Source organism: Streptosporangium sp. NPDC006007, assembly GCF_040614315.1.
Lineage (GTDB): Bacteria > Actinomycetota > Actinomycetes > Streptosporangiales > Streptosporangiaceae > Streptosporangium.
Genome location: NZ_JBEXUG010000003.1, coordinates 1 through 56,093 on the forward strand (window position 1 = coordinate 1; position 56,093 = coordinate 56,093).

54 protein-coding genes (1 of these 54 running past the window's edge) are annotated in these 56,093 nt (G+C 70.1%); 40 read left to right on the plus strand and 14 right to left on the minus strand.

Going from position 1 to position 56,093, the window contains the following annotated elements; all coding sequences use genetic code 11:
- The 4 genes from ABZ194_RS02970 to ABZ194_RS02985 all read left to right on the plus strand — a co-directional run.
- Positions 1-264, plus strand: a 264-nt coding sequence (locus ABZ194_RS02970; RefSeq protein WP_355591514.1) for a transposase, incomplete at its 5' end; no start/stop codon positions are given.
- A 53-nt stretch (positions 265-317) separates the two neighbouring features.
- Positions 318-638 carry a hypothetical protein gene (locus tag ABZ194_RS02975; protein WP_355591517.1) on the plus strand — a complete coding sequence of 107 codons (321 nt, stop codon included), beginning with the start codon at positions 318-320 and terminating at the stop codon, positions 636-638.
- Entirely contained in the window at positions 635-1,270 is a 636-nt protein-coding gene (gene tmk / locus ABZ194_RS02980) for a dTMP kinase (RefSeq protein ID WP_355591520.1), read from the plus strand. The genes ABZ194_RS02975 and tmk overlap by 4 nt, the downstream gene beginning before the upstream one ends.
- Positions 1,267-1,725 carry an NUDIX domain-containing protein gene (locus ABZ194_RS02985; RefSeq protein ID WP_355591523.1) on the plus strand — a complete coding sequence of 153 codons (459 nt, stop codon included), beginning with the start codon at positions 1,267-1,269 and terminating at the stop codon, positions 1,723-1,725. The genes tmk and ABZ194_RS02985 overlap by 4 nt, the downstream gene beginning before the upstream one ends.
- A gap of 314 nt (positions 1,726-2,039) precedes the next feature.
- Here the strand turns inward: ABZ194_RS02985 and ABZ194_RS02990 are convergent, their stop codons facing one another.
- Positions 2,040-2,249 carry a hypothetical protein gene (locus ABZ194_RS02990; protein ID WP_355591526.1) on the minus strand — a complete coding sequence of 70 codons (210 nt, stop codon included), beginning with the start codon at positions 2,247-2,249 and terminating at the stop codon, positions 2,040-2,042.
- A complete protein-coding gene (locus tag ABZ194_RS02995) occupies positions 2,239-3,969 on the minus strand; it encodes a PspC domain-containing protein (RefSeq protein ID WP_355591529.1) in 1,731 nt (576 codons plus the stop codon). The genes ABZ194_RS02990 and ABZ194_RS02995 overlap by 11 nt, the downstream gene beginning before the upstream one ends.
- A 142-nt stretch (positions 3,970-4,111) precedes the next feature.
- Between ABZ194_RS02995 and ABZ194_RS03000 the strand changes: the two genes are divergently transcribed.
- The 4 genes from ABZ194_RS03000 (at position 4,112) to ABZ194_RS03015 (ending at position 7,433) form a co-directional block, all read left to right on the plus strand.
- On the plus strand, positions 4,112-5,326 hold the full coding sequence (locus tag ABZ194_RS03000; RefSeq protein ID WP_355591532.1) for a PspC domain-containing protein: 1,215 nt from the start codon (positions 4,112-4,114) through the stop codon (positions 5,324-5,326).
- 64 nt (positions 5,327-5,390) lie between these two features.
- Positions 5,391-6,029, plus strand: a complete 639-nt coding sequence (locus ABZ194_RS03005) for a response regulator transcription factor (RefSeq protein ID WP_355591535.1) — start codon at positions 5,391-5,393, stop codon at positions 6,027-6,029.
- Between the two features lie 198 nt (positions 6,030-6,227).
- Positions 6,228-6,491 carry a WhiB family transcriptional regulator gene (locus ABZ194_RS03010; RefSeq protein ID WP_355591538.1) on the plus strand — a complete coding sequence of 88 codons (264 nt, stop codon included), beginning with the start codon at positions 6,228-6,230 and terminating at the stop codon, positions 6,489-6,491.
- A 129-nt stretch (positions 6,492-6,620) separates the two neighbouring features.
- Positions 6,621-7,433 carry a CPBP family glutamic-type intramembrane protease gene (locus ABZ194_RS03015; protein ID WP_355591541.1) on the plus strand — a complete coding sequence of 271 codons (813 nt, stop codon included), beginning with the start codon at positions 6,621-6,623 and terminating at the stop codon, positions 7,431-7,433.
- Here ABZ194_RS03015 and ABZ194_RS03020 read toward each other — a convergent pair.
- Together ABZ194_RS03020 and ABZ194_RS03025 are read right to left on the minus strand one after the other, a co-directional pair.
- Positions 7,387-8,127 carry an ABC transporter permease gene (locus tag ABZ194_RS03020; protein WP_355591544.1) on the minus strand — a complete coding sequence of 247 codons (741 nt, stop codon included), beginning with the start codon at positions 8,125-8,127 and terminating at the stop codon, positions 7,387-7,389. The two genes, ABZ194_RS03015 and ABZ194_RS03020, sit on opposite strands and share 47 nt — an antisense overlap.
- Before the next feature lie 117 nt (positions 8,128-8,244).
- Positions 8,245-8,964, minus strand: a complete 720-nt coding sequence (locus ABZ194_RS03025) for a PIG-L deacetylase family protein (RefSeq protein ID WP_355591547.1) — start codon at positions 8,962-8,964, stop codon at positions 8,245-8,247.
- A gap of 264 nt (positions 8,965-9,228) precedes the next feature.
- Between ABZ194_RS03025 and pcrA the strand changes: the two genes are divergently transcribed.
- Positions 9,229-11,463, plus strand: coding sequence for a DNA helicase PcrA (gene pcrA, locus ABZ194_RS03030; RefSeq protein WP_355592156.1), 2,235 nt, complete (start codon positions 9,229-9,231; stop codon positions 11,461-11,463).
- A 75-nt stretch (positions 11,464-11,538) separates the two neighbouring features.
- Here pcrA and ABZ194_RS03035 read toward each other — a convergent pair whose 3' ends face one another.
- Together ABZ194_RS03035 and ABZ194_RS03040 are read right to left on the minus strand one after the other, a co-directional pair.
- Positions 11,539-12,450: a hypothetical protein gene (locus tag ABZ194_RS03035; RefSeq protein ID WP_355591550.1), complete on the minus strand. Its 912-nt coding sequence runs from the start codon at positions 12,448-12,450 to the stop codon at positions 11,539-11,541.
- A gap of 170 nt (positions 12,451-12,620) precedes the next feature.
- Positions 12,621-13,496 carry a hypothetical protein gene (locus tag ABZ194_RS03040; RefSeq protein ID WP_355591553.1) on the minus strand — a complete coding sequence of 292 codons (876 nt, stop codon included), beginning with the start codon at positions 13,494-13,496 and terminating at the stop codon, positions 12,621-12,623.
- A gap of 348 nt (positions 13,497-13,844) precedes the next feature.
- On the opposite strand from ABZ194_RS03040, the gene ABZ194_RS03045 reads away from it, so the two are divergent.
- From ABZ194_RS03045 to ABZ194_RS03060, 4 genes are all read left to right on the plus strand, one after another.
- On the plus strand, positions 13,845-14,252 hold the full coding sequence (locus tag ABZ194_RS03045) for a cobalamin B12-binding domain-containing protein (RefSeq protein WP_355591556.1): 408 nt from the start codon (positions 13,845-13,847) through the stop codon (positions 14,250-14,252).
- Positions 14,253-14,384: 132 nt separating this feature from the next.
- Positions 14,385-15,566: an ADP-forming succinate--CoA ligase subunit beta gene (gene sucC / locus ABZ194_RS03050; protein WP_355591559.1), complete on the plus strand. Its 1,182-nt coding sequence runs from the start codon at positions 14,385-14,387 to the stop codon at positions 15,564-15,566.
- The gene (gene sucD, locus ABZ194_RS03055; RefSeq protein ID WP_355591562.1) at positions 15,566-16,441 is read left to right on the plus strand and encodes a succinate--CoA ligase subunit alpha; all 876 of its coding nucleotides are present in this window, start codon (positions 15,566-15,568) and stop codon (positions 16,439-16,441) included. Before sucC ends, sucD begins: the two co-directional genes overlap by 1 nt.
- A 164-nt stretch (positions 16,442-16,605) precedes the next feature.
- Entirely contained in the window at positions 16,606-18,264 is a 1,659-nt protein-coding gene (locus ABZ194_RS03060) for a DUF6350 family protein (RefSeq protein ID WP_355591565.1), read from the plus strand.
- Positions 18,265-18,369: 105 nt separating this feature from the next.
- Here ABZ194_RS03060 and ABZ194_RS03065 read toward each other — a convergent pair whose 3' ends face one another.
- Positions 18,370-18,780: a hypothetical protein gene (locus ABZ194_RS03065; RefSeq protein WP_355591568.1), complete on the minus strand. Its 411-nt coding sequence runs from the start codon at positions 18,778-18,780 to the stop codon at positions 18,370-18,372.
- Between the two features lie 79 nt (positions 18,781-18,859).
- Here ABZ194_RS03065 and purN point away from each other — a divergent pair, with 79 nt between their 5' ends.
- The 4 genes from purN (at position 18,860) to ABZ194_RS03085 (ending at position 22,319) form a co-directional block, all read left to right on the plus strand.
- Positions 18,860-19,480 carry a phosphoribosylglycinamide formyltransferase gene (purN, locus tag ABZ194_RS03070; protein WP_355591571.1) on the plus strand — a complete coding sequence of 207 codons (621 nt, stop codon included), beginning with the start codon at positions 18,860-18,862 and terminating at the stop codon, positions 19,478-19,480.
- A gap of 44 nt (positions 19,481-19,524) precedes the next feature.
- Entirely contained in the window at positions 19,525-21,069 is a 1,545-nt protein-coding gene (purH, locus tag ABZ194_RS03075; protein WP_355591574.1) for a bifunctional phosphoribosylaminoimidazolecarboxamide formyltransferase/IMP cyclohydrolase, read from the plus strand.
- Positions 21,070-21,265: 196 nt separating this feature from the next.
- Positions 21,266-21,439 carry a hypothetical protein gene (locus ABZ194_RS03080; protein WP_355591577.1) on the plus strand — a complete coding sequence of 58 codons (174 nt, stop codon included), beginning with the start codon at positions 21,266-21,268 and terminating at the stop codon, positions 21,437-21,439.
- A 22-nt stretch (positions 21,440-21,461) separates the two neighbouring features.
- Positions 21,462-22,319, plus strand: coding sequence for a bifunctional methylenetetrahydrofolate dehydrogenase/methenyltetrahydrofolate cyclohydrolase (locus ABZ194_RS03085; protein WP_355591580.1), 858 nt, complete (start codon positions 21,462-21,464; stop codon positions 22,317-22,319).
- Positions 22,320-22,340: 21 nt separating this feature from the next.
- Here ABZ194_RS03085 and ABZ194_RS03090 read toward each other — a convergent pair whose 3' ends face one another.
- A complete protein-coding gene (locus ABZ194_RS03090) occupies positions 22,341-22,997 on the minus strand; it encodes an FHA domain-containing protein (protein WP_355591583.1) in 657 nt (218 codons plus the stop codon).
- A gap of 181 nt (positions 22,998-23,178) precedes the next feature.
- On the opposite strand from ABZ194_RS03090, the gene ABZ194_RS03095 reads away from it, so the two are divergent.
- From ABZ194_RS03095 to ABZ194_RS03105, 3 genes are all read left to right on the plus strand, one after another.
- Positions 23,179-24,300: a citrate/2-methylcitrate synthase gene (locus ABZ194_RS03095; protein WP_355591586.1), complete on the plus strand. Its 1,122-nt coding sequence runs from the start codon at positions 23,179-23,181 to the stop codon at positions 24,298-24,300.
- A gap of 49 nt (positions 24,301-24,349) precedes the next feature.
- Positions 24,350-24,628: a DUF3017 domain-containing protein gene (locus ABZ194_RS03100; protein WP_355591589.1), complete on the plus strand. Its 279-nt coding sequence runs from the start codon at positions 24,350-24,352 to the stop codon at positions 24,626-24,628.
- 130 nt (positions 24,629-24,758) lie between these two features.
- Positions 24,759-25,976 (plus strand): NADP-dependent isocitrate dehydrogenase, encoded by a 1,218-nt coding sequence (locus ABZ194_RS03105; RefSeq protein ID WP_355591592.1) that lies wholly within the window; start codon positions 24,759-24,761, stop codon positions 25,974-25,976.
- A 106-nt stretch (positions 25,977-26,082) separates the two neighbouring features.
- Here the strand turns inward: ABZ194_RS03105 and ABZ194_RS03110 are convergent, their stop codons facing one another.
- On the minus strand, positions 26,083-27,648 hold the full coding sequence (locus ABZ194_RS03110; protein ID WP_355591595.1) for a hypothetical protein: 1,566 nt from the start codon (positions 27,646-27,648) through the stop codon (positions 26,083-26,085).
- 256 nt (positions 27,649-27,904) lie between these two features.
- Here ABZ194_RS03110 and ABZ194_RS03115 point away from each other — a divergent pair, with 256 nt between their 5' ends.
- The 3 genes from ABZ194_RS03115 to ABZ194_RS03125 all read left to right on the plus strand — a co-directional run bounded on the left by ABZ194_RS03115 (position 27,905) and on the right by ABZ194_RS03125 (position 32,251).
- Positions 27,905-30,055 (plus strand): transporter substrate-binding domain-containing protein, encoded by a 2,151-nt coding sequence (locus ABZ194_RS03115; RefSeq protein WP_355591598.1) that lies wholly within the window; start codon positions 27,905-27,907, stop codon positions 30,053-30,055.
- 170 nt (positions 30,056-30,225) lie between these two features.
- A complete protein-coding gene (locus tag ABZ194_RS03120) occupies positions 30,226-31,212 on the plus strand; it encodes a malate dehydrogenase (RefSeq protein WP_355591601.1) in 987 nt (328 codons plus the stop codon).
- A gap of 211 nt (positions 31,213-31,423) precedes the next feature.
- Positions 31,424-32,251, plus strand: a complete 828-nt coding sequence (locus ABZ194_RS03125) for a hypothetical protein (RefSeq protein WP_355591604.1) — start codon at positions 31,424-31,426, stop codon at positions 32,249-32,251.
- Positions 32,252-32,365: 114 nt separating this feature from the next.
- On the opposite strand, the gene galE is transcribed toward ABZ194_RS03125, so the two are convergent.
- Positions 32,366-33,325 (minus strand): UDP-glucose 4-epimerase GalE, encoded by a 960-nt coding sequence (gene galE / locus ABZ194_RS03130; protein ID WP_355591607.1) that lies wholly within the window; start codon positions 33,323-33,325, stop codon positions 32,366-32,368.
- Between the two features lie 122 nt (positions 33,326-33,447).
- On the opposite strand from galE, the gene ABZ194_RS03135 reads away from it, so the two are divergent.
- The 3 genes from ABZ194_RS03135 (at position 33,448) to ABZ194_RS03145 (ending at position 36,884) form a co-directional block, all read left to right on the plus strand.
- Entirely contained in the window at positions 33,448-34,761 is a 1,314-nt protein-coding gene (locus tag ABZ194_RS03135) for a hemolysin family protein (RefSeq protein ID WP_355591610.1), read from the plus strand.
- Between the two features lie 14 nt (positions 34,762-34,775).
- Positions 34,776-35,780 (plus strand): tryptophan--tRNA ligase, encoded by a 1,005-nt coding sequence (gene trpS / locus ABZ194_RS03140; protein WP_355591613.1) that lies wholly within the window; start codon positions 34,776-34,778, stop codon positions 35,778-35,780.
- A 162-nt stretch (positions 35,781-35,942) separates the two neighbouring features.
- Positions 35,943-36,884, plus strand: a complete 942-nt coding sequence (locus tag ABZ194_RS03145) for a YihY/virulence factor BrkB family protein (protein WP_355591616.1) — start codon at positions 35,943-35,945, stop codon at positions 36,882-36,884.
- Between the two features lie 81 nt (positions 36,885-36,965).
- Here the strand turns inward: ABZ194_RS03145 and ABZ194_RS03150 are convergent, their stop codons facing one another.
- Positions 36,966-38,057, minus strand: coding sequence for a D-alanyl-D-alanine carboxypeptidase (locus tag ABZ194_RS03150; RefSeq protein WP_355591619.1), 1,092 nt, complete (start codon positions 38,055-38,057; stop codon positions 36,966-36,968).
- A 99-nt stretch (positions 38,058-38,156) separates the two neighbouring features.
- On the opposite strand from ABZ194_RS03150, the gene ABZ194_RS03155 reads away from it, so the two are divergent.
- Positions 38,157-38,369: a hypothetical protein gene (locus ABZ194_RS03155; protein ID WP_355591622.1), complete on the plus strand. Its 213-nt coding sequence runs from the start codon at positions 38,157-38,159 to the stop codon at positions 38,367-38,369.
- Here the strand turns inward: ABZ194_RS03155 and ABZ194_RS03160 are convergent.
- Positions 38,328-39,704, minus strand: coding sequence for a peptide ligase PGM1-related protein (locus ABZ194_RS03160; protein WP_355591625.1), 1,377 nt, complete (start codon positions 39,702-39,704; stop codon positions 38,328-38,330). The two genes, ABZ194_RS03155 and ABZ194_RS03160, sit on opposite strands and share 42 nt — an antisense overlap.
- Positions 39,705-40,243: 539 nt before the next feature.
- Here ABZ194_RS03160 and ABZ194_RS03165 point away from each other — a divergent pair.
- The 10 genes from ABZ194_RS03165 (at position 40,244) to ABZ194_RS03210 (ending at position 50,522) form a co-directional block, all read left to right on the plus strand.
- Positions 40,244-41,482, plus strand: coding sequence for an amidohydrolase (locus tag ABZ194_RS03165; protein WP_355591628.1), 1,239 nt, complete (start codon positions 40,244-40,246; stop codon positions 41,480-41,482).
- A 372-nt stretch (positions 41,483-41,854) separates the two neighbouring features.
- The gene (locus ABZ194_RS03170) at positions 41,855-42,928 is read left to right on the plus strand and encodes a BMP family ABC transporter substrate-binding protein (RefSeq protein WP_355591631.1); all 1,074 of its coding nucleotides are present in this window, start codon (positions 41,855-41,857) and stop codon (positions 42,926-42,928) included.
- A 103-nt stretch (positions 42,929-43,031) separates the two neighbouring features.
- Positions 43,032-44,555, plus strand: coding sequence for an ABC transporter ATP-binding protein (locus ABZ194_RS03175; protein WP_355592158.1), 1,524 nt, complete (start codon positions 43,032-43,034; stop codon positions 44,553-44,555).
- A gap of 37 nt (positions 44,556-44,592) precedes the next feature.
- A complete protein-coding gene (locus tag ABZ194_RS03180) occupies positions 44,593-45,744 on the plus strand; it encodes an ABC transporter permease (protein ID WP_355591634.1) in 1,152 nt (383 codons plus the stop codon).
- The gene (locus ABZ194_RS03185; protein WP_355591637.1) at positions 45,741-47,018 is read left to right on the plus strand and encodes an ABC transporter permease; all 1,278 of its coding nucleotides are present in this window, start codon (positions 45,741-45,743) and stop codon (positions 47,016-47,018) included. The genes ABZ194_RS03180 and ABZ194_RS03185 overlap by 4 nt, the downstream gene beginning before the upstream one ends.
- A gap of 111 nt (positions 47,019-47,129) precedes the next feature.
- The gene (locus ABZ194_RS03190; protein WP_355591640.1) at positions 47,130-47,537 is read left to right on the plus strand and encodes a cytidine deaminase; all 408 of its coding nucleotides are present in this window, start codon (positions 47,130-47,132) and stop codon (positions 47,535-47,537) included.
- A gap of 2 nt (positions 47,538-47,539) precedes the next feature.
- Entirely contained in the window at positions 47,540-48,820 is a 1,281-nt protein-coding gene (locus tag ABZ194_RS03195) for a thymidine phosphorylase (protein WP_355591643.1), read from the plus strand.
- A gap of 31 nt (positions 48,821-48,851) precedes the next feature.
- Positions 48,852-49,508: a DUF5753 domain-containing protein gene (locus tag ABZ194_RS03200; protein ID WP_355591646.1), complete on the plus strand. Its 657-nt coding sequence runs from the start codon at positions 48,852-48,854 to the stop codon at positions 49,506-49,508.
- A gap of 37 nt (positions 49,509-49,545) precedes the next feature.
- Positions 49,546-49,830, plus strand: a complete 285-nt coding sequence (locus ABZ194_RS03205; RefSeq protein ID WP_355592160.1) for a DUF397 domain-containing protein — start codon at positions 49,546-49,548, stop codon at positions 49,828-49,830.
- Positions 49,831-50,078: 248 nt separating this feature from the next.
- Positions 50,079-50,522: a hypothetical protein gene (locus tag ABZ194_RS03210; RefSeq protein WP_355591649.1), complete on the plus strand. Its 444-nt coding sequence runs from the start codon at positions 50,079-50,081 to the stop codon at positions 50,520-50,522.
- A gap of 1 nt (position 50,523) precedes the next feature.
- Here ABZ194_RS03210 and ABZ194_RS03215 read toward each other — a convergent pair whose 3' ends face one another.
- Positions 50,524-52,479: a DUF6571 family protein gene (locus tag ABZ194_RS03215; protein WP_355591652.1), complete on the minus strand. Its 1,956-nt coding sequence runs from the start codon at positions 52,477-52,479 to the stop codon at positions 50,524-50,526.
- A gap of 513 nt (positions 52,480-52,992) precedes the next feature.
- On the opposite strand from ABZ194_RS03215, the gene ABZ194_RS03220 reads away from it, so the two are divergent.
- Positions 52,993-53,613 (plus strand): hypothetical protein, encoded by a 621-nt coding sequence (locus tag ABZ194_RS03220; RefSeq protein ID WP_355591655.1) that lies wholly within the window; start codon positions 52,993-52,995, stop codon positions 53,611-53,613.
- 67 nt (positions 53,614-53,680) lie between these two features.
- Positions 53,681-54,034 carry a cupin gene (locus ABZ194_RS03225; protein ID WP_355591658.1) on the plus strand — a complete coding sequence of 118 codons (354 nt, stop codon included), beginning with the start codon at positions 53,681-53,683 and terminating at the stop codon, positions 54,032-54,034.
- A gap of 162 nt (positions 54,035-54,196) precedes the next feature.
- On the opposite strand, the gene ABZ194_RS03230 is transcribed toward ABZ194_RS03225, so the two are convergent.
- On the minus strand, positions 54,197-55,117 hold the full coding sequence (locus ABZ194_RS03230; RefSeq protein ID WP_355591661.1) for an NADP-dependent oxidoreductase: 921 nt from the start codon (positions 55,115-55,117) through the stop codon (positions 54,197-54,199).
- 527 nt (positions 55,118-55,644) lie between these two features.
- Here ABZ194_RS03230 and ABZ194_RS03235 point away from each other — a divergent pair.
- Positions 55,645-56,093: the start of an adenosine deaminase gene (locus tag ABZ194_RS03235; protein ID WP_355591664.1), read on the plus strand. 631 nt of this gene lie beyond the right edge of the window; 449 of the gene's 1,080 nt are visible here — the first part of the coding sequence; its start codon is at positions 55,645-55,647; the stop codon falls past the right edge of the window.

Here is a 56,093-nt window from a genome sequence, read left to right on the forward strand (position 1 = left end):
TGGTTCCCCAGCTCGAAGCTGTGCTCGGCCTGCGGGGCCGTCACCGGCTCCATGCCGCTGAACGTCCGGCAGTGGGAGTGCCCGTGCGGCGCCACCCACGACCGCGACGTCAACGCGGCGGCCAACATCCTCGCCGCCGGGCAGGCGGAGAGGTCAAACGCCTGTGGAGCGCGGGCAAGACCGGGACTCGTCCCGGCACCGCGCGACGAAGCAGGAACCCACCCGAAGCCGCACACGCGGCAGGCGGGAATCTCCGCCCTTTAGGGCGGAGAGGATGTCAATTCATCCTCGGCTTTCCCACCGAGACCCGCGCTGAGATGGCCGAGACCGTCGGCCTGGCCCACCGGCTGTGGGACCTCACCGACGGTCAGGCCGGGGTGTTCCGCGCGTCGGTGTTCCAGTTCCGCCCTTACCCCGGCACCCCTGAGTGGGGGCGGCTGATGGCCACCGGCCGCTACACCGCCGAACGGCTCCTCGACTACGCGCCCGTGGACCTCGGCACCGAAGACGCGGCCCTGCGCGGCCGAGACGAGTTCAACTTCTCCTCCCGGCTCCAGTTCGGCGAGGCCACCGAGGAGGAGATCCACCGCCATCTGGCCGATCTCGCCCGCGTCCAGCACGCCCGGAGGACCGCATGAGCCTGTTCGTCACCCTCGACGGCCCTGGCGGGGCCGGCAAGTCCACCCTGGCCCGCCTGGTCGCCGAACAGCTCGCCACCGCGGACGTCCCCGCGCTGGCCACCCGGGAGCCGTCCGACGGGCTCCTCGGCGAGATCGCCCGCCGGCAGACGGCGACGTTCTCCGGCACCGCACTGGCCTGCCTGGTGGCCGCCGACCGCTACCACCATCTCGAAACCGAGATCCGGCCCGCGCTGGAGCGCGGCCAGGTGGTGGTGTGCGACCGGTACGTGCCCTCCTCCTATGTCCTCCAGAGCCGCGACGGCGTTCCACTGGACTACATCCGCCACCTCAACGCCCTGGCCGACCGGCCGCGCCTGGCCATCCTGGTCACCGCCGCCCCTCCCGTCCTGGAGCGGCGGCTCACCGTGCGAGGCGCGCACTCCCGGTTCGAGCACGAAGGCTCCAGCGCCGCCGAGGTCACCCTGTACGAGGACCTCGCCGACGTCCTGGCCGCCGACGGATACGCCTTCCACCGGATCGACACAGGGCATCAATCACCGCAAGACGCCGCTGTGGCCCTCACCGGCCACATCCTTGGGCTATCGTCACGGGCGTCATACCCGCCTCGGGAAAGGCCCCTGCCCCCATGACGACGCAGCGCCGGCAGGTCACGGTGGACGTCCACGTGATCCTCGAACGCGACGGCCACATCCTGCTGTCCCTTCGTCAGGGCACCGGGTACGCCGATGGGCTGTACTGTCTGCCCTCCGGCCATCTCGACCCCGGCGAGACCGTCATCGACTGCGCGATCCGCGAGGCCCGCGAAGAGGTCGGAGTCACCATCGCCCCCGGCCATCTGCGGCCCGCCACCGTGGTCCACCACCTGTCCCCCGAAGGCCGGCCGCGAGTCGGGCTCTTCTTCGCCGCCGACACCTGGGACGGCGAGGTGGTCAACGCCGAGCCGGACAAGTGCGCCAAGGTCGAATGGGCGCCCATCGACATGCTCCCGAGCAACACCGTCCCGTACACCGTCGCCGGAGTCGAGTTCTACCGCACCGGCACCGGCATCGGCGTACACGGCTGGCCGGAGTCGGCACTCGCATAACGCGACTGTGGCCCTGGCTCTCCGCAGAGAGTCAGGGCCGCCGTCGCCCGCGTGGTCAGACGCCGCGTCCGCTAACAGCCCCCGCCCCCCACAATGATCAAGACGCCCCTCGCGGATCAATGAACGCCCTGGTCAAAGGTGTGCGACCGGAGGTACTCGAAACTCCAACCTTCTGATCCGCGGGGAAGGGGCAGATATCTCGTCAGGGGCATCCCGGCCTGATCAGGCGGTGGACGCGGGCCGTTGCCGTACAGATAAGTAACCACCGTGTCGCAACGCCCCGTCGAATTCGCAGGCCGATCCCCGGGAGATCCTCAGCGGCGGATCGCGCGGGCGAGGATGGCGATCATGCCCGCGACGCCCAGGCCCACCAGGACGACCGGGAGCATGATCACTGGCTCGACGTCCGGCACGCCGATGAAGACGGCTCCGGCCCCGATGAACAGCAGGCCGCTGAGCAGGGCCATCCAGTCGGTACGGTGCCGCAGGGTACGGCGGGCCGGGGGACCGCTCTCAGGCCGCACGGCGAACCTCCACGTCTCCGATGCCCGCCTTGACGTTCAGCACGATGGTCGCCGCGTCGCCCTTCGGGGGCACCTCGGGCTCCAAGATCTTGTTGTGCTTGACGTCCGCCCCGCCCTTGACCGAATGGTCGATCTTCACATCGCCGAGTTTGGTGTATCCGTTCACCTCGACCCGGGCCGTCGGCGGCAGGATCACCCTGATCTCGCCCACCGAGACGGACGCCTCGAAGACGGTCCGTGAGCCCGGCGGCAGCGGCAGTTCGCTCAGGTTCAGGGTGCCCTCGCCGATGCCCACCGTGTAGTTCGGGATCACCTCGGACAGTTTGGTCGGCTCCCAGCGGTAGTCGCCGAACTTCTTCGGCATGCCGGTCAGGGTGGACCCCGCGATCAGGGCGATCGAGATGAGGGTGCCCGCCGCGACGAGGGCCGCGCCCCGGCCGAACCAGGTGGCGACCAGGAGGCCGGCACCGATGGTGACGAGCACGGCACCGCCGACGACCGTCATGTTGACCGATCCGGTTGTGGACTGGATCGCCACGACGATTCCTCCGACGATCATGGCCAGGAACATGGTCACGCCTCCGACGAACGACCTGGGCCGTTTCGCTCTGGGCGAGGTCTCGACCGGCCGGCCGTATCCGGGGAGGTCGTAGGGGGGGTGCGGCTGCCGCCTGGCGGGGTCCAGGGGCCGGTAGGGCCCGTAGGGCGAGAACGGCTCGCCGGAGGAGTCGAACGACCGCCCCCCGGTGCGGTACGGCCCGGCCGGGCCGCCGTCGGCGGACGATCCGTCGATGGGCGATCCGGTGGCGAGGGGGCCGATCGGTGTTCCCGCCGGCGGTGTGCCCGGCGTTCCGGTGGGCGGTGCGCCCGGCGGGGAAGTGGGTGGCGGCGGGGTCTCGTGGGCGCTGGTGAGCACCTCGGTCCGCTGCCGGGTGGCGGGATGGGAATCCTCGGCCGGATGGGTGGACGCGCCGGGTACGCCGGAGAAGGCGGGTGCGCCGGGCATGGCGGACGCGCCGGGTGCATCGGGTGCGCCGGGCATGGTGGACGCGCCGGGTGCGCCGGGAACGTTAGGTGCGCCGGGTGCGCCGGGATAAGGCCGCGCGGGTGCCTGCGGCACGGTGGCGGGAGGCCCCCCGGAGAACGGGGAGGCGCCGGGCGGCCCCTCGGGAGTGGGGGAGAAGGCGGGGAACGGCGAGTCCACCGGCCGGCCGGGCGGGTGCGGACGCCGGCCACGCAGCCGGTCGGGCAGCGAACGCGCCACGGCCAGCAGGTCGACGCCACGGGAGTGGGCGGCGAGCAGGGCGATGGCGAACAGCGTGCCGACCACGACCGTGCCGGTGCCGATGCCGTCCGAGGACACGTTGATGATCAGGCCGAAGGCGAGGACTCCGGCCAGCAGGGCTAGCACGGTCTCGCTGTCGAGGTCGCGCCGGGTCCACTGCTCCAGGTATCCCGGGCCGCCGTTCGCCTCACGCATGAGCAGGAACGCCGCGACGTAGAGCATGACGCCGATCCCGGAGCCCAGCACCAGCACCGCGAAGCCGACCCGGAACACCACGGGGTCGATCCCGCTGTAGCGGCCGAGACCCGCGCAGACGCCGGTGAGCATGCGGCCCTCGTCGCTGCGCCTGAGCGTTCGCTCCTCGCCGGGGGGCGGGACGGGCGGCGAGTCGGACAGGGTGCTCGTCGGGTCCTGTGCGTTCCCGGTGTCGTTCATACCCCTATCGTGGCTCTTGCCGGGGCGCCCTCGCATCCGGGAGACCCCTGAGTCGTCCCGGAGCGGGCGCGACCTTCTCAGGGGCCGGTCAGGGGAACGCCTGATGCGCTGACCGGCTGAGACATGTGACGATGCTGGTGATATGGCTGACCGACAGACAACTCGCGACGCGGCGCCCCTCACCCCCGGGGAACCCGCCTTCCCCCGGCTGATGAGGCCGGTGGACGGCCGTCTGGTGGCCGGGGTGGCCCAGGGCGCCGCCGCCCAGCTCCGGCTTGACCCGGTGGTGCTGCGGCTGGCCTTCGTTCTGCTCACCGTCCTGGACGGGATCGGCGCCGTGGCCTACGCGGCGCTGTGGATGTTCACCCCGCGCGAGCCGCACGAGGGCAGGGAACCGGCCAGGGACTGGAGCCAGCTCGCCGCGTACACCGCGATCGGGCTGGCGCTGATGGCTCTGGGCTGGCTCACCGGCGCCTCGAAGGGTGGGATCGGCGCGTGGCCGATCGCGGTCGGCGGGATCGGCTCGCTGATCCTGTGGCAGCAGGCCGACCCGGACCGCCGGCGGCGCTGGATGAGCACGACGGTCGGGCAGGTCCGGCGCAACCGGGTCCGCACGTTCGCCGGTCTGGTGCTCGTCGTCGTCGGCGTGATCGGTTTCCTGGCGGCCAACAACGAGCTGGACAGCGCCCGTTCGGGCATCGTGTTCACCCTGGTGGTGGTGGGCGGGGTGGCGCTCATCGCGGCCCCCTGGCTGGCGGCGCTCTGGAAGGAGCTTCAGCGCGAGCGCCGCGAGCGCATCAGGCAGGAGGAGCGCGCCGAGGTGGCGGCGCACGTGCACGACTCCGTACTGCACACGCTGACGCTGATCCAGCGCAACGCCCAGGACTCACGCGAGGTGATGCGGCTGGCCCGCTCCCAGGAGCGTGAGCTGCGCAACTGGCTCTACCAGCCGAAACAGGACGCCGACGCGTCGCTGGCCGCGGCCGTGCGGCGGGTCGCGGCCGAGGAGGAGGACGCGCACGGGGTGCCGATCGAGGTCGTCTGCGTGGGTGACCGCCCGCTGACCCCCGAGCTCTCCGCGATGATGCAGGCGGCCAGGCAGGCCATGGTCAACGCCGCGAAATACTCTGAGTCGCCGGCCGTCTCCGTCTACGCCGAGGCGGAGCCGGACGAGGTCACCGTCTTCGTCCGGGACAGGGGTGTCGGGTTCGACATGGAGGGGGTGCCGGAGGACCGGATGGGCATCCGCCAGTCGATCATCGGCAGGATGGAGCGCAACGGCGGCAGCGCCCGCGTGCGGACCGCGCCCGGCGAGGGAACGGAAGTAATGCTGACCATGAAGATGGAGAAGGTGTGAGCGAGCGGGCCGGGAAGACCGGGGAGTACGGTGGGCGGCGGACACGACCGGATGGGGAGATCTCATGAGCACCGTCAGGGTTCTGATCGTCGACGACCACCGGCTCTTCCGCTCCGGTGTCCGCGCCGAGCTGGGCGACTCGATCGAGGTGATCGGGGAGGCCGAGGACGTGGAGTCGGCGGTCAAGGCGATCGCCGAGCTCCAGCCGGACGTGGTCCTGCTCGATGTGCACATGCCCGGCGGCGGGGGTCAGGAGGTGCTCCGCCGGGTCCTCGGCGCCGGCTCGCAGGTCCGCTTCCTCGCCCTGTCGGTCTCCGACGCGGCCGAGGACGTCATAGGTGTGATCCGCGGCGGCGCCCGGGGATACGTCACCAAGACCATCAGCGGCCGTGAGCTCACCGACGCGATCCGCCGGGTGGCCGAGGGCGACGCGGTCTTCTCCCCGAGGCTGGCCGGTTTCGTGCTCGACGCCTTCGCCTCCAGCGAGGCCCCGCCGATCGACCCCGAGCTCGACTCGCTGACCCAGCGTGAGCGCGAGGTGCTGCGCCTGATCGCCCGAGGCTACGCCTACAAGGAGATCGCCAAGGAGCTGTTCATCTCGGTCAAGACCGTGGAGACCCACGTCTCGTCCGTCCTGCGCAAGCTTCAGCTCTCCAACCGCCACGAGCTCTCCCGCTGGGCCACCGCGCGTCGCCTGGTCTGACGTCCTCTCGCCCGGCGGGCACGACGTCCCCTGCTCTCGAAGGGGCCGGAAGAACGGCGCGGCCCGCCGGGATACGCGGGATATCCCGGGATATCCCGGATACATCGCGGTGTGTACCCGGGAATCCACCGAGAGGTTGATGCCGGGCAGCCGGGATCCGCCTACTCTGAGGACGGATGATCCAGCAGGGGGTGTGTCATGCGGAAGACGGTCCGTGAGATCGGCTGGGCCGTGCGGGGCGCCTGCCGCGCGAGCGATCCCGAACTGTTCTTCCCACTGGCGCAGTCGGCTGAGCAGGAGGGGCGGGCGAAGGCGGTCTGCGCGGTCTGCCCGGTGCTGGCCGACTGCCGGGCCTACGCCCTGAGGGCGGCCGAGCCGGAGGGCATCTGGGGCGGTCTCACCGTTCAGGAGCGGCGCGACCTGCGGTTTCCCGCCGGATGGCGGCACCCCGCCGCGGGATGACCGAGGGGAGACGGCGTGCGGAACCGGAGCGCGGAGCGGTGGCGTGGGCGCGTGGGCGTGGCCCCTCTCAGATCGGCGTGGCGTGGTCGTCGCCGGTGGCGGACGGGGAGCGCGCGTACGGCCGCGCCGGTGGAACGGCCGGCCACGTTCGCGGGCGCGGTGGCCGTGCTGGTGGCGGCCAACGTGCTCAACAACCGGGTCGCGCCGCGGCTGGCCCCGCTCACCTCGGCCGTCGCCGTCGGCACCCTGCTCGCCCTGGCCCGCCGTTCCGGGCTGTCCTGGTCCCAGCTGGGGTTCCACCGGCGCTCACGCGGCCTGCGCATCGGCGGCGTCCTCGCCTCGGCCGTCGCTGGGGTCTACGGCGCGGGGATCGCCGTCCCGGCCACCCGCCGTCTCTTCCGCGACGAGCGGGCGCTCTCGCTCTCCCGCGCCCGCGTGATCGAGGAGGCCCTGCTCCAGGTTCCGGTCGGCACCGTCCTGCTGGAGGAGGTGGGGTTTCGCGGGGTGCTGCACGCCCTGGTCGCCCGCTCCCACGGGGCCGCCACCGCCACCGCGGTCTCCTCGGCCCTGTTCGGCCTCTGGCATGTGCTGCCCGCGCTCGACATGATGACCGCCAACCCGGCGCTGGGCCGCCTGACGGCGGGGGAGACGTCCGGCGGCGGCCCGGTGCCGGGTGCTCCGGTGCCGGACCCGCCGGGTGGCCCCTCCACGCGGGAGGCGTTGCGGGTGGTGACCGGATCGGTGGTCGCGACCGGGATCGCCGGGGTGTTCTTCTGCGAGCTGAGACGGAGAGGGGGGCTGGCCGCGCCGGCGCTGTTCCACGTCGCCACCAACTCGCTGGGCTACCTGTTCGCCCGCCTGGCTCCGGAGGACGCGGGCCGGGTGGGCGGCCGTCTCACCGCCACGCCGGGAAACGGCCCAGGGCCGTCAGCTCGATCGTGACGAGCACCGCCACCGCCTCCGCGGCCAGCAGCATGACCAGCACGACGAGTTGCACCACCCCGGCCTGGATCGGGCTCGCCCCGCCGAGCAGCATCCCCACGAAGGCGCCGGGCAGCGTGACCAGCCCCACGGTCGAGGTCTGATCCAGTACGGGCACCAGCGCCTGGGCCGCCACCGGGCGGCAGATCTCCAGCGCCGCGTTCCGGTCCGACAGGCCCAGCGCGAGCGCCGCCTCGACCTCGCCGCGCCGTATGACGAGCTCGTCCACCGCCCGCCGCCCCGCGAGAGAGGTGGCCGTCATGCACCCGCCGAGCAGGATGCCCGTGATGGGGATCAGCACGATGCCCCTCATCGGGACGACGCCGGTGCCGGTGAGAAGCGCCAGGATCGGCGCGGTCCCGGCGGCGATCGGCACGGCCGCCCAGCCGGCCGCGCGCCCCCGGGTGATCCTGCACCCGGCGGTCAGGCTCGCCACGCCGTACATGACCAGGATGAAGGCCGCCACCGCCAGAGGCCGTTGCACGGCCCACACGATGATCAGAGCCACCGCGCCGAGCTGTACGGCGGCGCGCAGGCACGCGATGAGCACGGCGCGCCCGTGCCCGAGGCGGCCGATCCGGGTCACGGCCGCGCCAGCCATGGCCAGGAGCGCGATGACGACGGCGGTGAGCGGGGTCAGGCCGATGCCGCTCATATCGGTGAGGTTTCCCCGGCGGACGGGTTCCGCGCCGGATCGGGCCAGGAGGTCGCGTGGGGATCTCCTGGACGGCCGCCCGGGAGGTCGTCCGCCTCGCCGGGGACCGGTCCGGGGTCAGCCGGTCGTGACACGCTGGAAAGACTCGGCGTAGCGGCCCTCACCGAGGCCCGCCTCCATCGCGACCTGGGAGAATCTGCCCCGGACGAAGCCCTCGGCGTCCTCCATGTGGCCCACCTGGCTGTCGTGGGCGCGTAGCGCGTCGAGCTTGCGGTCGATGGTGTCGGTGATGTCGACGTGGTGGTTGGGCGTCTGGCCGCCGCTGAGCCAGACCTCCCGGACCGTCCAGGCGTCCAGGTCCTCGTCCCGCAGAAGCTCGGGGAAGGCGTAGGGGTTGCGCGCGTCGGGGTAGACGGCGTCGAGCGTGCAGCCGCCGACCGCGCGGTGGTCGGGGTGGCTGGGGGAGACGAACCGGTAGTTGCGCTCGGGGGTGTGGGTGATCACCAGGTCCGGCCTGACCTGGCGGATGACCCGCGCGATGTCGCGTCGCAGGTCAAGGCTCTGCACCACGGTTCCGTCGCGGTAGCCGAGAAAACGGACGTCGGTCACGCCGACGGCCTTGGCCGCGCTGACCTGTTCGGTACGGCGGAGCTGGGCCATGCCCCCGTTGTCCAGCTCACGGTTGAAACCTCCCGCGTCGCCGTCGGTGACGACGCAGTACGTCACCTCGACCCCCCGGCCGGTGAGCCGCGCGATCGAGCCGGCGGCGGCGAAGTCGACGTCATCCGGATGCGCGGTCACCACGAGCACCCGGTTGATCTCGTTCTCAGACAGCATGCGGTGCCTCTCTGCTCTCTCATGTCGGGAACTCTGATAACCATCGGCACGCCCGTCGGCATTCCTTCCCACGGAGGCGGTCCGTGCCCGGACTCCCCGGCGGTGGTCCACGGCGGTGGCCGGTGGCCGGACTCCGCACCGGAACTCCCCCGCGGAGGCTCCAGGACGGGACTCCGTGACGGGACTCCGCGACTGGCCCCGGTTGTCGGCGGCCCGCCTTACCCTAGGGACGTGTCGATCCCAGCCGCTTTTCTGACCCACCCGTTGCTCGACGGGCTCAACCCCCAGCAGCGCGAGGCCGTCGTGCACCACGGCAGCCCGCTGCTCATCGTCGCGGGCGCCGGTTCGGGCAAGACGCGGGTGCTGACCCACCGCATCGCCTACCTGCTGGCCGAGCGGGGCGCGCAGCCTCAGGAGATCCTGGCGATCACCTTCACCAACAAGGCCGCCAGGGAGATGAAGGACCGGGTCGACGGTCTCATCGGCCCGCGCTCGGCCGCGATGTGGGTGATGACCTTCCACAGCGCGTGTGTGCGGATCCTGCGCCGCGAGGGCAAACGCCTGGGTTTCCCCTCAAGTTTCTCCATCTACGACCAGGCCGACTCCCAGCGGCTGATGGCGATGGTCTGCCGGGAGATGGACCTCGACCCCAAGCGCTACCCGCCGCGCTCCTTCTCCGCACAGGTCAGCAACTTCAAGAACGAGCTGGTCGACTACGAGACGGCGGCCGAGCAGGCCGCCACCCACCTGGAGCGCACCCTCGCCGAGGCGTATCGGAGCTATCAGCGGAAGCTGACCGAGGCCGGCGCGATGGACTTCGACGACCTCATCATGCTGACGGTCACGCTGCTGCAGATCTTCCCCGACGTGGCCGAGCACTACCGGCGCCGCTGGCGGCACGTCATGGTGGACGAGTACCAGGACACCAACCACGCCCAGTACACCCTGATCCGCGAACTCGTCGGCGTCTCCGAGCCGCGCACCGCGGACGGCGAGCCGGTCAGGGAGGGGCGGGAGGGCGCGCTCGCCCCCGCCGAGCTGTGCGTGGTCGGTGACGCCGACCAGTCGATCTACGCCTTCCGGGGCGCGACGATCCGCAACATCCTGGAGTTCGAGCGCGACTACCCCGACGCCAGGACGATCCTGCTGGAGCAGAACTACCGCTCCACCCAGACGATCCTGACCGCGGCCAACGCGGTGATCTCGCGCAACGAGAGCCGCAAGCCCAAGAACCTCTGGTCCGACCAGGGCGCCGGGGCGAAGATCGTCGGCTATGTCGCGGACAACGAGCACGACGAGGCCATGTTCGTCGCGCAGGAGGTCGACCGGCTCGCGGACGACGAGGAGGTCGTGCCCGGCCAGGTGGCCGTGTTCTACCGGACCAACGCGGCCTCCCGGGTCTTCGAGGAGATCTTCATCCGGACCGGCCTGCCGTACAAGGTGGTCGGCGGGGTGCGCTTCTACGAGCGCAAGGAGGTCCGTGACCTGCTGGCCTATCTCCGGGTGCTGGCCAACCCGAACGACGTGGTGTCGCTGCGCCGGATCCTCAACGTGCCCAAGCGCGGCATCGGCGACCGGGCCGAGGCGATGGTGGAGGCGTTCGCCTCCCGCGAGCGGATCTCGTTCGCCGAGGCGCTCCGCCGGGCGGACGAGGCGCCGGGGATGGCCACCCGGTCGCTCAACGCGATCAAGGAGTTCGTCGCGCTGCTGGACGACCTGACCGTCAAGGCCGGGAGCATGCCGCCGTCCGAGCTGGCCCAGCAGGTGCTGGCCGACACCGGCTACCGCGCGGAGCTCGCCGCCTCGGGCGACCCGCAGGACGAGAGCCGTCTGGAGAACCTGGACGAAATGGTCTCGGTGGCCTCCGAGTTCGAGGAGGCCAACCCCGAGGGCACGCTCGTGGAGTTCCTGGAGCAGGTCTCGCTGGTGGCCGACGCCGACCAGATTCCGGCCGGCGACGGCGGCCAGGGGGTGGTCACGCTGATGACGCTGCACACGGCCAAGGGGCTGGAGTTCCCGGTGGTCTTCCTCACCGGCATGGAGGACGGCGTCTTCCCGCACATGCGCTCGCTGGGCGAGCCCAGGGAGCTTGAGGAGGAGCGCCGCCTGGCCTACGTCGGCATCACCCGGGCCGAGCGGCGCCTCTACGTCTCCAGGGCCGCCGTCCGCAGCTCGTGGGGGTCTCCGGCGTTCAACCCGGCCTCCCGGTTCGTCGCCGAGATCCCGATCGACCTGGTCGAGTGGCGCGGTGATCCGGAGAAGAGCGCCTGGAACGCCGCCACCGCGCGCCGCGAGTCCCGCCAGGCCCCGGCGAAAAAGCCCGGCGGGCGGCAGATCCCCGCCCTGTCCCCGGGTGACCGGGTCACCCACGACCAGTTCGGCCTGGGCACCGTCGTGTCGGTGGACGGCCTGGCCGAGAAGACCAAGGCGAAGATCGACTTCGGTAGCGGGGGAGAGAAGACCCTGCTGCTGGCCTACGCGCCGATAGAGAAGCTCTGACGGGTGCCCCGGAGTCCGGGGCGGGGGCGCCGGTCAGGTGATCCGGTCCGAGGGGGCGGGGCGCCCCGGGGCGGGTCAGCCGGTGAAGAGCTGGATGTACGGGTCCTCGCCCGCGCCCTCACCGACCTTCAGGTCGTCGAAGTCGGCGACCTGGTCGGCGGGCGGGGCCTTGATGGACGACCTCGTCCCCCAGCCGGTGTAGCGGCTGTCGTTGAGGTAGGTGAGGTCGACGCTGGTGAGGCCGCGCAGGGACTGCGTGTAGGAGGAGACGGCCCGCCGGACGAGCTGGTCGGAGCCGATGTAGAGCTGCCAGGTGACCGGCACCTTGGCCGACTTGGCCGAGAGCTTCACGCCCAGCGCGGAGCGGAAGGCGGGGGAGACCTTGTACAGCTCGCCCAGCGTGATGGTGCCCGAGTGGACGACGGTCCGGGTGCCGTCCCAGGTTCCGCCGGGGCGCCTGGCCGTGGTGTGGGCCAGCGCGGCCTTCAGCGTCGCGGGTTCGAGGGGGTTGAGCAGCTGCTGCGCGGGGCTGCCGAGGGCGACCATGTCGTCTGAGTCGCGGAGCCACTTCTTTCCCTCGGGCATGGAGTCGCCGAACATCCCGCCCGAGGTGTAGGAGACGCCCTTCACCGTGACGGTGCGGAAGGGGACGAACACGCCCTTGAGCTCGCTGTCGCCGCCGGGCAGGTTGAACGTGCTGGTCAGGTCCGACGCGGCCACGCCCTTCCGGTCGAACTCCAGCACCCCGTTCCGCCGGGTGAAGATCATCCTCTGCTTCCTGCCCTCGCCGATGAGCTTCGTGTTCTCGGCGAGTCTCACGCCGCGGTGGACCCTGAACTGGCGCTTGAGCGCCGACACCGGATCGGCCTGCGCGGATTGGGGGGCGCTCCGCGCGCTCTGGGCGGCCGCGGGGGCGGCGGTCAGGAGGGCGGGGGTGACCAGTGCCGCCACGGTCGCGCCGGTCAGGGCGGCGATCATTCGCCTCATCGAGAAGGTCCTCCCGGATAGGTCCTCGCATCGTCGCGGAGGGGGAGCCAAGATTCTTTCGTAATTCACGACATGCCATGTCAAAAACCCCTCAATCGGTAACGCCCGGCGGGTGGTGCCCGCCGGGCGTCGCGGCCGGGACCGACCGAGGGCGATCTCCCGAGGGGAGATCAGTTGCCGAGCAGCGGGATCGGCGTGGTGCTGGTGTCCACGCCGTTCTCCAGCTCGCTCAGCTTGGCGACCTCGTCGGCGGGCGGAGCCTTGACCGTGACCTTGGACCCCCAGCCGACGTAGCGGGTCTCGACCGTCATGGACATGCCTCTGGCGGCTGTGCCGCCCGTCGAGTAGGTGGTCGTCAGCCGCCGGGGGAGCCGGTCCGCGCCGACGAACAGCTTCCAGTCCAGCACGGTCTTGGCGTGCTCGCCGCTCGGCGGCAGCATCGCCGCGGCCCTGAACCACGGCGAGACCTTGTACAGCTCACCGAAGGTGATCTTCCCTCGGTAGACCCCGGCGCGCTGGGTGGCGTGCGCCAGCAGCGCCTTGAGCGTCGCCGGCTCGGCGGCGTTGACCAGCTGGCCCAGCGTTCCGGTGGCGCCGAGCGTGGCGTTGGGGAAGCGGATCCAGGTCTTGTCGGCGGGGAGGAACTCCCCGAAGACGCCGCCGGAGACGTAGGAGACGTTGCCGATGCGGATGACCCGTTCCGGCTTGGCCAGCCCGGCCATCCCCTTCGTCTCGTTCTCCCCCGTGCCCTCCGACATAGCCTCAAGGTCGCTTGCCTTGATTCGGAGTTTCGCGGTCTGGTCGGACGCCGCGATTCCGGAGGCGCCGAACCGGAACACGCCCTCGCGCTGGGCGATGACCGCTCCGCTCCCGTAGCCCCGCATTTTTGTGACGTCGAGGAATTTCACGCCGTGGCCGCTGCGGAACTGGCTCTTCAGCGCGGTCACCGGGTCGGCGGCCTGGGCGTGCGCGGTCGATGCCGACAGTGCGGGAACGCTCAGTACGGCCGTGGCCGCGCAGGCCACACCGGCGATGTATCGCTTCACCAAAAATCCTCCTGAATACCCCCCACCCCATGTGAGAGGGACGAAGTGGATTCTTACATATCAAGATCCCAAAAAAACCTCATTTTTCCTCAAATGGTTTGAATTAGCTGTGCATATTCTGTGTAGCCGTCTCTTCCGCGCCTCCGGGGAAAAGCCGCGGTGAGACGCGCGCCGTGGGGTCGGCCGCGCGGCCGGCTCGGACGCCCCGCGCCGGTCCTCGGCGGCCTCCGGCCGGTGCCCCCGGGGGTGGCGCCTCCGAACGCCGGGCGGGTGAGCGCGACGGGGCGTCGCCGGTTACGCTGCGGAAGGCTCTTACATTGCACCTGGAGTGCGAGCAGGGAGGTCTGCATGGACGCCGTGTCCAGAATTCGTGTCGTCATCGCCAAACCCGGGCTGGACGGACACGACCGGGGGGTGAAGATCGTGGCACGGGCGCTGCGGGACGCCGGGATGGAGGTCGTCTACACCGGTCTGCACCAGACGCCCGAGCAGATCGTGCGCACGGCGATCCAGGAGGACGCGGCCGCGGTTGGGCTGTCCGTTCTGTCCGGAGCGCACATGACGCTCTTCGCCAAGGTGATTGAGCTCTTGCGGGAACAGGACGCAGCCGACATCGTTGTCTTCGGCGGCGGAATCATCCCAGAAGAGGACATGTCTGAACTTGAGCGAATGGGGGTTGCTCGAATCTTCACCCCGGGAGCGACCACCCATGAGATCGTCGAGTGGGTGCGGAGCGCGATTCCCGCCCCCGTTTAAGGACCCGGTGACCTGGCCATGCCGTCCGGGGAGCTAGGCTTCATTGGCGCAAAAACGTCAGGCTCCCCCTCAGATCATGGAGCCGGCCCGCCGAAATCTGTACACCAGCCGGACAAGCAAGGACGGACCCTCGTGGACCTGTTCGAACATCAGGCGAAGGAGCTCTTCGCGGAGTACGGCATCCCGGTGCCGCGCGGTATCGTCGCGCACACCGTGGAGGAAGCACGTGCGGCAGCCGAGGAGCTGACCGGTCGTGTCGTCGTCAAGGCACAGGTCAAGACCGGTGGCCGAGGTAAGGCCGGCGGCGTGAAGGTCGCCGACGACGCCGCGGACGCCGAGCTGAAGGCCACCCACATCCTCGGGATGGACATCAAGGGCCACACGGTCCACAAGGTTTTGATCGAGGAGGCCAGTGCGATCGCGGAGGAGTACTACTTCTCCTTCCTGCTCGATCGCGCGAACCGCACCTTCCTCGCCATCTGTTCCGCCGCGGGCGGTATGGACATCGAAGAGGTCGCGCACAACACCCCGGAGAAGGTCGCCAAGATCCCGATCTCCCCGCTGGACGGGATCGACCGTGCCAGGGCCCGCGAGATCGCCCAGGCCGGTGGCCTGCCGGAGGTCGCGCTGGACGGCGCCGCCGAGCTCATCGAGAAGCTCTGGGCCGCCTTCGTCGACGAGGACGCCTCCCTGGTCGAGGTCAACCCGATGATCCTGTCCGCCGACGGCCAGGTGAAGGCCCTCGACGGCAAGGTCACCCTCGACGACAACGCCTCCTTCCGCCAGCCCGACCACGCGGCCTTCGAGGACAAGGCCGCCGAGGACCCGCTGGAGGCCGCGGCCAAGGCCAAGGACCTCAACTACGTCAAGCTCGACGGCAGCGTCGGCATCATCGGCAACGGCGCGGGCCTGGTCATGTCGACCCTCGACGTCGTCGCCTACGCCGGTGAGACCGTCTCCGGCCGGCCCAAGCCCGCCAACTTCCTCGACATCGGCGGCGGTGCCTCGGCCGAGGTCATGGCGAACGGCCTGGAGATCATCCTCTCCGACCCGTCCGTGAAGTCGGTCTTCGTGAACGTCTTCGGCGGCATCACCGCCTGTGACGCGGTCGCCAACGGCATCGTCTCCGCCTTCCAGCTGCTGGAGGGGCGCGGCGAGGCCGTCAGCCGTCCGCTCGTCGTCCGCCTGGACGGCAACAACGCCGAACTCGGGCGGCAGATTCTCTCCGACGCCGGGCTCCCGGGCGTCGAACTGGTGGACACCATGGACGATGCGGCCAAGCGCGCCGCCGAGCTCGCCGCGGTAGGTGCGTAATGGCCATCTGGCTGACTGAGAAGAGCAAGATCATCGTCCAGGGCATGACCGGCGGTGAGGGCACCAAGCACACCCGCCGCATGCTCGCCTCCGGTGCCCGCGTCGTCGGCGGCGTCAACGCCCGAAAGGCCGGCACCACCCACGAGGGCCTGCCCGTCTTCGGCACCGTCGCCGAGGCCATCAAGGAGACCGGCGCCGACGCGTCGGTCGTCTTCGTGCCCCCGGCGTTCACCAAGGACGCGGTCAAGGAGGCCATCGACGCCGAGATCCCGCTCTGCGTGGTGATCACCGAGGGTGTCCCGGTGCACGACACCACCGAGTTCTGGGCCTACGCGGTCGCCAAGGGCAACAAGACCCGCATCATCGGTCCGAACTGCCCCGGCATCGCCTCGCCCGGCGCCTCCAACGCCGGCATCATCCCCGCCGACATCACCACCGCCGGCCGTATCGGCCTGGTCTCGAAGTCCGGCACGCTGACCTACCAGCTCATGTACGAGCTGCGCGACCTCGGCTTCTCCAGCGCCGTGGGCATCGGCGGAGACCCGGTCATCGGCACCACGCACATCGACGCGCTCCAGGCGTTCCAGGACGACCCGGAGACCGACGCGATCGTGATGATCGGTGAGATCGGCGGCGACGCCGAGGAGCGCGCCGCCGCCTACATCGAGCAGCACGTGACCAAGCCGGTCGTCGCCTACGTCGCGGGCTTCACCGCCCCCGAGGGCAAGACCATGGGTCACGCGGGTGCGATCGTGTCCGGCTCGTCGGGCACCGCCCAGGCGAAGAAGGAGGCTCTGGAGAAGGTCGGCGTCCGCGTCGGCAAGACCCCGAGCGAGACCGCCCGGCTGATGCGCGAGACCATGCGGTCCCGCTAGTCCCGTCGATCTCCGTCCGATCGATCTCCGTCCGCAGGCAGAGGCGCCCGTTCCCCAACGGGCGCCTTTCCGCTGCCGAGACCGGGGTCCTCCCGCGCCCCGCGGGCGACACGCGGGGCGGAGGAGTCCCGTCCACGCGGGAGATGCTGAGACCATCGACTATTGTGACGGCCCTTTTCGATCAGCTCCGGACGGCTCCCCGTAACGTCCTCAGCCGTATCCCCCTGCCCGGCGTCACGGGTGACGACGACGTCCGCAGGCCGCTTCCCGTCTCCGGGATGCTCGCCGCCGCGTGGACGCTCGGTGTGGGTCTCGCGGTGCTCACCACCCTCACCCTGGTCGGCTGGATCACCTCCCCCCAGGGCGCGCTCGGCGCCGGCCTGCCGGGGGTGTTCCGCACCGCGGCACAGCTCTGGCTGGCGGCCCACCACGCCGGGTTCGCGATCCCCGGGGGGGCGATCGGGCTGCTCCCGCTCGGGCTGACGGTGCTTCCCGCCTTCCTGCTGTACCGCGCCGGGGTCTGGATGGCCAGGGACGCCGACCTGCGGCTCCGGCTGCCGGCCCGGCTGCCCAAGAACAGCCCGAGGGATGAGGCCAACGCCCGCCGCCGGGCACAGCTGGTGCTGGTCGCCCAGGCGGGCATCTCACTGGCCGCGCCGTACGCGCTGCTGGCCGGGATGGTCGCGCTCGTCACCCGTAACGAGATCACCCAGCCGCTCCTCGGCGACGTGCTGATCAGCCATCTGGTGCTGGCCTTCGCCGCGGGCTCGCTGGCCACCGCCAGGACGATCGGGCCGTGGCGGTCCATGTTCCGGCTGTTGCCCGAGCGGTTGCGCGCGGTCCTGGCGGGATCGGTCGCGGCGCTGGGAATCATGCTCGTGGCGGGTGCGGTCATGGTGGCCGGCGCGCTGGTGGCCAACTTCGACCAGGTCCGGGCGCTCTCCGACATCCTGTCACCCGGATTCGTGGGCGGACTGCTGCTCCTGCTCGTCCAGGGGCTCTACCTGCTCAACGCGGTCGTCTGGGCGATGGCCTACATCGCCGGTCCCGGGTTCGCCGTCGGCACCGGCACGCTGGTCGCGCCGACAGGGGTGCAGCTCGGCCCCGTGCCCAGCCTGCCGATCCTGGGCGCCCTGCCGGAGGCCGGCCCCACCCCGGCGTGGGTGATGGCGGTGGTCGTGCTGCCGTTCGCGGCCGGGGCGGTGGCCGGTGTGCTGAGCGTTCGGATCGCTCCATCCCCGTCATACGAGGGAGCGCCGCTGTGGGGGTTCGTCTGCGGGCTGGCGACCGGGGCGATGGCCGGGATACTGGCGGCGCTCTCCGGCGGCGCGCTCGGCGGAACGAGGCTCGCCGCGGCGGGCCCCGAGGCCTGGGAGGTCATGCTCTCGGTGACGCTGGAGACGGGCGTCGCCGCGGGCATCTCGGCGGGACTGGCCAACTGGTGGCTGATCTTCCGTGGGCAGAACACCGCCGTGACCAAGGCGGCGGAGAGGGTCGGCACGGCCACCGCGCCGGTCCGCAGGGCGGGCGCCAAGATCGCCAAAGTGGCGGGTTCGATGGCCGGGCGCGCCGGGTTCGCCGAGCCGGACGAACTCCGCGCCCTCCCCGGCCACTGGATGGACGCCACCGAGTGCGACACCCAGCCGATCCCGGTCATCAGGGATGACTGGGAGGACGAGCACACCTCGGCCGCGGCGGAGAGCCCGCCGAAGACCCTCCGCTGGGAGCCCCCGCGCCCGCCCAGACGTGACATCGTCGACGAGTCCGACGACAAGGGCGGCCACGTGATCTATCTCGACCCCTACGCCTGGGACCGTGACTGAGCCCCGGCCGGTAGGCCGGGCGCGGGGGTCAGGACGCGGGAGCGGCCGGGCGGAGAAGGGCCAGGACGGGAAAGGCCAGGGTGGGAACGGTCAGGACGGGAACGGTCAGGGGGGGAAGGGGAACTGGACCTGGCCGGGCTGGACGAAGGGCATCTTCTTCTCCATGGCCCGTTCGAGCTGCTCCACGCACTGGTTCTGGGCGGTGACGGTGCCCGCGCCCCTGCCGCACTCGGTGTAGGCGGTCAGCTCGTCGCTGAAGTAGAACTGCATCGTGGTGACCGCCAGGGAGACCAGCAGGGACAGCGACGCCAGGACGACGCCGACGACGGCGACGCCCACCGGCTTGGTCACCGAGCGCAACGCCGGGATCGCCCGGATCGAGACGACAAGGGCGAAGATCGACGCGACGAGCCCCGCCAGGGGAAGGATGAGGGTCATGACCACCGAGGCGAAGGCGAGCCACAGCGCCCGCCGTCCCGCACTCTCCGCCGGCCGTGCCTGGACGGGTGTCGTCAACTGACCTCCTCGCGTTGTTCGAATACATCGGCCCGATACCCTTGCAGCGGCTGAGTCCCCATCCGAATGGAGTGCGTCGGTGTCATCCCAGGCCGCTCGGCTCGTAGTCCTCGTATCCGGTTCTGGAACCAACCTACAGGCCGTGCTGGACGCTTCGGCAGACGAGGCGTATGGTGCCGAGGTCGTGGCGGTGGGAGCCGACCGCGACGACATCGAGGGACTGGCCCGTGCCGGGCGCGCCGGGGTGCCGTCCTTCGTGGAGAAACTGTCCGACCATCCGGCGCGGGACGCCTGGGACCGCGCGCTCGCGGCGCGGATCGCCGAGTACCGGCCTGACCTGGTCGTCTGCGCGGGGTTCATGAAGATCATAGGTGCGCCCACACTGGCCGCCTTCCCGGTGCTCAACACCCATCCCGCGCTGCTGCCCTCCTTCCCCGGCACACACGGCGTCCGCGACGCCCTCGCGTACGGCGTGCGGATCACCGGCTGCACCGTGATGCTGGCCGACGCCGGAGTCGACAGCGGGCCGATCGTCGCCCAGGAGGCGGTGCCCGTGCTCGACGACGACGATGAGAAGACCCTGCACGAGCGCATCAAGACCGTCGAGCGAAGCCTGCTCGTCGAGACCGTCGGCCGGATGGCCCGTGAGGGCTGGACGGTGACCGGACGGTCCGTTCGCCTCGGACGATCCGGCGGATGAGCCGGGCGCCCGGGAAAACCGGAACCACACAGGAGGACCAGGAAGTGACCCGCATCGCCATCCGGCGCGCGTTGATCGCGGTGTATGACAAGAGCGGGCTGGAGGAGCTGGCCCGCGGGCTCGACGCCGCAGGGGTGGAGATCGTCTCCACCGGTGGCACCGCCGCGAAGATCGCCTCGTTCGGTGTCCCCGTCATTCCGGTCGAGGCGCTGACCGGCTTCCCCGAGTGCCTGGACGGCCGCGTCAAGACCCTGCACCCGCGTGTCCACGCGGGCCTGCTGGCCGACGGCGGCAACCCGGCCCATGTCAAGCAGCTCGAAGAGCTGGGGATCGCCCCCTTCGAGCTGGTGGTGGTCAACCTCTACCCGTTCCAGGAGACCGTGGCCTCCGGCGCCTCCGGTGGCGAGTGCGTGGAACAGATCGACATCGGCGGGCCCGCGATGATCCGCGCCGCGGCCAAGAACCACGGCACCGCCGCGATCGTGGTGGACCCCGGCGCCTACGGCGAGGTGCTCGCCGCGGTGGCCGAGGGCGGGTTCACCCTCACCGAGCGCCGCCGCCTCGCCGCGGCCGCCTACGCCCACACCGCCGCCTACGACACCGCGGTGGCCTCCTGGTTCGCGAACGTCCACACCGCCGAGCAGGACCTCTGGCCGCGCTACATGGGCGCCGCGTGGACGCTCAGGACGCCGTTGCGCTACGGCGAGAACCCGCACCAGGGCGCCGCGCTCTACTCGGCGGGCCGGGACGGCCTGGCAGGCGCCGAGCAGCTGCACGGCAAGGAGATGTCCTACAACAACTACCTCGACGCCGACGCCGCCTGGCGGTCCGCCTGGGACTTCGCCGCGCCCGCCGTGGCGATCATCAAGCACCAGAACCCGTGCGGCATCGCGGTCGGCGCCGACGTCGCCGAGGCGCACCGCAAGGCCAACGCCTGCGACCCGGTCTCCGCCTACGGCGGGGTGATCGCGGTCAACGCCGAGGTCACCGAGGCGCTGGCCGCGCAGATCGCGGAGGTGTTCACCGAGGTCGTGGTGGCCCCGGGGTTCACCGCGGAGGCGCTGACCGTGCTCACCCGGAAGAAGAACATCCGCCTGCTCGCCTGCCCGAAGGGGCCGGACAACCCCGCCGAGTTCCGCAGGATCGACGGCGGCCTGCTGGTGCAGACCTCCGACCGGGTGAACGCCCCCGGTGACGCCCCGTCCACCTGGCAGCTCAAGGCCGGCCCCGCCGCCTCCGCCGAGGTCCTCGCCGACCTGGACTTCGCCTGGCGGGCCTGCCGCTCGGTGAAGTCCAACGCGATTCTGCTCGCCGCCGACGGCGCGAGCGTCGGCGTCGGCATGGGGCAGGTCAACCGGGTCGACTCGGCGCGGCTGGCGGTCTCCCGCGCCGGTGACCGCGCCGGGGGGGCGGTGGCGGCCTCCGACGCCTTCTTCCCGTTCGCGGACGGCCTGCAGGTGCTCATCGCCGCCGGGGTGAAGGCGGTCGTGGAGCCCGGCGGCTCCATCAGGGACGAGGAGGTGATCGCCGCGGCCGAGGCCGCCGGGGTCACCCTCTACTTCACCGGCACCCGTCACTTCTTCCACTGACCGTTGCGGTGATCGCCTCCGGTGGTCACCGCAACGGTGTACGGCCGCCGCGCCCCCGTGGCGGCCGTACACCGGAGCGAGCGGTCGCGCACCGGAGAGAACAGAGTGGCGAATCAGACATGATTTCCAGGCCAAAGAAGGTTTGAAGCGCGGTTAGGGTGAGGCATTCCTTACGTCACCTCCGGGGAGACCGTCCATGCCTCTGCTTGGTCCCGTCCTGAACGTCTTCGTGATGATGAACGGGTTCTGGGAGAGCCCCTGGCTGCTCCTCGTCTTCGCCGTCGGCGCCGCGTACCTGGGGGCCAAGGTCGTGGAGTACATCCCCTTCACGCGCAGGATCATCGAGCGGCGGGAGGCGAGCCGCGGATGATTCTCGTGGAAGGATTGACGGTATGAGCGCGCAGATTCTGGACGGCAGGGCCACCGCGGCGAAGATCAAGGCAGACCTCACGGCCAGGGTGGCCGCGCTGAGGGAGCGGGGCATCACCCCCGGCCTCGGCACCGTCCTGGTCGGCGACGACCCGGGCAGCCAGATCTACGTGGCCGGAAAGCACCGCGACTGCGCCGAGGTCGGCATCGCCTCCATCCGCAGGGACCTTCCGGCGACCGCCACCCAGGCCGAGGTCGAGGCGGTCGTCGACGAACTCAACGCCGACGACGGGTGCACCGGCTACATCATCCAGCTTCCGCTGCCGCGCCACCTCGACACCATGTCGCTGATCGAGCGGATGGACCCGGCCAAGGACGCCGACGGCCTGCACCCGGTCAACCTCGGGCGCCTGGTCCACATGGTCGACGCGCCGCTGCCCTGCACCCCGCACGGCATCATCCTGCTCCTTCAGGAGTACGGCGTGCCGATCAAGGGGGCCGAGGTCGCGCTGGTCGGGCGCGGCATCACCGTGGGCCGTTCGCTCGGGTTGCTGCTGACCCGCCGCTCGGAGAACGCCACAGTCACCCTCTGCCACACCGGCACCCAGGACCTGGCGGGCCACGTCCGCCGCGCCGACATCGTCGTCGCCGCGGCCGGCGTGCCCCACCTGATCACCGCCGACATGGTCAAGCCCGGCGCGGCCGTGCTCGACGTCGGCGTCTCCCGGGTCGACGGAAAGATCGCCGGTGATGTCGCCCCCGACGTCGCGGACGTCGCGGGCTTCCTCACCCCCAACCCCGGCGGGGTGGGCCCGATGACCCGGGCCCTGCTGCTCGGCAACGTGGTCGAGGCCGCCGAGCGGCAGGCGGCCGGACAGTAGGTTTCCCGCCGGGGAACGCGTTCAGGACGCCCGGCGGCTCGATGTGGTGGCCGCCGGTTGAGAGGGGTCCGGGGAGCCGGCCGCCCGTTGCGGCGGCACCACCGGTGTGGGCCTGACCAGCCCCAGGGCGACGACCTCGTTGGCCAGCCTGGTGCGCCGGTTGGTCCCCTCCGGGATCCGGAACTTCTGGTACAGACGGAGCAGATGCTGTTTGACCGCTGCCTCCGTCACCACCAGGTCGTCGGCGATCTCCCGCGCGGTGGCGGGCGCGACGAACGCCTCGTCCGACAGCGCCGGACGGCACAGTGACGTCAGTACATCCACCTCTCGTCGGGTCAGCTCCGGTGCCGCGGCGCGGCGGAGCTCGACTTCGGGGGCGAAGTCCTCGCGTGGCACCCCGCCGATCCTGCCTCTCGCGGCCCCGAAGGAGACGACGTCGCCGTCGTCCAGCACCCTCCGGGCGATCGGCCTGCCGTTCACCCGTGTGCCGTTGCGGGACAGGCCCAGATCAACGACATACAGGTAGGGCCCACGCCGGATGAACTCCGCATGCAGCCGGGACACGCTTGGATCATTGAGCCGGATGTCGACCCCCCGACCACGCCCGATCGTCGTGATCTCGGGGCGCAACGGGACCACCTCGCCAGTGTCCTCGATGCGTATGAACGGCCCCTCCACGGCAGTTCCTCCCCAGGTAGCCCGCCGTAACTATTCCTACAGCTGCGGCTTACCCAAACGAGGGGATGGGGAATCTCCTTTGCCAGAAGGAGAATCTCTCGTGAAATTGGTCTTGACCACTTGAGAAGGTTTCCCCTGCTCACGGGTAGACTTCGCCTCAAGATAAGCGGAGGAAACACTCATGGCGGACAAGCCCACAAAAGGCCTCGCCGATGTCGTGGCCGCGTCCACAGCGCTCAGCGACATCGACGGTCATGCCGGCCGTCTCTTCTACCGTGGCTACGACATCCACGACCTGGCCGGCCGCACCACCTTCGAGGAGACCGCGCACCTGTTGCAGCGCGGCCGGTTCCCAACCAGGGGACAACTGGCCGACTACGGGGCGGAGCTGGTCAGGGGGCGCGCGCTCGGCGCCCTCGCCGAGACGAACATTCCGGAGATCGCCGAGAAGCAGGCTCCCATGGAGGCGTTGCGGACGCTGGTCTCCCTGGCCTCGGGCGACGACCCGGACAAGGACTCCAACAGCCCCGAGGCCAACCTGCGCAAGGCGGCGAGGCTGACCGCCCAGCAGCCGGTCCTGGTGGCCCGCTACCACGCGGCCAGGACCGGAGCCGAGATCCCGGATCCGGATCCGGAGCTGAGCATCGCGGCGAACTTCCTGCTCCAGATCACCGGGCGCACCCCCAGTGACCACGAGGTCGAGGTCTTCGACGCCTGCCTGGTCCTGCACGCCGACCACACGATGAACGCCTCCACGTTCGCCGCCCGCGTCTGCGCCGCGACCCTGTCCGACATGCACTCCGCCATCGTGGCGGCCATCGGCACGCTGAAGGGGCCGCTCCACGGCGGCGCCAACGAGCAGGTCATGCGCACGCTGGAGTCTCTCGACCCGGGGGCCGTCGCCCAGGCCGTACGCGACAGTCTCGCCGCCGGTGAGAAGATCATGGGCTTCGGGCACCGCGTCTACAAGACCGAGGATCCACGCGCGACCCACCTGCGCGGGATGTCGCGGGAGCTGGCGGAGGCCTCCGGTGACGACACGTACTACCGGATGTCCAAGGAGATGGAGGAGATCGTCTTCGAGACCAAGGGCCTCTATCCCAACGTCGACTTCTACGCCGCGACGGTCTACCACTACCTCGGCATCCCGACCGACCTGTTCACCCCGGTCTTCTCGATCAGCCGCATGTCAGGATGGACGGCACACGTGATCGAGCAGCACGCCGACAACCGTCTGATCCGTCCGGACAGCGAGTACATCGGCGAACGCGACCAGAAGTGGAAGCCGATCGACGAGCGATGAACCGGATGACCCGGGCGTCTCGGGCGCCCCGCACGAGAGACGGTCACGGATGCGAGCGATGAGCCCGCCCGGCGACCACTGGGGACCGTATCCGCTGGTGATGGCGGGTGCGGTCCTCGCCGTGACCCTCGCGGTCCTGGTCGACCCCGAGTGGGGAGGGTTCTGTCTCGGCGTGGTCATGGCGGTGGGCGCGGTGCTCCGGCTGACCGGGGGCGGGCGGCTCGCCGTACGCCGCAGGACGACCGACGCCGTCACACTCGCGATCTTCGCCGGCGCGTTGATGGCCGGTTCGCTGCTGCTCCAGTATCCATGGCTCATGCCGCGCTGAGCCGTATGCCGTACGACGCCATATGACCGGGCGAGTCGCGGGGCGAACAGACCCGTCCGATAGCCTCAACGGCCAGTGAGCCTCAAAAGGACTGTCTGGCCAGTGTTAGTTCAGAAGGGGAACCACACGCATGCCCAAGATCAAGGTAGAGGGCCCTGTCGTCGAGCTTGACGGCGACGAGATGACCCGGATCATCTGGCAGTTCATCAAGGACCAGCTGATCCTTCCCTACCTGGACGTCGACCTGAAATACTACGACCTCGGGATCGAGCACCGCGACGCCACCGACGACCAGGTGACGATCGACGCCGCCAACGCGATCAAGCAGTACGGCGTCGGCGTCAAGTGCGCCACGATCACCCCCGATGAGGCGCGGGTCGAGGAGTTCGGCCTGAAGAGGATGTGGAAGTCCCCGAACGGGACCATCCGTAACATCCTCGGCGGCGTCATCTTCCGTGAGCCGATCATCATGTCCAATGTGCCGAGGCTCGTCCCCGGCTGGACCAAGCCGATCGTCGTCGGCCGTCACGCCTTCGGCGACCAGTACCGCGCCACCGATCTGAGAATCCCCGGCGAGGGCACGCTGACCCTCACCTTCACCCCGAAGGACGGCTCGGAGCCGATCGAGCTCGACGTCTACGACTTCCCGGGCAGCGGCGTCGCGATGGCGATGTACAACCTGGACGACTCGATCCGCGACTTCGCCCGCGCCTCCATGCGGTACGGCCTGTCCCGCGGCTACCCGGTCTACCTCTCCACGAAGAACACCATCCTGAAGGCCTACGACGGCCGGTTCAAGGACATCTTCGCCGAGGTCTTCGAGAGCGAGTTCAAGGCCGACTTCGAGGCCGCCGGCATCACCTACGAGCACCGCCTGATCGACGACATGGTCGCCGCCGCGCTCAAGTGGGAGGGCGGCTACGTCTGGGCCTGCAAGAACTACGACGGCGACGTCCAGTCCGACACCGTCGCGCAGGGCTTCGGCTCGCTCGGCCTGATGACCTCGGTCCTGCTCACCCCCGACGGCCGGACCGTCGAGGCCGAGGCCGCCCACGGCACCGTGACCCGTCACTACCGTGAGCACCAGAAGGGCAACCCCACCTCCACCAACCCGATCGCCTCCATCTTCGCGTGGACCCGGGGTCTCGCGCACCGCGGCAAGCTCGACAACACCCCCGCGGTGATCGACTTCGCCGAGAGGCTGGAGCAGGTCTGCGTCGCCACCGTCGAGAGCGGTCAGATGACCAAGGACCTCGCCCTCCTCGTCGGCGGCGACGCCAAGTGGCTGACCACCCAGGACTTCCTGGCAGCGCTGGACGAGAACCTCAGGAAGAAGATGGCCTCCTAGCCGTCGTTCACGGAAGGGGCCGCCCCCGGGCGGCCCTTCTCCGGTTTCCGGGGCCTTCCCGCGCTCCCCCTCACCCCTTGAGGACCCTCCGGTCCGGCCCGCCGGGTCAGGGGGCCGTCACCGCCCCGAGCACGATCGACTCCCCGTCGGGCAGGCCCGCCACCCGGCGCGTCCGGCCGGTGAGGCCGTCCACCCGGAAGAAGCCGAGCGGGTCCCCTCCGGCCTTGTCCGCCGTCTTGACGACGACCTCGCGGGTGTTCAGCCAGCCGATCACCTTCGACGTGGTGGGGTCTCCCAGGGAGGGGAGCTCAAGGCGCCTGAACACCCGCCGGGTCTCGGCGTCGATGATGTGCAGGGTGTCACTCCCGTTCTTCTCGGCTCTGACGGCGGCCGAGTGCCTTCCGCTCGGCGAGTCACGCCAGACGCCGTAGTTCCTCCTGAGCCAGCCCGCGGCCCTCTCCACGGCGGTGGCCCGCTCCGCGGGCAGCGGGGTCACGGTCCCGGTGGCGAAGTCGGTCCGCAGCCGCCGCCCGCCGAGTTCCACGGTGAAACGGCGGCCGTCAGGGGAGACGCTCACCCGGGTGCCGGCCTCGGTGTCGGCGGGGGACAGCACGGGCGACAGGTATCGCCTCCCGCCGCTTGGCAGGTCGTGGGCGACGTATCTCCGCTCCGCCGCGCTGAGGTAGGCGACGCGCCGCCCGTCCCGGCTGACGGCGGGCTCCAGCCGCCAGTAGCTCCAGTCGTCGCCGTGCGCCAGGTGCTGCGCCGCGTCGGGAACGCCCATCGCGGACTCGCACCGGCCCGGACGCTCGCACTCCACGGTGCCGAGCTCCGGGCGGCCCTCGTCACCTCCGGCCAGCCGCAGCGTCCAGCCCGCGCAGGTGATCTTTCCCGCCCGTGACGGCGCGGGCCTGCCGTCGGTCGAGGCCCCGTCGTCCGGGCACTTGCCGGGTACGGCGTAGCGGATCACGAAGGAGGTGCGCGGGGCCCGCCACGGCCGGAGACCGGAGTCCGGCCCCGGGCTGGAGATCGCCCGCATGGTGTCCGGGGCGTCCGTCAGACGGGGGCTGTTCCGCTCGCCCAGCGCGGAGTTCCACACCTGTGCCTGCTGGAGCAGGACGAAGGCCGCGATGAGGCCGGCCGGGACCAGGGCCGCGACCGCCGTCAGGGCGGCTCCCCGGACGCGACGCCGCCGGAGCGCGCGCAGCGCCGGGGTGGTGAGGTCGGGGACGGACGCCTCACTCGCCGTCGCGGCCAGCCTCGCCGCCAGGCGGTCGGCGCCGCTCTTGCCCTTGCCGAGGGTGGCGATCGCCTCGGTGAGCTCCGACTCCACGGTCTCCAGGGGCAGCCCGAGGGCGGTGGCCATCTCGGCGCGGGTCCTGCCGTCGTGCAGGCAGGCGACCACGAGCACCCGCGGCCGGGGCGGGAGCCGTACCAGGGCGGTGTTCCCCGCCGCGACCGGCCTGCGCAGGAAGCGGCGGTACATCGTGATCTGCGCGTGTGCGGTGGGGTTCTCCCAGAGGGTGGGAAGCCGGCTCAGTCCGACGGAGCGCAGGGACCACAGGGTGAGGCGGATGGCCTGCTCGTGACTTCCGGTGAGCAGCAGGGCCGTGCCGACGAGGGAACGCTGATCGCGCTGGACGAAGTCGCGATAACCGGTGTATCGGCGCATGGGAGATAGGCTCCGGCTTGGCTCAGGAACGGTCAACGGTAGCGATCTAAGCGCGTGGAGCGCCATCCTGGGGTGATTTGTCGGTAATTGGGTGAGTCGGTGTGGTGGGATTTCTCCGGTCGGCTCCGGTCCCCCCGAGGGGTGCTCGCCGCAGCGGAGCCCGGTGAGATATGGGGTCGTCCGGGCGAAACGAGGGGGGAGGAGTCACGGCACCGTAAAGTTTGGCTCGTCGGGGATTCACCGGATCGTGAGGACGATGATGCCGCACATCGCGCCGCTGGAGGCGGGAGAGCCGCACCGGCTCGGGCAGTTCCGCATCGTCGGCCGGATCGGCGAAGGCGGTCAGGGGATCGTCTACCTGGGAGAGAACGCCTCCGGGGAGCGCGCGGCGATCAAGCTGCTGCACGTGAAGTTCTCCGGGGACGCGATCGCCAGATCCCGGTTCGCCAGGGAGGCGCGGGCGGCGCAGCGGGTCGCCTCGTTCTGCACGGCGGGGGTGGTGGACGTCGATCTCGAAGGCGACACCCCCTACATCGCGAGCGAGTACATCGAGGGCAGGTCGCTGCGGGAGGTCGTGGACACCGACGGCCCGCTTCGAGGCACCGCGCTGCAGCGGCTGGCGATCGGCACGGCCACCGCGCTCACCGCGATCCACCACGCGGCGATCGTGCACCGCGACTTCAAGCCCGACAACGTGCTCATCGCCGCCGACGGCCCCCGCGTGGTGGACTTCGGCATCGCCCGCATCATCGACTCCACCGGCACGATCACCAGCCGGGCCATCGGCACCCCCGCCTACATGGCGCCCGAGCAGATCTCCGGCGCCGACGTCGGCCCGCACACCGACGTGTTCGCCTGGGGCGCGACCATGGCGTTCGCCGCGACGGGCAGGACGGCCTTCGCCGGTGACTCGATCGCGGTGGTGCTGAACCGCATTCTCAACCACGAGGTGGACGTCGACGCCATGCCGGAGCCGCTGCGCGGGGCGGTCCGCTCCGCGCTGTCCAAGTCGCCGTCGGCGCGGCCCTCGGCCGACGCGATCCTGCTGGGGATGCTCGGCCACCCCGACGGCGTCAGCGCCTCACCGGCCGTGCTCAACCAGGGAGCACAGGTCGCGGCCCCGGCCGCGCCTCCATCCCCATCCCCATCCCCATCCCCATCCCCATCCCCGACTCCGACTCCGACTCCGGGCTCGGAGGTCGGCCCCGACGAGGTCACCAGCCTGATACGCCTGCCGGGGACCATGCCCGGCCGACCGGCCTCGCAGAGGCCGCCCCTGCCGTCCACCGGGTTTCGCGCGAGCCCCCCCGCCCACGGTGAGCGGCACCCCGCGCCGAGTGAGCGCCCCCCGTCCCCGGATCACCCGGACCGTGACCCGCGCCCCCTCCAGGACCCCCGGGGACCTCTGGGCGGCGTCGAGTACCCGTCGTTCCCGCACCAACCCACGCGTCCGGGGGATGTCCCGCGGCCGAGCCGGCAGGAGGCGTTCCCAGGCCAGGTCGCGCACACCGGGCCGCCCGGCCGCTCGGGCCGGATCGGCTGGATCGCGGCGGCGGTGGCCCTCCTGCTGGTCGCCGGGGCGGGCATGGCCGCCTTCGCCGCGGGCTGGCGGCCGTGGGCCGGCGTCGGGGCCCAGCCGGCCGATTCCACCCCGGTGGCGTTCTCCTCGGTGGTGGAGAAGGCGGCCAAGACCGGCAGGCTCACCATCGGGCTCCGTGACTTCCTGCCGGGCATCGCGCTGAACAACGGCGGCAGGTGGGAGGGGTTCGAGGTCGAACTCGCGACCGAGATCGCCAAGAAGCTGGGGGTGCCCCCGGGAGGGGTGACCTTCCGGGCCACAGCCCGGGAGGAGCGGCCGGATCTGCTGGCCGCCGGCGATCTCGATCTGGTCGTCTCCACCTACTCGATCAACGACGCCGACGACGTCACGTTCGCCGGGCCGTACTATCTGGCCCACGTCGACGTGCTCGTCAAGCGCGGCTCCCCGATCGTCTCCACCGCCGACCTGGAGGGCAGGCGGGTCTGCCAGCCCAGCGGCAGCGTCTCGGTCGCCCGGCTGCAGCGCGAGGTGGAGCGGATCGACCTGGTCGTGGCCCGGAACTACAGCGAGTGCATGAACAGGCTGCGGGACGGTCAGGTCGACGCGGTTCCCGGTGACGACCTGCTGCTGGCCGGGTTCGCCAACCGGGAGAGCGTCCTCTTCAAGGTGGTCGGCCTGAAACTCACCGACGAGCGCTACGCGGTGGCCATGAAGAAGGGCGACAGGCGCACCTGCCGGGCGGTACGGAGTGCCATCGCGAGCCTCTACCGGGACGGCACGGTCGGCAGGCTGCTCGACAGGCACTTCTCCAAGGTCGACTTCACCACCCGGGAGGATCGCCTCCCGGCCATGGCCGACTGCGGCTAGCACGGTGACCGCGCACCTCACCGCGTCCGGTGTCTTCCCCGGCACCGGCCACGGCTCGGCGGCTCGGGCGCCGGGACCGGAGGCCGGATCAAGGTACTCGCCGGAGGACCGGCGACTCTGGACGGGTAACATCCGAGCGTCACAATTCATCCTTCGAGTGGGGGAAGGTCATGGCCCAGACTCCCGTAAAGGTCACCGTCACCGGCGCCGCCGGTCAGATCGGCTACGCGCTGCTGTTCCGTATCGCGTCGGGCCAGCTGCTGGGCGCCGACGTCCCGGTCACGCTGAGCCTGCTGGAGATCCCGCAGGCGGTCAAGGCCGCCGCGGGCACCGCGATGGAGCTCGACGACTGCGCGTTTCCGCTGCTGAGCGGTATCGAGGTCACCGACGACGCCAACCGGGCCTTCGACGGCGCGAGTGTGGCACTGCTGGTCGGCGCCCGTCCGCGTACGGCGGGCATGGAGCGCGGCGACCTGCTCCAGGCCAACGGCGGCATCTTCGGCCCGCAGGGCAAGGCCATCAACGACAACGCGTCCGACGACATCCGCGTCCTGGTCGTGGGCAACCCGGCGAACACCAACGCGCTGATCGCCCAGCAGCACGCCCCGGACGTCCCGGCCGAGCGCTTCACCGCGATGACCCGGCTGGACCACAACCGCGCACTGTCCCAGCTCGCCGCCAAGCTCCAGGTGCCGGTCGCCGAGATCAAGAACATGACCATTTGGGGCAATCACTCCGCCACGCAGTACCCCGACCTGTTCCACGCCGAGGTCGGCGGCAAGGTCGCCGCCGAGCAGGTGGATGAGTCCTGGCTGCGTGACACCTTCATCCCGACCGTCGCCAAGCGCGGCGCCGCGATCATCGAGGCCCGGGGCGCGTCCTCGGCGGCCTCGGCCGCCAACGCCGCGATCGACCACGTCTTCGACTGGGTCAACGGCACCGAGTGGACCTCCGCCGCGATCCCCTCCGACGGCTCGTACGGCGTGCCCGAGGGCATCATCTCCTCCTTCCCCGTCGCCTCCCGCGACGGCAGGTGGGAGATCATCCAGGGGCTGGAGATCGACGCCTTCTCCCGCGAGCGGATCGACGCCTCGGTCCGCGAGCTTGAGGAGGAGCGCGCCGCCGTCCGCGATCTCGGCCTCATCGAAACCCCTTGAGCGTGGAGACCCCGGGCCTCAGCCCTGGGGAGAAGGTCAACTGAGCCTGGCAACGGCCTCAGGAGGGTCTCGTCCGACCCCGTGAAAGGGGGTCCCGGTCCGCCGGGGCCCCTTTTCGCGTCTCCGGACGGCGAAGCGGCGGCGTGTCGATCATGCCCCGGGAGGGTGTCCCGGCGTTGAATGATCACTGATGTTCGGGGGATCGGTGTTCATGGCGCATGGTGTGGCGCGGCTCGTCGCCGGAGTTGTCAGTCTCGCTCTCGTCGGAGCGCCGGGGAAGGCGCCGACGGGGGCCGGAGGGTTCGGAGAGGAGAGACGGAGTGGAGCGGACCTGTCCGTACGGCTGGAGACCTCGCCGAGGCTCGCGCAGCCCGGGCAGCCGCTGACCTACCGGGTCGAGGTGCGCAACAGCGGGCCCGAGGACGCGGTGCTGCCGCTGCTCACCGTCCGGCTGCCGCGCGGGGTGGACATCCTCGGCGTCAACGTCGCGGAGTGCGGTCCCGGCAGGACGGCGAGCGAGGTGGTCTGTCCCTCGCAGCGGGACGTCCTGGCCGGGGCCACCGGTGGCCTGACGATCAGCGGCATGGTCAGGCCCGGCGCGCGCGGCCCGCTCAGGGCGACCGCGGCGCTCTCCTCGGAGGTGGTGGACGGCGACGAGACGAACAACGCGACCCAGTTGCTGACCCCGGTGGACGAGGGGGCGGATCTGGCGGTCCGGCTGTCGCGCAGGGCGCGCGCCGGACGGCTGGTGATGATGAACGCTGTGGTCCGCAACCGGGGACCTCGGACCGTCCGGGACGCCGCGGTCTTCTTCCGTGCGATGAGGGCGCGCTTCCTGGTGGCGAGGGGGGCGCGGTGCGACTCCTACGCGGGCTACGTCGGCTGCGAGCTGCGCGCGGTCGGCTCCGGCAGGAAGGTCAACCTCCGGCTGGCCTTCCGCGCCCACCGGCGGGCGCTGCGGGCCAAGGCGACGGTCTACTCCACCCGGGTGGGCGACCGCCGCCCCGCCAACAACATGGCCCGGATCAGCCTGCGCTGAGGGGGCCGCGCCTCCGCGGCTCGCCGCCTGGTCCGCCGCCTGGTCCGCCGCGTGGTTTGCCGGGCGACCTCCCGCCGCGTCCCCCTTCGGTCCCCCTCCGGTCCTCCGGTGCGGTCAGCGGGGCAGGGCCGCCCAGGCGTCGGCGACGATCTCGCGGACGGACGGGTGCTCCGGCTTCCAGCCGAGCTCCCGCTGGATCCTCTCCGACGAGGCCACCAGCACCGCCGGATCCCCGGCGCGGCGCTCGCACACGACCTCCGGAATCTCGTGCCCGGTCACCTCGCGGCAGACCGACACGACCTCCCGCACCGAGAAACCGGTGCCGTTGCCCAGGTTGTAGATCTTGTGTTCGCCGGCCGCGCAGGCGTCGAGCGCCAGCAGGTGGGCCCGGGCGAGATCGGCCACATGGATGTAGTCGCGCACGCATGTCCCGTCGGGGGTGGGGTAGTCGGTGCCGAACACGCTGACCGACTCGCGCCCGCCGAGCGCGACGGCGAGAACGTTGGGAATCAGGTGGGTCTCCACGGTGTGCCGCTCGCGGTAGGGCCGGCCGTCCGCGCCGGTGTGGGCGCCGCCCACGTTGAAGTAGCGCAGGCTCACCGCGGCCAGGCCGTACAGCCCGGCGAACGCGGTCAGCGCGGTGTCCACCGCGAGCTTGGAGGCGCCGTAGGGGTTGGTGGGCCGGGTGGGGGCGGTCTCCGGGATCGGGGAGCGCTCGGGCTCGCCGTAGGTGGCGGCGGTGGAGGAGAACACGATCCGGCCGACCCCGGCGGCCCGCATGGCGTCGAGCAGGGCCAGGGTGCCGCCCAGGTTGTGCGCCCAGTACAGGCCGGGGTTCTCCACGGACTCGCCCACCAGGGATTTGGCCGCGAAGTGCAGCACGGCGTCCGTGCCGGGCAGCACGTCCCCGGCCTCGGTGATCGAACCCCGTACGAGGCGTGCCCCGGCGGGCACCGCGTCCGCGTGGCCGGTGGAGAGGTCGTCCAGCACGGTGACCTCGTGCCCGGCCTCGACGAGTTGTGCCGCGACGACGCTCCCGATGTATCCGGCGCCCCCGGTGACCAGCAGCTTCATCGAACCTCCTGTTTGATGATGTCGGAATATGTTTATTTTTGTAAGGCTGTTGCCAGCATATGCTGGCACAGCAAACATCGGCCAGAGTCGGAACGGGCGACGGCCATGACGGAGACAATCTCGTGAACAGCGTCCCGACGAACATCGCCTTGGTCCTGCTTCTCATTCTGATCGGGGGGTTCTTCGCCGCGGCCGAGATCGCCATGGTCTCCCTCAGGGAGAGCCAGGTGCGCAGGCTCGCCACCAGGGGGCGCAGAGGGGCGAGGGCGGCCAGGCTCGCCCGCGACCCGAACCGTTTCCTGTCGGCCGTGCAGATCGGCGTCACCGTGGCGACCATGCTGTCGGCGGCGGTCGGCGCCGACACCCTCGCCAGGGAGCTCCTGCCGGTCGTGCGGGGCTGGGGGGTGCCCGGGAGCGTCGCGGCCCCGCTCGCCCTGGTACTGGTGACACTGGTGATCTCCTACTTCTCGCTGGTGCTGGGCGAGCTCGTGCCCAAGCGGATCGCCCTGCAGCGCGCCGAGGGGCTCTCACTGCTGGTCGCGCCGTTCCTCGACCGGATGGCCACGCTGTCCCGGCCGATCATCTGGGCGCTCTCCAAATCCACCGACGGCGTGGTCAAACTGCTCGGCGGGGATCCCGGGGCCGACCGCGAGGAGATCTCCACCGAGGAGCTGCGCGACATGGTGGCCGGTCACCATGAGCTCACCGTGGACGAGCGCCACCTGATCGCGGAGGTCTTCGCGGCGGGCAAGCGCCAGCTCCGCGAGGTGATGCTGCCGCGCACCGAGGTGGAGTTCATGGCCCTCGACACCGCGCTGGCCGAGGCCGCGGTCCTGGCCGCGGCCATGCCGCACTCCCGCTTCCCCGTCTACCGCGACTCCTACGACGACATCGTGGGCTTCATCCACATCAGGGACCTGCTCGACCCGGTACTGACCGGCTCCGTCGAGCCGATCAGCGATCTGGTGCCGATCCGCCCGGTCAAGCTGGTCCCCACCACCAAGCGGGTGCTCGCCACGCTGTCGGAGATGCGGCGGGAGGGGCACCACCTGGCGATCGTGGTCGACGAGTACGGCGGCACCGCCGGCATCGTCACCCTGGAGGACCTGGTCGAGGAGCTCATCGGCGACATCCGCGACGAGCACGACCTTGAGGACACGCAGGTCGTGCTGCCGGCGGGGGAGGTGGAGCTCGACGGACTGGCCAACCTCGACGTGGTGGCGGCCGAGACGGGGATCCGGCTGGCCGACGGCCCCTACGAGACCCTCGCCGGGTTCGTCATGGCCACCCTCGGCCACCTGCCGACGATGGGGGAGCGGGTGGAGATCCCCGGGTTCGAGCTGTCGGTCACGGACATGGACGGCCGCCGGGTGTCCCGGGTCCGGATAAAGCGCCGTACCTCCGTGCCGGAGTCACCGACCACTCCCGACAGCTGACACAATTGCCTGCTATGGCCAGTCCCCGTGTCCTCTCCGGAATCCAGCCCACCGCAGACTCCTTCCACCTGGGCAACTACCTCGGTGCCGTGCGGCAGTACGTCGCCATGCAGGAGGGCTACGACGCGTTCTACTGCGTCGTCGACCTGCACGCGATCACGGTGGACTACCGGCCCGAGACGTTGCGCAGGCGGTCCAGGGTCGCCGCGGCGCAGCTTTTCGCGGCCGGCCTGGACCCCGAGCGCTCCACGGTCTTCGTGCAGAGCCACGTGCGCGAGCACAGCGAGCTGGCCTGGGTGCTGATCTGCCTCACCGGCATGGGCGAGGCCGGCCGGATGACCCAGTTCAAGGACAAGTCGGCCAGATACGGCGAGGGCTCGGCCAGTGTCGGGCTGTTCACCTACCCGATCCTGCAGGCGGCCGACATCCTGCTCTACCAGGCCGACAGGGTCCCGGTCGGGGCCGACCAGAAGCAGCACCTGGAGCTCACCCGCGACCTCGCGCAGCGCTTCAACCACCGTTTCGGCCAGACCTTCACGCTGCCCCAGCCGCACATCGTCAAAGCGGTCGAGAAGATCACCGACCTGCAGGACCCGACGTCGAAGATGTCGAAGTCGTCCTCCTCGCCCGGTGGCATCCTGGACCTGCTTGAGCAGCCGGGACCGCTCCGCAAGAAGGTGATGCGCGCGGTCACCGACACCGGCTCCGACGTCGTCGCCGACGACGAGAACAAGCCCGGCGTCACCAACCTGCTGCGCGTCCAGTCCGCGCTGACCGGCACGCCGATCCCCGAGCTTGAGGCTCGCTACGCCGGGCAGGGGTACGGCGTCTTCAAGAAGGACGTGGCCGAGGCCGTCGTGGAGACCTTCACGCCGATCCGGGAGCGGACCGAGAAGCTGCTGGCCGACGAGACCGAACTCGACCGCATGCTCGCGGTGGGCGCCGCGAGGGCCCGCGCCGTGGCCGCCGAGACCATGGCCCAGGTGCGTGACCGGGTGGGTTTCCTGCCCACTCCGTGACCCCGGAGGGCACCCGGGTCCACTTCGGGGGAGCGGGTGGACCCGCTTCGGGGAGGTCGCCCGGGGCACCCTGGCTCGGCTCCCGGAGGGCGTTTGAACTACCAAAAGGCACGCGACCGTCTTTTCCGGCACGGTGCGGCGCTAATTGGGTAGGTGACGCGCGTGACAAGTGTGCAGGAGCGGATTGAAACGGTCCGTGAGTGGGGCAGAACGAAGATCACTTCGGAGCGGGTCAGGTGGCCCTGGCTCGATCACCTGATCAGGACCGTGCAGCGGTACCAGATCCAGTCAGGCGACCGGCTGGCCGGGGCGGTGACCTACTTCGCGTTCCTGTCGTTCTTCCCGATCATCGCGCTGGCCTTCGCGGTCTTCGGCTTCTTCCTGTCCGTACGGCCGGACGCCATCAAAACGTTGCAGCGGGCCATCGACCAGACCCTGCCGGCCCTGGCCGACCAGCTTCCGATCCAGCAGATCGCCGACTCCCGGGCCAGCGCCGGGATCATCGGCCTGGTCGGCCTGCTCTACGCCGGGCTCGGCGCGATCGACGCCCTGCGCGACGCGCTCCGCGAGATGTTCATGACCACCGAGCCGCCGCTCAACTTCTTCCTGGCCAAGCTCCGTGACCTGGCGGCCCTGATCCTGGTGGGCATCACGATGACCGCCTCGGTGCTGATCGGCGGCTTCGCCACCCAGGCCGGCGCCGTCGCGGCCGAGTGGCTCGGACTGTCCGGCTCGGTGCTCGGCCGAGGGTCGCTCTGGCTCGTCGGCCTGGCGGTCAGCCTGCTGGCCGACACGGTCGTCTTCGTGATCGTCCTGCGGTGGATGGGCCGCTCCAGACAGCCGTTACGGGTGCTGCTGCGCGGCGCGCTGCTCGGCGCGGCCGGCTTCGGCCTTCTCAAACAGCTCGCCGCGCTGATCCTGTCGACCACGCTGAACAATCCCATCTACGGGGTGTTCGCGGTGATGGTCGGGCTGCTGGTCTGGATGAACCTCTCGGTGCGGGTGGTCCTCTACGCGGCGGCCTGGACGGAGACCGCCACACTCGGCCCGCCGCCGGAACCCACCCCCATCCCCACCACCGGGGTCCCCGGCGCCCCCCGATGACCCCTTGCCGGCAGGCGCCCCCGCGGCTCTCGGGGTGAACCCTCCCCGCAGGTGGTTCCTCCGGCTCCGGGCGTGCCGCGCTCAGCTGACGGGCGTCTTCCTCCGGGACCGTCCGCGCAGGCCGTACAGCAGCCAGAGCGCGCCGCCGAGCAGGCCCGCGCCGAGCACGTAGAACCCCACGGGGCTGGTCTCCCCGTCGCGTGGCGATGCCTGCGGGGTGGTGGGCCGCGCTGTCGCGGGCGCGGCGGGGGCGGCCGTCCGGGGGGCCGCCACCGGGAGCGGCTCCACCAGCCGGCCGACCGGGGTGACCCTGCCCCGGGCGCCGAAGCCCCAGTCGAGCAGGCCGGCGACCTCGTCCCAGAAGTAGCCGTCGTGCCGCATGATCGCCACGATGACCGTGTGGCCGTTCCGCCTGGCCGCGCCGACGAAGCTGCCCTGGGCCTTGGACGTCCAGCCGTTCTTGACGCCGATCATGCCCCGGTAGCGCCAGAGCAGCTTGTTGTGGTTGCCGATCTCGTAGTAGCCCTTGGGGGCGGGGAACCTGCCGGTCTTCGTGCGGGTGTAACGCTGGAAGTCGTTGTTGGCCAGCCCGGCGCGGGCGATCAGCGCCAGGTCGTAGGCCGAGCTGCTCTGGCCGGGCTTGTCCAGCCCGCTCGGTGTCTTGGCCACCGTGTCGAACGCCTGCAGGCGTCTGGCCTCGGCGTTCATGTCCCGCAGGGTCTTGGCCAGGCCGCCGTTGGCCTCGGCCAGCGCCATCGCGCAGTCGTTCCCCGAGACCAGCAGCAACGCCTTGAACAGGTCGTCCACGGTGTAGATCGGTCTGGGGACCAGGCCGACGGCGCTGCCCTCCTCGTTCACCGCGCGACTGCTCGGCCTGACCCTCATGGCCTTGTCGAGTTTCGGGATGAGGGTGAGCGCGGTCAGTGCCTTGAGGGTGCTCGCCGGGAGATAGCGCCCGTGAGGGTCCTTGGCGGCGAGCACCTCCCCCGTCTCCGCGTCGGCGATCACATAGGATCTCGCCGCCGTTTTCGGGGGAGGTCTGACCTCGGAGGGGGCCACCAGGCCCCGCCTGCCGAGCTCGGTGCCGCCGACGGGCCCGTTATCGGCGTGTGCGGGAACGCCCAGCAGGACGTTCGCCGCCAGCAGCACCCCGACGGGTGCGACATGTCTCATCCCCATAATGATCACAGGGTAGCTTCGTGCCGATTCGTAGCACGTCACGACGCCCTGATCAGGGGCAGAATGGTGGGACGGAATACTGATGCTATGCAAATGTCGCGAAAAATGGCCGGTTTCCTGGTCGGCGTCGCAGTTTTCATGATCTTCGAGTGGGTCACCCTCGGCTTCAACCTCGCCGACGGCCACCCGGCGGCCTTCTACGTGGTGCACGGCGTTCTGATCGCCGTCAACATCGCCCTCGGGATCGTGCTCGGCGTGATCGGCCTACGCCGACTGGCAGAGCGCCCACAGAGTCCTCCGGTGTAGGGCCGCGGCCTCCTCGGCCGAGTCGCCGATGCTGGTGAAGCCGAGCTTGCCGTACTCCGGGAGCGCGCCGAGCAGGTGCAGCACGTTCCCGGTGCGGGTCTCGCGGTCGAAGCCGAGCCCCCCCTCGTTGACCATCTTCACGACCTCCGCGGGGGTACGGCCCAGCAGCGAACCGGCGGCGCAGTTGTCGGTCGCCACGTAGTACTTGGACCGGCCGTCGTGGACGAGCGTGCCCGTGCCGGGGTCGTAGGCGGCCTCGGTGGTGAGCAGCGCGGCGCCGAACGGGTGGGTGGTGCCGCCGATGCGCAGGTTGATCTCGCACAGCAGCGCGCGGTATCCGGCGTCGGTCTTGACGGCGAAGAAGTCCACGCCGAACAGTCCCACCACGCCCCGGGACGCGAGGACCCGGGCGATTCGCCTGGTGCACTCTCCCACCTCCGCGCGGTACTCCGGGCGGGCGGGGAAGACGCACCCCTTGTAGACGTCGGCGTTCGGGCCGCCGAGAACCTGCTCGTGCGTGGCGACCACGTCGTAGGCGCCGCCGGGCGTGATCCTGGCCAGGGCGCTGGGGAAGTACAGCGGCCGGTCCTCGATGAACTCCTCGATCACCGCGCCCCGTTCGGCGATCTTCTCGGCGAACGTCGTCCAGGTCTCGTCCGCCGCGGAGAAGCTGGTGGGGCTCGCGGTGAGCGGCTGACCGTTCATGGTCACGACGGCGTTGCCCAGCCCGGAGTAGCTGTTGTTGAGCTTGACCATCAGCCGGGGGACGGGGTGGAGCGCGTGGGCGGCGTGCTCCACCTCGGTCAGCGAGCGCAGGTCGGCGAAGCCCCGTGCCATCGGCACCCCGGCCTCCTCGCCGATCATCCGCCCGCCGCTCTTGGAGCCCAGGTGGGCCAGTGAGGTGGCCGGGCCGTAGACCGGCAGGCCGAGGAGCCCGGCGAGCCGCTCCTCGTGCTCGCTGACCACGAACGGCACCATCCAGGCGTCGGTGGCGGGGCCGAGGACCGCGCGGATCCGCGCGAGGGCGTCGGGCCGGTGGAGCAGCGACAGGGCGAGCGGGCCGGTGTGGGGATCGTCCAAACTGATCATATGTAGCCGCGAGCGGGCTTCGTCGGGGTCGTCGAGGAAACTCAGGTAGTAGTCCACGATCGCGGTGTCCACCGGCGTGGAGGAGAGGTAGACGACCTCGACGCCGGGTCGCCTGAGGGTGAGCAGGAGGAACAGCAGTCGCTCCTCGTAGCACAGGGCGCCGGTGATCCTGCGCAGCTCGGCCTGGGGGAGCGATAACGACGGGACGACCACTAAGGTCCCTTCGTTCGGTTCGAAGATGCTCAATCTGGATTGCTTCTCCCCGAACGGGATATTAATGATCATAAGCGGAGTGAAACACGCATTCTTCCTGTTTGCATCACTCCGTCTGGTTCGATGACCGGCACCTGAGGTCACGTAAATTGCCAGGTCGGCGATGTTTCAACGGAGCCTCCGCCTGGCACCCCTCCAGGGTGCCGCCCGGAGGAACCGCCCGGGGTGTCTAGCGCTCGGGTAGTCAATCCGGGCCATCGTCCCTGGTTCGAGTGGGTCAGGAGGCTCGCGAGCAGAGTATGGGACGGCAAAACATTTGGTGGAGATGACGCCGAGGTGCTTCGGAGGAGGGATAAAGTCGATGACATCGTCAACACGCCGGCGGCCTCACAGTGGCCTTCCCTTCCGTGATGGCGGTTCATCAGTCCGCGTCGGTCAAGGTCCTTGGCACCCACTCAGGGACACCGGTGCGGCGATCGCTTTTTCGGGGCCGCCCCATGGATCACGTGATTCTGGGCAGTGGCACGATGCGTCGACGATTAAGGCTGCTGGCGCGGATAGGACGGTGACCAATGCGGGGGCGTAATCTCCGGGGAGAACTCGACGCGTTCCTCGCCGGATCTGAGCAGGATCTCATCGGCTTCCGCCGTGACCTGCACATGCATCCCGAGCTCGCGTTCGCCGAGTACCGGACGACGCAGCGCGTCGCCGACCGGCTGACCGCGGCAGGGCTCGTGCCCTCGGTGCTGCCTCGCGGCACCGGCCTGATCTGCGAGGTCGGCAGCGGCGACGGGCCGACCGTGGCGCTGCGCGCCGACATCGACGCGCTGCCCGTGCCGGACGAGAAGGACGTGCCCTACAGCTCGACGGTCCCCGGCGTCTGCCACGCCTGCGGCCACGACGTGCACACCACGATCCTGCTCGGCACCTCGCTCTTCCTCGCCCGGCAGGCGGAGGCCGGGCTGCTGCCCGGCAGGGTCCGGCTGATCTTCCAGCCCGCCGAGGAGCTTCCCGGGGGGGCGTTGGAGGTCATGGCCGCCGGTGGCATCAACGGTGTCGACCGCATCTTCGGCCTGCACTGCGACCCCCGGCTGGACGTCGGCAAGGTCGGGCTCAAGGCCGGTCCGATCACCTCGGCCTGCGACAAGATCTTCATCCGGGTGAGCGGCCCCGGCGGGCACACCGCCCGGCCGCACCTCACCGCCGACCTGGTCTTCGCCCTCGCCAAGATCCTCACGGAGCTGCCCGCCGCGCTGTCGCGCCGGGTGGACCCGCGCTCGTCGCTGAGCCTGGTCTGGGGCCGGGTCGAGGCGGGATCGGTGGCCAACGCGATCCCGGACGAGGGGGTCGCCGAGGGCACCGTGCGCTGCCTGGACGAGCAGGCGTGGCACGCGGCCCCCGACATGATCAAGGGGCTGCTGGAGTCGGTCGCCGGCGCCTACGGCATCGAGGCCGACATGGACTACGTCCGCGGTGTGCCGCCGGTGGTCAACGACGAGGTCAGCGTGCAGATGCTGGCCGAGGCGGCCGGAGGCGTGCTGGAGGACGGCGCGGCGGAGCCGACCCAGCAGAGCCTGGGCGGTGAGGACTTCGGCTGGTACCTGGAGTCGATCCCCGGGGCCTTCGCCCGGCTGGGCACCCGCGTCCCGGGCTCGGCGCACCTCGCCGACATCCACCAGGGCACCTTCGACGTGGACGAGAGGTGTATCGCCGCCGGCGTGCGCTTCCTGGCGGCGACCGCGCTGACCGCCCTCTGGGAGGGGCAGCGGCCCAGTGCCAACGAGCCGGTCGCGGGCATCGCGATGGCGTGACCGGCCCGGCCCGTCCGTCGTGACCGGCCTGCTTCCGCCTGACTCACCCTCTCCGCCGGCCCGGCCGGTTTCCCGAACGGCCTGGCCGGAGCCGGGCCGGAGCCGGCGCGGAAGGATGTCCGATTCGGTGGGTAATCAGGGGGAAGATCACCTTCGCCGGTATTGCCGTACTGTGATGCTACCGTGACACCGGATGACGCTACCGATGGGTAGGATCGGCCGTCCCTGAGGGTCACGGGGCGGCGTGAGCCGCATAACGGACCTGTTGCGGACTGGTGCGCTGGTTTGGTCAAGCCAGGCCAACCAACTATCTTCCGTGCAGGGTTGCCGTGCGTCTCTTCGCGCGTGCACTGAACGCGAAGGGAGTCCATCTTGCTTCAGAACCGATTCGGCAGGCTGGCCGCGACCGCACTGGCCGGCAGCATGCTCATGGGGGCTGCCGCGTGCGGTGGAGGCGAGGAGCCGGCCACGTCGGCCAAGCCGAGCGACGCCGCGAGCAGTGCCGCTCCCAAGGGGACGAAGGTCGGCCTCGCCTACGACATCGGCGGCCGTGGCGACCAGTCGTTCAACGACGCCGCCGCCGCGGGACTGGACAAGGCCAAGAGCGAGCTCGGCCTCACCGAGACCAAGGAGCTCGACGCCGGCAGCGGTGAGACCGAGGCGGCCAAGGAGGAGCGGCTCCGGCTGCTGGCCCAGGGCGGCTTCAACCCGATCGTCGCCATCGGCTTCGCCTACTCGGGCCCGCTGAAGAAGGTCGCCGCCGAGTTCCCCGATGTCAAGTTCGCCATCGTGGACGACGCCGCGGCCACCGCATCCAACATCTCCAACCTCCTCTTCGCCGAGCACGAGGGGTCGTTCCTCGTCGGCGCCGCCGCGGCGCTGAAGACGAAGAAGGAGCACATCGGCTTCGTCGGCGGCGTCCAGGTGCCGCTGATCCAGAAGTTCCAGGCCGGGTTCGTCGCCGGGGCCAAGAAGGTCAGGGCCGACGTCCAGATCGACGTCAAGTACCTCACCCAGCCGCCGGACTTCAGCGGCTTCACCGACCCGGCCAAGGGTAAGACCGCGGCCGAGGGCATGTTCGACGCGGGCGCCGACGTGGTCTACCACGCCGCGGGCGGCTCCGGCGGCGGCGTGTTCGAGGCGGCGAAGGCCGCCAAGGGCCTGGCCATCGGCGTCGACTCCGACCAGGCCAAGACCGCGGCCCCCGCCGTGCAGGGCGTCGTCATGACCTCCATGATCAAGAAGGTCGACGTCGCCGTCTTCGACTTCCTCAAGAGCTTCACCTCCGGTTCGGTGAAGGCCGGCAGCACGGTGTACGACCTCAAGGCCGGCGGCGTCGACTACTCCACCACCGGTGGCCAGATCGACGACATCAAGACCAAGCTCGACGAGTACAAGCAGAAGATCATCTCCGGCGAGATCGTCGTACCGGACAAGACCTCCTGACCTGGTACTAATAAGGGGCCCGGTGGACATTTCCCCGGGCCCTTTGGTCAACTCTCAGCATCACCTTCGGTAATCATGGCCATCCGCACGGAGGGGGGCCGTCATCAGCACCTCGACACCGGCCGTCGAACTTGAGGGGATCACGAAACGGTTCCCCGGCGTCGTGGCCAACCGCGACATCTCCCTGTCCGTCCAGCAGGGGCACGTGCACGCCGTCGTCGGTGAGAACGGCGCGGGCAAGTCCACCCTCATGAAGATCCTGTACGGCATGCAGCGCCCCGACGAGGGCGAGATCCGCGTCAACGGCAGCCCCGTGACCCTCCGCTCCCCGGCGGACGCGATCGCGGTGGGCATCGGCATGGTTCACCAGCACTTCATGCTGGCCGACAACCTGACCGTGCTGGAGAACGTGATCCTCGGCAGTGAGCCCCGCGCCGGCGGGATCGCCATCGACTTCGGCGCCGCCCGGACGAGAATCGGGCGGATCTCCGACTCCTACGGCCTCGACATCGACCCCGACGCCACGGTGGAGGACCTGGGGGTCGGCGCCCGGCAGCGGGTCGAGATCCTCAAGGTCCTCTACCGGGGCGCCCGGATCCTCATCCTGGACGAGCCGACCGCCGTGCTGGTGCCGCACGAGGTGGACGAGCTCTTCGACAACCTGCGCGAACTGGTCCGCGAGGGCCTGACGATCATCTTCATCTCCCACAAACTGGACGAGGTGCTCTCGGTCGCCGACGCCATCACCGTCATCCGGCGCGGCACCACCGTGGCCTGCGTGAGCCCCAAGGACGTGACCGCCAGGCAGCTGGCCGAGCTGATGGTCGGCAGCGAGCTGCCCAGCCCCGAGACCCGCGAGTCCACCGTCACCGACGTGGTGGAGCTGTCGGTGCGGAACCTGACGGTCCGCGCCGAGGACGGCCGGACCGTCGTGGAGGACGTCGGCTTCGACATCCACCGGGGCGAGGTGCTCGGCATCGCCGGTGTCGAGGGCAACGGCCAGGCCGAACTGGTCCAGGCCCTCATGGGCATGCGCCCGGCCGAGGGCGAGATCGTCCTCGGTGGCCAGGACATCTCCTCCTGGCCGACGCTCCGCCGTCGCGAGGCCGGCGTCGGCTACATCCCCGAGGACCGGCAACGGCACGGCCTGCTGCTGGAGGCGCCGCTCTGGGAGAACCGGATCCTCGGCCACCAGACACGGCCGCCGAACGTCAAAGGCCCCTGGATCGACCGCGCGGGGGCCCGCCAGGACACCCGGCGCATCGTCGAGGAGTACGACGTCCGCACACCCGGCATCGACGTGGACGCCGCCGCCCTGTCCGGCGGCAATCAGCAGAAGCTGATCGTCGGCCGGGAGATGAGCGGCGACCCGGTCTTCCTGATCGCCTCCCACCCCACGCGGGGCGTGGACGTCGGGGCCCAGGCCGCGATCTGGGACCACCTGCGCGCCGCCCGCGCCGCGGGCCTGGCCGTACTGCTGATCTCGGCCGACCTGGACGAGCTCATCGGTCTGTCGGACACGCTGAAGGTGATCCTGCGCGGTCGCGTCGTGGCGGACGTGGACCCGCTGACGGTGACCCCCGAGCAGCTCGGCTCGGCCATGACGGGTGCTGGAGAGGCCGCATGAACATCCACGGAGCGCGCGTGCCGGCCGGGGAGATCGCATGAGCCCCGCGACGTCGACCTTCGCCGACCGGCTGCTCGGCCGGGTCAGGCTCGACGGCCTGCTCTCGCTGGCCGCGCCCATCCTCGCCATCGTGTTCGCCGGACTGATCACCTCGGTCGTCCTGCTGCTCACGGACGCGCCCCCGCTGGAGACGCTGGGGATCATGGCCGACTACGGCGTGCAGCCGCGCTCCATCGTGCTGACGCTGAACTCCGCGACCACCTTCTACCTGTCGGCGCTGGCGGTGGCGATCGGGTTCCGGATGAACCTGTTCAACATCGGCGTCGACGGCCAGTACCGCCTCGCGGCGCTCGTCGCGGCGGCCGTGGGCGGCGCGATCGTCCTGCCCGCCCCGCTGCACATCGCCCTGATCGTCGTCGTCGCCATGCTGGTCGGCGCGGGCTGGGCGGCCGTCGCCGGACTGCTCAAGGTCCGGCGCGGTGTCAGCGAGGTCATCTCCACCATCATGCTGAACGCCATCGCCACCGCGCTCGGCGCCTGGCTGCTCAACAAGGAGCGCCTGGCGGTCGAGGTCTCGGGGAGCAACAACATCGGCACCAGGCCGCTCGGCCCGTCCGCCCAGGTGCCGGGGCTGGCGATCGTCCCCGGGACCGAGGCCAAGGTGTTCGGTCTCGTCGTCCTGGCGGTCGTCATGGGCGTCATGTATCACGTGCTGCTCAACCGGACCCGTTTCGGCTTCGACCTGCGCGCCACCGGGCGTTCGGAGTCGGCGGCCGTGGCCAGCGGCGTCAACGTCAAACGGATGGTCCTCATCGCGATGACCCTGTCCGGCGCGATGGCGGGCCTGGTCGGCATGCCGCAGCTGCTCGGCGCCTCCTACAGCTACAGCCTGGACTTCCCCACCGGGCTCGGCTTCACCGGCATCGCGATCGCGCTGCTCGGCCGGAACAACCCCGTCGGCATCGCCTTCGGCGCCCTGCTCTGGGCCTTCCTCGACACCTCGTCGAGCATCCTGCAGTTGCACGACATCTCCCCGGAGATCGTCATGATCATGCAGGGCACGATCGTGCTCTCGGTGATCGTCGCCTACGAGCTGGTCCACCGTTATCAGGTCTCGGCCGGTCAGCGCCGGGTGAGCAGGGAACTGGAAAGCGGAGCCCCGGCTCAAGCTGAAGGAGCGTCGGCATGAGCGAGGGCGGTCTCACCGTGACGGAGGCTCCGGTCAAGCGGCCGGAACGGGCCCGGAGACTCCGGGTCACCTGGCGGACCCTGCTGCTCGCCTTCGGCGGGCTGGTCCTGCTGCTGTCGTTCACCCGGGCCGTCACCGGCGCCGTCGACCTCACCTCGGCGGGGGCGATCAACGCGGCCGTCGCGCTGGCGGTCCCGATCGGCCTGGCCGGTCTCGGCGGCCTCTGGTCCGAGCGGGCCGGCGTGGTCAACATCGGCCTCGAAGGCATGATGGTCCTGGGCACCTGGTTCGGCGCCTGGGGCGCGCTCCACTTCGGCAACCCCTGGGCCGGTGTGGTCGCCGGTGCGATCGGCGGGGCCCTCGGCGGCCTGCTGCACGCGATCGCCACCGTGACGTTCGGCGTGGACCACATCATCTCCGGTGTCGCGATCAACATCCTGGGCCTGGGCGTCACCCAGTTCCTGTCCAAGGTCACCTTCGCCCGGATGCCGGGCGGAGGCGACGCCCAATCGCCCCCCGTTCCCAAGCCGGAGACCGTGAGCCTGCCGTGGGCCGGAGAGTGGCTGGCCACGCTGGAGACCGGCCGCTGGTATCTCGTCTCCGACGTGGCGGGCATGCTGCGGGGCCTGATCACCAACGTCTCGCTCCTCACCGTCCTGGCGGTCCTGCTGGTCCCGCTGACCTACTTCGTGCTCTGGCGGACGGCGTTCGGCCTGCGGCTGCGCTCCTGCGGCGAGCGCCCGGTGGCGGCGGAGTCGCTGGGCGTCAACGTCTACCACTACAAGTACGTCGCGGTGCTCGTCTCCGGTGCCCTGGCGGGGCTCGGCGGCGCGTTCCTGTCGCTGGTGGCCGCCAGCGCCTACCGCGAGGGGCAGACCGGCGGCCGGGGATTCATCGGCCTGGCAGCCATGATCTTCGGCAACTGGCGCCCCGGCGGACTGGCCGCCGGTGCGACGCTGTTCGGCTACACCGACGCCCTCCAGCTCCGCCGGGGCGGCGAGTCGGTGCACGCGCTGCTGCTGGTGGTGGCGGTCCTCATCGCCGCCGCCGCGGTCTACCAGCTCGTCGCGCAGAACCGCCTCAGGGCCGCGCTGATCAGCGGGGGCGCGGCGATCGCCGTGTTCACGGTGTTCACGCTGACCGACAGCGTCCCGTCGGAGTTCACCTCGGTCGCCCCGCACATCACCACGCTGCTGGTGCTGTCGCTGGCCGCCCAGCGGCTCCGCCCGCCCGCGGCCGACGGCCTGCCGTACCGCAGGGGGCAGGCGAAGTGACGCCGGTGCGAGACGCCGTGGGCGAGCCGGCGGCGATCCGTCCACGAGTGGAGCGAGCTTGACCTCCTCCCCACGGCTGAAACCCGGGGTCTCCAACCTCAAGGAGTCGCGATGAGCATTGGTGCGAACGTCGACTGGGCCGCGCTGCGGGCACAGGCCGTACGGGCCATGGGCAACGCCTACGCCCCCTACTCCAAGTTTCCGGTCGGCGCCGCCGCGCTGGTGGACGACGGGCGGATCGTCTCCGGCTGCAACGTGGAGAACGCCTCCTACGGCGTCGGGCTCTGCGCCGAGTGCGGGCTGGTCTCCGAGCTCCAGGCCACGGGCGGCGGCCGGCTGGTCGCGTTCACCTGCGTGGACGGGCACGAGGAACTGCTCATGCCGTGCGGCCGGTGCCGCCAGCTGCTGTTCGAGTTCGGCGGTGCCGAACTGCTCGTGGAGAGCGTGGACGGTCCCGTGCCGCTGGGGGAGATCCTGCCGTACGCCTTCGGGCCCGACGACCTGAGCCGGGGGGCCTGACCATGGACGCGATCGACGTCATCGTCACCAAACGCGACGGTCGCGAGCTGTCCGACGAGCAGATCGACTGGGTGATCGACGCCTACACCGGGGGCGTCGTCGCCGACGAGCAGATGGCAGCCCTGGCGATGGCGATCCTGCTCAACGGAATGAACCGGCGGGAGATCGCCCGGTGGACCCAGGCCATGATCCGATCCGGGGCCCGGATGGACTGGTCGGCGCTGCCCGGCCGGACCACCGACAAGCACTCCACCGGCGGTGTCGGCGACAAGATCACGCTGCCGCTGGCTCCGCTGGTCGCCGCGTGCGGGGGCTACGTGCCTCAGCTCTCCGGCCGGGGTCTCGGGCACACCGGGGGCACGCTGGACAAGCTGGAGTCCATCCCCGGCTGGCGGGCCTCGCTCTCCAACGACGAGATGCTCGACGTGCTCGGCAGGGCCGGGGCGGTCATCTGCGCCGCGGGGGACGGGCTGGCCCCGGCCGACAAGAAGCTGTACGCGCTGCGCGACGTCACCGGAACCGTCGAGTCGATCCCGCTGATCGCCTCCTCGATCATGTCGAAGAAGATCGCGGAGGGCACCGGGGCGCTGGTGCTGGACGTGAAGGTCGGCTCGGGCGCCTTCATGAAGACCGTGGAGCGGGCCCGCGAGCTCGCCACCACGATGGTCGAGCTGGGCACCGACGCCGGCGTCACGACCGTCGCGCTGCTCACCGCGATGGACCGGCCGCTCGGCCGGGCCGTGGGCAACGCGCTGGAGGTGGCCGAGTCGGTGGAGGTGCTCGCCGGTGGCGGCCCCGCCGACGTGGTCGAGCTGACCGTACGGCTGGCCCGCGAGATGCTCCAGGCCGCCGGAGTGTCCGGGGGCAGGGATCCGGAGCGGGCGCTCCAGGACGGTTCGGCGATGGACGCCTGGCGCCGCATGATCAGTGCGCAGGGCGGCGACCCGGACGCCCCGCTGCCGAGGGCCGCCGAGACCATGGAGCTCACCGTGCCCTCGTCCGGCGTGCTGACCAGGCTCGACGCCTACGCCGTGGGCCTGGCCGCCTGGCGGCTCGGCGCGGGCCGGGAGCGCAAGGAGGCCCCGGTCTCCTTCGGCGCGGGTGTCACGCTGCACGCCAGGCCGGGCGACCTCGTCCGGGAGGGGCAGCCGCTGATGACCCTGCACGCCGACGAGACCTTCCGCTTCGAGCGGGCGCTCGCCGCCCTGGAGGGCGGCTACGCCGTCGGCACGGCCGCCGACCCCGGCCTGCTGCCGCTGGTGATCGACCGCGTCACCGCCTGACGGTCGACCGCGTCACCACCGGGAAGCCCGCTTGCACGCGCTGGCCAGAACGGCGCGTACGAGAGGATGGTGGGACGCCTACGCGGACTCTCTGCCGGGTGACTATGCGACCTACATCCAGCTTGAAGCAGAAGCGGCTTTCATCCGCAGCTTTGACGGCACGCTCGTACATGGCCTCCTTCAAACCGAAAACTATGCTCGCGAGGTCATCCGCTCAGCTTTGATGGGACTGTCCTCGCCGGCGGAGGTCGAGCGACGGGTCGAAGTTCGTATGACTCGCCAGAAACTTTTGCTCCGTGAGGACAGCCCACTTCGGTTCTGGACGGTGATCGACGAAGCTGTCCTCACGCGCAGGATCGGTTCAGGGGCAGTTATGCGCGAGCAGTACGACAGACTCCTCGGACTCGCCGACAGAGACAACGTCACCATCCAGGTGCTGCCGTTCACCGCAGGAGTCCATCCCGCAACCGCTGGAACGTTCGCTGTTATGGAGTTCCGCGAACCTTACGATCCTGACGTGGTGTACATCGAAAGCATGACGAGTAGCCTGTATGTGGAGAAAGACGAAGAGATGTACTGGTACACCCTTGCTTTCGATCACTTGCGGGCAGCGGCACTTGACATCGAGGGGTCGAAAGCGTTGATCGCGGAGATGATCGAACGATCTCCTGAAGCGGTTCGCCCTTAAGAGAAAAATAGAGGCTGAAGTGAACGTGTCCCGCATCGTGTGGCGTAAAAGCAGCCTTAGTGGTAACGGCTCGAACTGTGTAGAGGTCGGCGTTTGGCGGAAGAGCTCCCTCAGCGGAAACGGCCCGGACTGTGTCGAGGTTGCGGCCCTCGGTAACGCTCCTGCCGAGGCTGGGGAGGACGTCGATCGGCTCTTCCTGGTGCGTGACTCCAAGGACCCCGACGGCCCCATGTTGTCCTTCGGTCCGTCCGAGTGGGATGGCTTTCTCCGGGCGGTCAGAAGCGGTGGCCTCGACGACCTGACCGCGCGCCGCGAGGTGTGAGGCGGCGCGGCGGAAGCCGTAGGCCGCCGATGATCCGTCCACCGTGCCGGCCGGGACGTCCGCCTCCTGGCCGGGCCGTGGATCTCCACGTCGGTGAGGATGGAGGAACCTTCGCCGGGACGGAGCTTCTCTTCGAGGGGGCTACGAGCGCCCTGACCGTCTGGCGGAGCCGTCGGATGCCGATACATCGGGCAGGTCTGTTGGACATCATTGGGTCTACGGTACGTCGGCCGGCTCTGGAGGAATTGGTGAGAGGTTCTGTGCGGCGTGGCGTCCTGGTCTGCGCGGCGACGCTGCTGGCGGTGTCCGGTTGCGGGAACAGCGGCCCGACGGCGGCCGAGGCGGGGGAGACCCTTAAGGTGCACATCACCGAGCTGATGAAGGAGCGTCACGCTTTGGACGTCCGAATCACCGATTCCGGCGGGCGTGACGTTCCCTGCGGTGAGGGCAGAGCCAAGCGGACCTTCGCAGCCGCCGGCAGAGATGCCGCACCGCAGACCGAGGGGGATATGCTCAATGACCTTTTACTGGGTGCACTCTCTCGGGTCGCTCCCTACCGAATCGTTGAAGACCGTGGCAATGCTCCTATCAGGCTCGCCAATGATGAACATAAGACGGTGATCATCCTGGAGTCGCCGGGCAGCGGACAATACGGGGTCCGGGGCGAAACTGAGTGCCTCCCGATCTCGTGAGCTAGCTGTCGAAGGCCAGGCCGCGTTCCCGCCCTCGTTTGTTGCGACTTTCGAACGAATCCGCGAACCGGTTGGACAGCACTCCTAATGACAGCTCGTCATCGTCGCCCATGCCGTTGGCGGTCATCCACCTCTCGAAGCTCTCCAATCCCTTGTTACCCTGTTTGATCAGGTCGGAGAATGGTCTGAGGTTGCCGTGCCCGTCGGTAACGGCCACGCCGGGTGGGCAGGCGGCCTGCCATTCGGCGGGTGTCACCTTCGGTGTGAAGCCGTTGGCCATGAGGAGTTGGGCGTAGGTGTGCTGGCGGCCGAGGGTTTCGAGGGCGTCCTGTTTGCTGACCCGGTCCATCCGGGTTTCGTCCTCTGAGCCGAAGGCGCCTTCAGCGGAGAGGGTGGTGCTCAGCGCCAGCCAGGCGAAGCCCGCGGGCATGGTCGGCGCCAGGAATGTGCTCGCCAGTCCGATGCCGGTGTCGCGGATGAAGGTCACGGTCTTGTCCCGCTGTTCGTCGATCATGTCGAGGTTGCCCTGAACCTTCTCGACGGCGGCCAGCTCGAAACCGCGCACGTTGCCCAGGGCGGTGAACACCTGGTCCAGGTGTTTGGTGTCCCCGGTTCGCCGGGTTGCCGCCGAGGCGTCGGCGATCAGCTTCTGGGAGAACCGTCCCATCCCCTCGTCGAACGGGGCAAGGCTTGCGGCTGAGTCGGCGAAGGTTCTCAGGAAGCGGTAGGTGTCCTTCGGGCTCAGGGTGAAAGCCGACCTGGTGCCGAAGGAGGAGGCCGAGGGCTTGAACGCGCTGGGTTCGGCCATGTTCGCGTCGCCGATGTTCGCGCCCTCGGTGATCTCGGTGGCGTACGCGCCCGCGATCTCCGCCAGGTGGGGCCGGATCTCCTGGAAAAGGCGTAAGTCGTCGAATGTCGTCATCACGGTGAAGGCGAACGCGGTCGACTCCGGGCTGTGCCCGCCGTCCTTCTCGTCGTAGGCGCCGGAGGCGGCGGCGAGCATCCGCCCGAAGGCGTCCTTCTGGTCACCGCCACTCAGATATTTGCCGCCGGCGTGGTCGTAGAGTCCCTTCAGGAGGGTTCTCAGCTTCGCCTGGTCCTTGGTGTACGGCCCGGCCAGGGCCGCGATCGTCTTCCGCGCGGCGGCCGGGTTGTTGCCCAAGGCGTAGAGAATGCCCGGGCCGATGTGCTTCGGGTGGGCCAGCTCCTGTTTCGCCATGTCGGTGAGCCAGTCGGTGGGGAACCTTCCCGCGCACAGCAGCATTCCGGCTTTGGAGCCCGATTGCCGTACCGCGTCCTTGACCTTGGCGAAGCCGGGGACGTGCGCGCCCGCTGTGACCGCGGTGCCGAACGCCTGGCTTACGATCCGAAGGACGTCCTCTTCGGGGTTGATCGGGGCGGCGGGCGCGGTGGGAGCGCCGAAGCGCAGGTCTTCGCGCAGTCGTGCGGGAAGTTTCAGGGTCTCCTCCGGGCCCAGGGCGGCGAAGAAGGCGGCGGTGTAGTCGGCGTCGTTTCTGTTGGCGGTCAGTTCCTCGAAGACCTTCGTGTACTCCTTCGACGTGTTTCCCGTGGTGAAGAAGCCGTCCGGTTCGGTCGCCAGGAGGCGTTCACCCAGTTCCGTGCCTCGTTTCCGTGCCTCGGCGGGGGAGAGGAATGTCTTCTCGTCGTAGGTGACCAGCCCCGCCCCGGGCATCCAGGGCGCTGATTTGTCGCCCATCTGGATGGTCTCGTTGCGTTTGCGGAGATCTGGAAGCGTGCTGTCGATCCAGTCCTCGATTTCCTTGAGGGGGCGCAGTCCCACCGCGGACACCTCTGCCGCCGCGAGTAGCCGCCGGACCCGTTCGGACTGTTCGCCGATCACGTCGCGGCCGTGTTCCAGGGCGGTGATGAAGCCCCGCATCAGGTCGGGGTCGATCCCGGTGAAGTCCGGCGACAGTGGCCCCGTTCCCGATGACATGCGCTTCACCGTTCCTTTTGCTTTATTTCATTTATTTCACGCTAACCGCGCTATGTGCGGGTTAAGTAGTGAATAGTGTAACTTTAGCGGCTTTAATGGACTGCCTCCGCGCCGACGTTCCCCGTCTGTGAAACCCGTCACCGCCTACATGTCGTCAGCCGGTGCTTTAAACAGGGTTACCGTGGTCAGGGCCGATGAAACTCTCCACGCGGTACTTCCAGGACTTCCCGTACTGGCCGGCACCGGAGGCCGCACCGGCGTTCCCTCCCGCCGGGCCGCTGGTCGCCGTGACGTCCGCCAGGGGAGCCGGCCTCCGGCCCGCTCAACATCGCAGACCAGGTCGGCGGGGCGGTGGTGACGGCCGGGTTCACCTCCAGCGCGGGTGCCGACCCGCTGGACGGCTTCCGTGCCCCTGACGTGTTCTTTCGACGGCTGTCAGGATCCGGTCACGCAGGATCTTCCTCTAGGGTGAACAACTCCGGAAATTCGGGCATCTATCCAGGCAGGAGGCTCATGATGAAGCGTGCTCACGCCGCCCTTGCCGTTGTCGTTGCCGTTGCCCCCCTCGTCCTGCTGACCGGCTGCGGTGGGACCACCGCGCCGTCCGCGACCTCTCCAGCGCCGGTTCCCACGGTCACCGTCACCGCCACGGCCACGCCGAGCCTCCCGGCCCCCACCCCCTCCGGGGCGACGGACCCGAAACCCCCGGCGAGCACCAAGGAGGTCGAGGTCAGCAGGCCGGGAGGCGCCCCGGCGATCGTCACCGGGGTGAGGTTCGCCAAACACCGGGGGTTCGACCGCGTGGTGATCGACCTCAGGGGAGAACCGCCCGGATACACCGTGCGCTGGACGCGCGGACTCGTCCAGGACGGCTCGGGTGAACCGATCGCCGTCAAGGGCGGGGCCTACCTTCAGGTGTCGATGAGCATGGCCCAGGCCCACACCGAGTCCGGCTCCCCGACCTGGGCGGGCGGGCCCGTCTTCCCGGCCAGGCTGGGCAACCTGCGAAACGTGGTCAGGACCGGCGACTTCGAGGGTGTGGTCGGTGTGGGCATCGTCCTCGACCACAGGGCGGGCTTCCGGGTGCTGGAGCAGCGGGACCCGAACCGGCTGGTCGTCGACGTCGCCCACTGACCGCCCGCGCGGTGGCACGTCGCACGCCGGCCGCCCGCGCGGTGGCAAGCAGTGGCAAACTGGCCTGATGGTACGCAAAATCGACAGTGCGACGCGGATCCCGGTCCCGGGCGGCAAGACGATCGACGAGTACGTCGGCCGGGTCAACAGCGGTGACGGCCGGATCTCGATCGCGCACATGACGGCTCCGGCGGGCTGGGAGGAGCCGGCTCAGACACCGGGGTTCACCGAGTACACCCTGGTGCTGAAGGGCGCGGTCGTCGTCGAGCACGAGGGGGGCACGACCGAGGTCAACGCCGGGCAGGCGTTCGTCAGCGAGCCGGGGGAGAAGATCCGTTACAGCTGTGGCCCCGACGGCGCCGAGTACGTCGCCGTCTGCCTGCCGGCCTTCTCACCCGGCACCGCCAACCGCGAGGGATAGCCGGGCGACGTCTCCGCCCACGTCGGCTCACTACACCACGGCCGTTGCGTTGGCGCTCAAGACCGGACCCCGGCCCGGCGGACGCCCGCGAAGCAGGAAGCCTCAGAGGTGCCGCATGACGCGGCACGGGCTGAATCCCCGGCGTTCACGCCGGGGAGCGCGTCAATCCAGGCGCAGGACGAGCTTGCCCCGAGCGTGTCGAGTCTGGACCTTCGCCAGGGCCGCCTGAGCCTCTTCGAACGGATACACCCGTTCGATCTCCACTCGCTTCTCGTTCTGGGCGATCTCCGTCATCAGCTGCGTCAGTTCGCCTCGGACGTCGGTGTCGTGCGGGACCATTTCCACGCGCACGTTGCGCTCCGGAGCCACGACGTCACCGGAGATGGTGATAAGTTTCCCGCCGTCTCTCACGACGCTCAGGCTGTCCGCCGAGGTATGGGGCTGAACCGCCATCGCCGCGTCGGCCCCGCCAGGCATCCACCGCCGGATCTGTTCGGGCCAGGTTGGATCGTGGTAGTCGACAACCGCCTCAGCCCCGAGCGAGAGCATGTGGTCGTGATTGCGTTCGGAGGCCGAGGCGCCGACCCGCCATCCTCGTGTCCGCGCGACCTGGATGGCCAAGGTGCCGATCGCCCCCGAACCTCCCGCGATGAACAATGAACCGCCGGTGGGTACCGCCTCCAGGGCTTTCACCGCCCGCAAGACGGTATTACCCGCCACGGGGACAGCCGCCGCCTCGACGAAGTCCAGGCCGGCGGGGACCGGCACGATGAGGGAGCCGGCCTTGACCGCGGCGTACTCAGCCCACGTTCCGCCCTTCGGCTGCATCGAACTGACGAAGGCGACGCGGTCGCCTGGCCGGTGACCGGAGACGTCGCTGCCGACCTGCTCGACGACACCGGCTGCCTCGATCCCGATGGGAAACGGGTACTTCGCGTCACCCGGCAGGAAGTAGGAGTCGTGAATGCCGACGCCGACGGCCTTGACGCGCACAAGCAGCTCGTCGTCGTCGATCCGCGGGACTGCCACCTCTGCCGGTTCGATACCGTTGACGCCGGATTCCACCTTGACGAACGCTCTCATATTTCGGACATGCTCCCTGCTCTGTTGCCTGTCGTTCTCTGATGAGCGAACTCATGCCGGGGGCGCGGCGCTGTACCCGCGGCGCGAAGGGCGCACATTCCCGCGTGGCCGGAGCTCGCCGTCGACGGCGGCTGAAGCGCCGGTCCCACAGTCCGCCACGTCATGGGCCGGTGACGGCCACGCACCACTGGCATGAGATTAGAACCAGTTTCCACTATCACATTATGTCGTACGAGCCGGCGCGAATCGACGGCTGACCCGCCACCGAAGCCATGCGACGGCGGGTACTCACCTGGATGACCGGCGTCATCGCCCTGTGTGGTCCGTGTCCGGCGCCGCGCATTGAGAAGCGGCCGGGGAGCCGGTCGCGAGGCGGCCGGGGCTCCTCCCGAGCTGTGACGGGGGCCTCGACCCTAGGATGTTGACATCCCCCTCGCGTGCGAGGGGTTCCCGCGATCATCCGCGGGGGTTCCCGCCTCACCGCCGAACGTCCACCAGAGAACCGCCCGCCAGAGAGAGGACTCTCGATGAGCCAGTCACCCACCCTGGAGGAGATCCGCCAGGCTCCGAAGGTGCTGCTCCACGACCACCTCGACGGCGGCCTGCGGCCCGGGACCATCGTCGAGCTGGCCCGCGAGTCGGGATACGACAGGCTGCCCACGACCGACGCGGACGCCCTGCGCGCCTGGTTCCAGGAGTCCGCCGACTCCGGCTCGCTGGAGCGCTACCTTGAGACCTTCGCCCACACGGTCGGCGTCATGCAGACGCGCGACTCGCTGGTCCGGGTCGCCGCCGAGTGCGCTCAGGACCTGGCGGACGACGGCGTGGTCTACGCCGAGGTGCGTTACGCCCCCGAGCAGCACACCTCGGCGGGACTGAGCCTCGAAGAGGTCATCGAAGCCGTGCTTGAGGGGTTCAGGGCGGGTTCCGAGGGCCGCGGCATCCGGGTGGGCACGCTGCTCACCGCGATGCGCCA

What these genes read in the sequence shown, in the direction of transcription:
- ABZ194_RS02975 (WP_355591517.1), top strand. Translation starts at nt 318, where the DNA reads ATGGCCGAGACCGTCGGCCTGGCCCACCGGCTGTGGGACCTCACCGAC.
- tmk (WP_355591520.1), top strand. Translation starts at nt 635, where the DNA reads ATGAGCCTGTTCGTCACCCTCGACGGCCCTGGCGGGGCCGGCAAGTCC.
- ABZ194_RS02985 (WP_355591523.1), top strand. Translation starts at nt 1,267, where the DNA reads ATGACGACGCAGCGCCGGCAGGTCACGGTGGACGTCCACGTGATCCTC.
- ABZ194_RS02995 (WP_355591529.1), bottom strand. Translation starts at nt 3,969, where the DNA reads ATGAACGACACCGGGAACGCACAGGACCCGACGAGCACCCTGTCCGAC.
- ABZ194_RS03000 (WP_355591532.1), top strand. Translation starts at nt 4,112, where the DNA reads ATGGCTGACCGACAGACAACTCGCGACGCGGCGCCCCTCACCCCCGGG.
- ABZ194_RS03005 (WP_355591535.1), top strand. Translation starts at nt 5,391, where the DNA reads ATGAGCACCGTCAGGGTTCTGATCGTCGACGACCACCGGCTCTTCCGC.
- ABZ194_RS03010 (WP_355591538.1), top strand. Translation starts at nt 6,228, where the DNA reads ATGCGGAAGACGGTCCGTGAGATCGGCTGGGCCGTGCGGGGCGCCTGC.
- ABZ194_RS03020 (WP_355591544.1), bottom strand. Translation starts at nt 8,127, where the DNA reads ATGAGCGGCATCGGCCTGACCCCGCTCACCGCCGTCGTCATCGCGCTC.
- ABZ194_RS03025 (WP_355591547.1), bottom strand. Translation starts at nt 8,964, where the DNA reads ATGCTGTCTGAGAACGAGATCAACCGGGTGCTCGTGGTGACCGCGCAT.
- ABZ194_RS03035 (WP_355591550.1), bottom strand. Translation starts at nt 12,450, where the DNA reads ATGAGGCGAATGATCGCCGCCCTGACCGGCGCGACCGTGGCGGCACTG.
- ABZ194_RS03045 (WP_355591556.1), top strand. Translation starts at nt 13,845, where the DNA reads ATGGACGCCGTGTCCAGAATTCGTGTCGTCATCGCCAAACCCGGGCTG.
- sucD (WP_355591562.1), top strand. Translation starts at nt 15,566, where the DNA reads ATGGCCATCTGGCTGACTGAGAAGAGCAAGATCATCGTCCAGGGCATG.
- ABZ194_RS03080 (WP_355591577.1), top strand. Translation starts at nt 21,266, where the DNA reads ATGCCTCTGCTTGGTCCCGTCCTGAACGTCTTCGTGATGATGAACGGG.
- ABZ194_RS03085 (WP_355591580.1), top strand. Translation starts at nt 21,462, where the DNA reads ATGAGCGCGCAGATTCTGGACGGCAGGGCCACCGCGGCGAAGATCAAG.
- ABZ194_RS03095 (WP_355591586.1), top strand. Translation starts at nt 23,179, where the DNA reads ATGGCGGACAAGCCCACAAAAGGCCTCGCCGATGTCGTGGCCGCGTCC.
- ABZ194_RS03100 (WP_355591589.1), top strand. Translation starts at nt 24,350, where the DNA reads ATGCGAGCGATGAGCCCGCCCGGCGACCACTGGGGACCGTATCCGCTG.
- ABZ194_RS03105 (WP_355591592.1), top strand. Translation starts at nt 24,759, where the DNA reads ATGCCCAAGATCAAGGTAGAGGGCCCTGTCGTCGAGCTTGACGGCGAC.
- ABZ194_RS03110 (WP_355591595.1), bottom strand. Translation starts at nt 27,648, where the DNA reads ATGCGCCGATACACCGGTTATCGCGACTTCGTCCAGCGCGATCAGCGT.
- ABZ194_RS03115 (WP_355591598.1), top strand. Translation starts at nt 27,905, where the DNA reads ATGATGCCGCACATCGCGCCGCTGGAGGCGGGAGAGCCGCACCGGCTC.
- ABZ194_RS03120 (WP_355591601.1), top strand. Translation starts at nt 30,226, where the DNA reads ATGGCCCAGACTCCCGTAAAGGTCACCGTCACCGGCGCCGCCGGTCAG.
- ABZ194_RS03125 (WP_355591604.1), top strand. Translation starts at nt 31,424, where the DNA reads ATGGCGCATGGTGTGGCGCGGCTCGTCGCCGGAGTTGTCAGTCTCGCT.
- galE (WP_355591607.1), bottom strand. Translation starts at nt 33,325, where the DNA reads ATGAAGCTGCTGGTCACCGGGGGCGCCGGATACATCGGGAGCGTCGTC.
- trpS (WP_355591613.1), top strand. Translation starts at nt 34,776, where the DNA reads ATGGCCAGTCCCCGTGTCCTCTCCGGAATCCAGCCCACCGCAGACTCC.
- ABZ194_RS03150 (WP_355591619.1), bottom strand. Translation starts at nt 38,057, where the DNA reads ATGAGACATGTCGCACCCGTCGGGGTGCTGCTGGCGGCGAACGTCCTG.
- ABZ194_RS03155 (WP_355591622.1), top strand. Translation starts at nt 38,157, where the DNA reads ATGTCGCGAAAAATGGCCGGTTTCCTGGTCGGCGTCGCAGTTTTCATG.
- ABZ194_RS03165 (WP_355591628.1), top strand. Translation starts at nt 40,244, where the DNA reads ATGCGGGGGCGTAATCTCCGGGGAGAACTCGACGCGTTCCTCGCCGGA.
- ABZ194_RS03180 (WP_355591634.1), top strand. Translation starts at nt 44,593, where the DNA reads ATGAGCCCCGCGACGTCGACCTTCGCCGACCGGCTGCTCGGCCGGGTC.
- ABZ194_RS03185 (WP_355591637.1), top strand. Translation starts at nt 45,741, where the DNA reads ATGAGCGAGGGCGGTCTCACCGTGACGGAGGCTCCGGTCAAGCGGCCG.
- ABZ194_RS03190 (WP_355591640.1), top strand. Translation starts at nt 47,130, where the DNA reads ATGAGCATTGGTGCGAACGTCGACTGGGCCGCGCTGCGGGCACAGGCC.
- ABZ194_RS03195 (WP_355591643.1), top strand. Translation starts at nt 47,540, where the DNA reads ATGGACGCGATCGACGTCATCGTCACCAAACGCGACGGTCGCGAGCTG.
- ABZ194_RS03215 (WP_355591652.1), bottom strand. Translation starts at nt 52,479, where the DNA reads ATGTCATCGGGAACGGGGCCACTGTCGCCGGACTTCACCGGGATCGAC.
- ABZ194_RS03220 (WP_355591655.1), top strand. Translation starts at nt 52,993, where the DNA reads ATGATGAAGCGTGCTCACGCCGCCCTTGCCGTTGTCGTTGCCGTTGCC.
- ABZ194_RS03225 (WP_355591658.1), top strand. Translation starts at nt 53,681, where the DNA reads ATGGTACGCAAAATCGACAGTGCGACGCGGATCCCGGTCCCGGGCGGC.
- ABZ194_RS03230 (WP_355591661.1), bottom strand. Translation starts at nt 55,117, where the DNA reads ATGAGAGCGTTCGTCAAGGTGGAATCCGGCGTCAACGGTATCGAACCG.